The following is a 55,282-nucleotide window of genomic DNA, read 5'->3' as shown; positions in this document are numbered from 1 at the left end:
GTTTGTCGCCGAGATCCCGGCGCCACTGGGCATCGGCAACCTGACCCTGGCGGATGGCCGTAGCGTGAAGGGGTTTATCTGTGAACCCTGGGCCCTGGCAGGCGCCACCGACATCACCGAATTCGGCGGCTGGCGCGCCTACATGGTGAGCAGGGTGTAGGCATACAGCCGCTGTGTGGCGAGGGAGCAAGCTCCCTCGCCACCGGTTATTGCTGCGTGGCCAGGAGGTGCTGCAGCCGATTGATCACGGCCTCACTGGCACTCAGCATCGGCGCCCGCAGCTCACTGCCGATCAAGCCCTCCATCGCCAGCGCCGCCTTCACCGGGGCCGGGTTGGGCTCCACGAACATCGTGTGAATCAACGCCAGCAACCCAAAAAACGTTTCACCCCCCTCGGCCAACCGGTTATCGCGAACCTGTCGATGCAGCTTCACAAACGCTTCGGTCCGCACATGGGCCGACGCGGCAATCGCACCGGTTGCCCCCAGGCACAGCGCGTTGAATATCTGCACGTCCTCCCCACACAACACATCCACCTGCCCACTCGCCAACAGCGCCAAGGTGTTGGCCAGGTTCCCGCCGCAATCCTTGATCGCGACGATCCGTTCATGGGCGACGATGTTCAGTAGCGTCGCCTGGTCGAAGGCAATGCCGGTGCGATAGGGAATGTCATACAGAATGATCGGCACGCTGGACGCATCGGCCACGGTGCGAAAGAACCCTTCAAGGCCTGCCTGGGACGGGCGGATATAGCTCGGCGGCGGCACCAGTAAACCGGCCACCGGGCGCTTCAAAATTTCAATCTGGAACTGCAACAGCTCAACCTGGTTATAGCCCGCCAGGCCCATCACGACGTGTTGCGGCGGCACGCGTTCGAGCACGGCGTCCAGCACCGCCAACTGCTCCTGGCGACTCAGCGAGGCGGCTTCGCCGGTGGTGGTGCAGACCATGATCCCGGCCACGCCTTTTTCCAGCAGATGGCCGACCAGACGGCGCAGGCCGATGAAGTCGATGGCGCCGTTATGAAACGGTGTCACAACGGGAACCCAGATACCTTGAAACGATGACATGCGCTTTCTCCTGATGGTTGACCGATTGAGTCACCGTCAGAAGGGCAGAGGGAGGTAAGCAAGAGGGAGGGGGCCTTCGCGCTCAATGTCCTGTCAGCTCATCTGACGGGACAGCGCGCCCCGGTCACATGAGCGACTGTTTCTTCGATTTGAGGGCGTGCGCAACGCAACCTTGCGCCTTGGCAATCAAGCCAATGGCGGAAAAGTTGAAGGTCGTTGCAGACATTGAGGACACACCCTGAAGAAGGCGCTTATCTTTATGGATTATTACAGGGTGTGTCAACACACAGTGCTCAGCCGCGGTTCAGCCAGTGGCGCACAAAACGCACCACTTCCGCTGACAGCTCTGCATCTTCCGGCGTGCCCATGAAACCGCCGTGGGGCATGGCTTCAAAAACGTGCAGTTCCACCGGCACTTCAGCCCGTCGCAGCGCGCGGTGCAAGCGCACCGCGTTGGACAGGAACAGGTCGCGGGTGCCGCTTTGCACGAACGTCGGTGGGAAGCCCTGCTCAAAGTCCCCGAACAGCGGCGACAGGTAGGGGTGAGCCAAATCGGCGCCAGCGGCGTATAGCCGGTTGACGCTCATCAGGGGGTTGGGCAGCACCAGGTCGACGGTGCGGTTGACCTGGAAGCTGTCGCCCGATTCGGTCAGGTCCACTTCGGGGGACAACAGCACCAGCGCAGCCGGCAGCGGCAAGCCTTCGTCGCGGGCTCGCAGCACGGTGGCGGCGGCCAAGTTGCCGCCCGCTGATCGGCCGCCGATCACGATCTTGTCCGGTGCGTAATGCGACAGGACATGCCGATAGGTCGCGATGCAGTCATCGAGTGCCGCGGGGTAGGGATGGTCCGGTGGCATGCGGTAGTCCACGCCGTAACAGGTCATGCGGTGCAGGTCGGCGTGTTTGCCGGCAGCGAGGCGGGCGTTTTCGCCGCCGCCGAACACCAGTGCACCGCCGTGCAGGTCGATATAGGCAAATTCGGCACCCTCGGCCGGCGTTGCTCGGTACACCGTGGCGCTTTCCACGATGATCGTCTCGACGCGGGCACTCAGGCGTTCAGCCTGACCCACCTGTGACGCAGCGTACTGTTGGGCAACGGCGGCCTGCATGCGGCGCCAGCCGTCGTGGTCGTCGGCGGCGGGCAGGGTGTACAGGCTGTTCAGCGGCACGCCATCTTCATTCACCAGGCGCTGTAACGCGGCCTGGGCTTCGGGGCTGATGGACTGGGGAACCGGGATGATTCGCAGGTCGATTTTTACGCCGTTACTCATGATCTGCACCGTTGGGGGTAAAGCGGGAGGCGCGCCAAGACGCGTGCGCATTTTTGTCGTTACCGGTACTACACTGCAAGTCCAAACCTCCCATCAGGGGAATCGTCATGATGAGCAAAAACACAATTTGCCTTTGGTACGACGGCGACGCACTGGATGCGGCGAACTTCTATGCCAGGACCTTCCCGGACAGTGCTGTAACGGCCGTTCATCACGCGCCGGGGGATTATCCGGCGGGCAAGCAGGGTGATGTGTTGACCGTGGAATTCACGGTGATGGGCATCCCGTGTCTCGGGCTGAACGGCGGCTCCGGGGTGAAGCACAACCAGGCGTTCTCCTTTCAGGTAGCCACCGACGACCAGGCGGAAACCGACCGCTTGTGGCACGCGATTGTCAGCCATGGCGGCCAGGAAAACGTCTGCGGCTGGTGCCAGGACAAATGGGGTATTTCGTGGCAGATCACCCCGAGGGTGCTGTCGGCGGCGATCACCAATCCCGACCGCGCTGCAGCCAAGCGGGCGTTTGATGCCATGATGGGCATGACCAGGATTGATAGTGCGGGGATTGAAGCCGCGCTCAAAGGTTGATTGCCTGAACCCGTCGCTTGAGTCAATCGGCGCTCAGGGCTGTCCGGTCAACCAGACGAATCCGGTTGCGCCCACCACGCTTGGACTCATACAGCGCCGCATCGCCTTGCTCGATCAACGCGGCCAGGCTCGCGGGCGGCGTGTCGAACAGGCTGGCGCCGATGCTCAGGGTCACCGCTTCAGGCGTGACAAACGCCTGTGAGGCGGCTTGATGAAACTGTTCACGCAGGGCGCTGCCCAGCGCGACAATCTGCTGGTTCGAGCTGTTGTTAAGCAGGATCACAAACTCGTCACCGCCCAACCTCGCCGCCAGCGCATCATCGGGCAACTGCGCGCGAATCATCTCGCTCAGCGCCACCAGCAGCCGGTCGCCGGCGGTATGGCCGTACAGGTCGTTGATCAGCTTGAAATTGTCGATATCGATCAGCAGCAAGGCCCCTGGCCGGGCCTGCGACACCCCGTTCAACAGGCCCGGTGCCCGCAGCTCCAGGGCACGGCGGTTGTACAGGGCGGTCAATGGATCCCGCGCGGCCAGCCGTGCAATCTGCTCCTCACGCCGGTAGCGCTCGGTGCCGGTCATCGACAATGCAATCAGCATGATCGCCATCGTGCCTTCCACCAGCGACACCTGAATGATCTGACCGCGAAACGCCGTCAGATCGATCAGCGTGCCCGGCACAATCGCCGACAACGCCTTGGCCACATAGAACACCCCGTGAGCCAGCAGCACATAGCGCAGCTGCACCGCGCCCACGCTCAGTGACCGGCCATGGGGGCGCAGCAGGAAACTGGCCCGCAGGGTCGGCAGGGCAACCAGCAGCGAGTTGGCCAGCAGCATGGCCTTGGACCACGACGGGCCTTCCGGCAAGAGCAGCATGGCAAACCAGGCGACGAACATCAGGTACCAGGCGCGAGACAGGCGTACCTGGGTGAAACGCGCGACCCCCAGCAGGAAGAGCCCGTGGGCGGCGATCAACAGCCCGTTGGCGAACCAGATGCCAATCAACATCAAGCCGCTGGCCCGCAGCACGGCCAGGGTACTGCCCACGCTGATAAGGGAGAAACCGGCGGTCCAGTACAGCAGCGAAGGTTCGCGCACATTACGCCACTCGACCGCCAGGTACAGCGCGGCGGCGCCTGCGAGGGCGATACTGAGGACCAGAATGGTAATGGGGTCGAGCGCCATGAACGGACTGGCCTGCCTGAAGTGCGGTGAGAGCGCGATTGTATGCGTTTAGGCCGGCTTTTCGCAGTCCTCAGGCCCTGCGCGCCATCAACAAGACCGCTGCCGCCGCCGACAACAACCCCGCGCAGCAGCGATTGAACATCCGCTTGCCCCGAGGCTGTGCAAACCAGCGGCGCATATGCAAGCCCATGTACGCGTAGGCGCTGATGGCGATCCACTCCAGTGCCAGGAACATCGCGCCCAGCAGGGCGAATTGCGGGGTGATCGGCTGGCCCGGGTCGACGAATTGCGGCAGGAAGGCGGTGAAAATCAGGATCGCTTTGGGATTGCCCGCCGCCACCAGAAACTCCTGTCGGGCCAACGCCCACAATCCTGCCTTGGCCGCCGTCGATTCGGCTTCCGCCTGCGGATTGGCCCGCCACAATTGATACGCCAGATAAAACAGATACGCGGCGCCCAGGATCTTGATCCCGTAAAACAACCACTCCGAGGTTTGCAGCACCACCGCCAGCCCGGCGGAGGCGAGGGCGATCATCCCGGCGAAGGCCAACAAACGCCCGATACCCGCCAGGCACGAAGTGCGGTAACCGTAGCGGGTGGAATTGCTCACGGACAGCAGGTTGTTCGGGCCGGGCGCCATGTTGAGGGCGAAGCAGGCCGGGAGGAAGAGGCTGAGGGTGGCGAGGTCCATGGGAGTTCCGGTATCGACGGGGGCTGATGAATTCACGAGGATAGGATAGGGGCGGGCGCTATAACAACTGAGGCGTTCAAGTCTCGTTGGTCAGGTCGATACTCATCATCAGGAAAAACCGGACTGATTTATTTCAGTCCCTTGGCATGGCCTGTCGTACGCGCTGAGGCGGTGAGCACGGCACCTTGCTCCATTGCCTACAGTTGCGTCAGAATCCGCCGGCTTGTGCACCTGGGTTGGCCTCTCTAAGGTTGCTCGGTCGCTGAAACCTCAGTGATCGGGTTTAGTAGCCCGACGTATTCTAGGCAATGTGCATGAGCATCATCTGTCAGACGTCTTTGTCTGTACTTAATGGTGGCTGTGTGCAGGGCGCCCTCGGGCGCGCCGGTTTTGTCTGGAATACCCGGTCTACTAACCTGCACACAGCTGCCACCTCTCGTTTAGTAGCGAAAAGGTGGCGGCCAAAATGGAGCATCCAGACAATGTTCAAGGTTACCCCTAATCCTCCGGGAACTCCCGACCCAAAACTCCACCAGGCCGCCCAGCGCGCCTTGGACCACTACCTCAATCCACCCGCCAAAACTGCCCCGTCATCGGGGGTGTTGTTCAGCGTTGCTGCCGATGCCAGCAGTGAAAGTCTGATTGCCAACAGTTATGAAACCTTCTCCTCGGTCAGCGCATTGCTGCTTGATCTGTCGGAGGCGTTGAGCGGAAAAGACCGTGACGTGACATTGGCTATTCATCAGCTCAGCGAGTTGGGGGTACTGTTGATGGGCAAGCTGATGGATCGGGAGCTGCCTTGTAGCTGACGCCAGACGAGGCTGTATTCAACCCGCTCAATGGATTAGTCGCTGAGGCGTTGAAGGCTTCTACGGCGCCTCAGCGACGACGAGTGTAGGCTGCTGCCTTGAACTGAGTGACTCGTTAATCAATAGCGGCTTTCGGCCAGTAGCTGCCTGTCGGAATCGGCTGAAGTAGCCACAAAGCGGTCATCTCCGCGTTCCAGTATTATTATGCCGACCTTCGGACTGTTTATAGGTAGATTGATCTATGGCCAGAAGCGTTAGGCTTCAAAAAAAGCTGCATGCACGGCATCTGATGGAGACAGCTGAAGAGGTGGTACTTGATGATAGCCTTGTTGGAAAGCTATGGGCGCTCAATCAAGGTGACAGATTTGAGTTAAATTCAGCTTCTCTCAGTTCTGCAGTTGTTCAAAAGTACCGCTTGGAATACGTGATAACGAGAGGCCCTGTTCCTGGGCACTGGCTGTACACAAAATTTGACCCAGAGGAACTTGTATTATTTTTTACGGCAAAAGATTTTGACGGCATTTGCCATGGTTGGACTCTGTTTGACGAGTGACAATCTCAGTTTTAGCTCTCTGAGAGGCAGCTCCGGGTCTATCGAAGTCGTCCATGAATGAATGCTATTGGCCGAAAACGCCTCCAGTGCGCAACGGAGGGGGTTGAGGGATTCGTGGTCGGTTCGTAAGCTTGAGAACCTTCATTGATGACTACCGAAATGGAAACTAATTTGTCGCTGCAGATCGAGCGCGCAGCCTATAAAGAGTTCATCCGGCTGTGGGGCCAAGGAAGCTTCAAGCATCAGCGGTTGGGGCAAGCCTTCTATAATCACTTCAACCTACACAAACTCCACGATCAAGATTCATTGCGCAAACTCTACGAGGCTGAAGGTGAAAAAGCTTCGAGGTTAATTTTGCGCCTTTTTCATTTTCACTGACCGGCAGCTTTGGGTCGATTTCGGTCAGTCGTGACAGGCAGAAATCGGCCAATAGGAGCCACTGGGCAGCCTTGCCGCCACTCGATAGCTTCGGCGCCCTAAGCCTTGGGGAGGCTTCCCGTTTCGCCTCACGGAACAACTTATAAGGATGTGAGACATGATGCTATGTTTGGATGGCCAGTTTTCTGAACAAGAACTTTCCGAAAGTGTCGAACTGGATCTACGGAACGTCTCAGCAAATATATGGCCGACGCTGCTCTCTCGGTGCAAAGCAAATGAACTACGCCTTTACAATCTTAAGCTTGCTTCACTTGAGGGAATTGATAGATTAACTAATACACGGCGTTTGACGCTGGAATGGGCGAAAAAAATTGAGACACTGGAACCCGTTTCCGGACTGAGTGGTTTGACGTATCTGGCAATTGGAGACTTTCCAAGGCTGCGGCAACTCGACGGGCTTGAGAAGCTAAGCGAGCTGACAGAGCTGCGTCTGTCCGGTAGCCAGGGTGGAGGCTCGCCTCTCCGCCTTGAATCCATCGAGCCTGTTACTCGTATCTCCAAACTCACCAGACTTTCACTGGCCAATGTGAAGTTCGAGGTCGATGACATTACTAGCCTCGTTCGCTGTACGTATCTACGCCACTTGAGCTTGACGAACCAGTTCGATCGATCTCAGGTCGCTTTTCTCGCAAGTCGATTGAACAAGCAGCTCGTCGAGCCTCTAACTGCATACGTAAAAACACATCTGCGTTGTATGAAGTGCAGTAGTCTGACGTCTATGTTTACGGGACGAAGAATGCCTTTCCTTTGTCCAGCGTGTGATGCACCGCGATTTGAAAAGCTCACTCGCCAGTTCGAACAGATGATGCACGATGCATGACAACTTCATTTGCTAGACGGATCTATTGCTCGTTTTGGACCATTTTTCACTTGTGCAAGACTGTCCGCTTCGGGTCGATAGCGGCCTGTCAGACGTTTTTATATAAACCATCGCCAGGCTTGCCGGCGGCCACCAGGAACGCCTGTCGCGCCAACGCCCACAACCCCGACTTGGCCACCGTCGACTCCGTCTCTGCTTGCGGATTGCCCTGCCAGAGGAGGCCGCGAGGATTAGACATGGGCCGGCGCTCGTGGCTTACGACCTCCTAGCATTAGGTACTTTAAGGTCGAGCAACAGCGCATCGGTTGCGCGATCGAAATGCTCGATAAGGAAATCCAGCAATACACGCACGCGGGGAACCCGGTAACGACTGCCGTGTAATACCGCGTAGACGCCGGCCTCTCGGACACAAAAGTCGGGCAACAGGACTTTCAGTCGTCCAGCACGGATATCGGCTGCCGCATCCCAAATGGTCTTACGTGCGATGCCATGCCCGGCCAATGCCCATGTGCGCGCGAGCGCGCCATCATTTGTTTCCCATGCCTGGCTCATGGGGACGGTGTGGTTCCATTCCTGACCGTCCACCGCAAAGTGAAAGGTGTTCAATGGACCTGCGGAAGTTACCAGCACGATGAACTTATGGTTAACCAAGTCAGCAGGGGTCTGAGGTTCACCGTATCGAGCCAGGTAGTCAGGCGAAGCGCACAGTACTCGCCAGTTGGGAGCCAACTGCCTGGCGATCATCGAGCTTTCATGTGGCTGTCCAAACCGGATTGCCAGATCGACATCGTCCTGCACCAGATTCGACACCGAATCCGACAACGTCAGCGCGACGGACAGTTCTGGGTGCAATGCACTGAATGCCTCAAGCCAGTCATTCAAAAGATTGCGGCCAAAATCGGCAGACGCGGATATCCGTACCTTGCCACGCACCTCTTTTTGACTGGCTTGAAGCCCCGCTTCTGCCTCATCGATAGCCCGCAATGCGACCCAGCACTGTTGCAAATAAAACCGACCTTCTTCCGTGAGGCGCAACTGACGCGTTGTGCGATCAAACAATTTGGTGCGCAGCGCCGCCTCAAGCTTGATAAGGCGCGCGCTGGCCGCGGCGGGTGACAGCGCCAGTTTGCGTCCCGCGGCAGACAAGCTGCCCAGTGCTGCCGCCTCGACAAACAAACGCATATCACCCAATCGGTCAGTGGCCATATTCAATTCAAATTTGATAGTTCATCAAACTGTATGCCAATTATCAAATCAATGGCAATTCATCACACTCGTGTCTCCCATCCTCTCGAGCACAGGTCATGACCGGCAAATCGCACGTTGAAAATCGCTCTTTCACGACATCGGGCAATACCGAACACCTCACTACCGGGCGTCTCCCACTGGCGGCCCTGTTGGCGCTGACAATGGGTAGCTTTATCGCCACCGCCAACGAAACGGTGCCAGCAGGACTTTTGCCGCAAATCGCCGAGGCATTTGGTGTGTCGCAAGCGTGGGCCGGTCAGATGGTGACACTGTGTGCCCTGGGCTCAGGGTTGGCGGCTATTCCATTGACGCTCGCGTTGCAAGGTTGGCGTCGGCGCTGGGTGCTATTACTGGCCGTCGGGGTGTTTTGCGCTTGTAATGCGGTGACCGCCCTGTCGCCCTGGTTTTCATTGACGCTGGCTGCTCGCTTCGTGGTGGGTATTGCAACCGGTCTGGCCTGGAGCCTGCTGGCCGGCTACGCCAGACGGATGGTCGCCCCACAACTGCAAGGTCGCGCCATGGCACTGGCCATGCTCGGCATCCCTTTGGCACTTGCCCTAGGCGTACCGCTAGGTGCCTGGCTCGGCAAACTGCTGGGATGGCGTTGCGTGTTCGGGACTCTCTCAGGACTCAGCCTTTTGTTGATGACCTGGATATATCTGAACGTGCCTGATTATCCCGGACAACGCTCCGATCGACGCCTGCCGCTCCGCAGGGTTTTGCAAACCCCTGGTGTGCGGCCCGTGCTGGCGGTGGTCATGCTCTGGATCCTGGCCCACTACACCCTCTATACCTATATTGCTGCGTTCCTGGCCTCTGTTGGGTTGGCCGATCAGGTAGATCGGGGCCTTCTTTCATTCGGTATTGCGGCCGTGTTCGGTCTATGGATGATCGGCACGCTGATTGATGGCAGGCTTCGGAGTCTGGTATTGCTCAGTCTGACAGCATTCACCCTGGTTTCGTTTGCCCTTGGGCTGAGTGACCTGCCCGTCAGTGCGATCTATATCAGCATCGTCTTATGGGGGATGAGCTTCGGTGGTGCGCCAACCTTATTGCAAACCGCCTTGGCAGATGTTGCCGGTGACGGCGCTGATATTGCGCAATCAATGCTGGTTACCGTCTTTAACCTTGCGTTTGCAGGCAGTGGTGTGATCGGCGGCGTCCTCTTGGAAACCTCGGGGGCCAGCGCTATTCCCTGGGTAGCGTTGGTGTTGCTGCTGCCGGCGCTGTTGATTGTCGTGATAGCCAAGAGGCATGCCTTCAGGCGTTAACTCTTGCTGAAGCGTTGAGGATTTACTCATTCTGAGAGGGTGGGCAGAGGTGATCATTGAGGTTTCATTTGATTTGGCATCGATACCCACGTTGTTGGCGATCCCTTCAATGAACTCCCGAAGTGGTGCTTGCGCTCACCCTCGTGATGGCACATGGGCACGGAGTGTCGATTCTCGTCACCCGACCCGCGGGATTTGTGGATCAACGCTTCATGGCCTCACATTCGTTACGCAAGTTGTTGTCTCGAATGTTGTTGCAGCTTTGGCCGTTGACTTTGGCATTGCAGTAAGCGCGTTGGTCGTTGTCACTGATGTTGCCGCAACTTTGTCCGCCCATTTCCGCCGAGCAGCTTGCCCGAAGGTCGTTGTTGCTGATGTTGGCGCAGCTTTGGCCGTCGACTTTGGCTTTGCAGTAGGCGCGTTGATCGTTGTCGCTGATGTTGTTGCAGCTTTGACCGCTCATTTGCGCCGAGCAACGTGCCCGAAGGTCGTTGTTGCTGATATTGGCGCAGCTTTGGCCGTCGACTTTGGCTTTGCAGTAGGCGCGTTGATCGTTGTCACTGATCGTGTTGCAACCGGCATACGCGTAGCCACTCAACATCAATAACATCGCAATGATGACTCTCATCACTCTCTTCCTGTTTTGTCAGCCAATAGCCTGACGCTGACTGTTCCAAAATAACTTCGCTCCTGTGATGAGCTATCAAATTGACATCATTTTTTTGGAAAGTTCCATGGATGCAAGTGAGCGCCAGACAGGGCAGATGCGCCGACCCGATTAACCCCCCTTGGCCTCCCCAATCAGAATATCCTCGAAAAACGCCCCGATCGGCAGTGTGGGATGGCACAACTGTATCTCCAGCACCCAGACCATCTCGCTGGGTACGATCTCCACTTCAGCCAACTTGTCCTGCCCGAACAACGCATGAGGGAAATCGGCGATGCGGTGTCCTGCCAGGTTGCGCTCAAGGCGCCAGCCTTTGGAGAGGGCGCTTTGCTCGGCGAAGTCATACAACTGGCGCCCGGTCAGCCCGCGGTGCCAGGCGTCGCGGGTTTCGTCGAACACGTCATGCAGGGCTGTCACGCAGGCGCGATGCAGCGGGTGTTCGCCGAAGACGAAGGTGTCGCCATAATCGCCTTCATAGCCATCCCACACCGGGCCAAGGTCGACCACGGCGATATCGGTGGCCCGCAGCTTCCGTAGCAGGTCAACACCCTGGCGCGGTGTGCGGACGGTGTCGTCGCCAAAACGTATATAGGTCGGGTGCCAGGTGTGAGACGCGCCCATGTCCTGCAGTGTCTGGCTGGCCATTTGCAGGGCTTGCGCAGTGGTCATGCCGACTTTCAATTGGCCCGCAATGGCGGCCAGGGCTCGCACCGTTTGCTCGCGGGCCGCCAGCATGCCGTCCAGCGAGTAGCGCGGGCCGACTTTTTCCAGCACCGGGTCCAGCGCCTTGAGTGATTCCGTCTGGGGTAATGCACCGCTGGGCACGAAGGCTTCGGCGACAAAACGATGGGCCTGCGCGCCCGCTGCCAGGCAGGTTTCGCGCACCTGGTTGATCATCGTGCCATTGCCGCAGGCGTAGATTTGGCTCTCGGCCCAATGGTGGGGCTGTGCCAGCGCGACGTGCTGCACACGGGCGTCTGCCGACTGGACCCGGTGCCAGTGAAAACGTGGATGGGCCTGGCTGGCCCGCTCGAGAAATTCCGCGTCGTAGAAGTCCGTCGGGGCTGAGTTACCCCAGTACAAGGTGACCTCCGCATCGCGGGCCAGGGCCGTCAGCAGCAAAGGCTTGATGCCGGCATAACCGGTGCCGGTGGCGAACAGCACCACCGGGCGCTCGTCTTCGTGTTGCCAGGTGCAGGCGCCCACGGGGCCTTCGAGTTTCACCGTGTCACCCACTTGCAGGGTCGGCAGGATGCCTTCGGAAAACAGGCCGCCACGCACCTGGCGGATATGAAACACCAACCGGCCTTGATCCTGTGCGGGCAGATTGGCCACGGAGAAACAGCGGCTGTCGCCATCGTCGAGGCGAAACCTGAGGTACTGGCCGGGCCGGACGTCCAGTGGCTGGGCGGTGAGCAACACCAGTTCGATGATGTCGGCGCTCAGGGCGCGTTTGCCGATCACCTGTGCGCTGACTTCCAGCGCCGGCGTGTCCAGTGACCAGCCGGGGATTTCCAGGCGCAGGTCGCTGCAGGCATGGCTCTGGCACAGCAACATCTCGTCTGCCGCGAGCGGATAAGAGGGCGCCGGGGTGTCTGGCGTGTGCAGCTTTTGCCGATATTGACCGGACACCACTTTGACCTTGCACGACCCGCAGGCGCCGCGCCGGCAGGAAAAGGGCACGGCGAGACCGCTGGCCAGCATGGCGTCGAGCAGCAATTGATCGGCGGCTTCGAAGGATTTGCCCGAGGGCAGCAGTTCAACGACATGACGGTTTTGCATAAACACCTCGGGGCAATTGAGCTTCGATTATTGCGTTAGACTTAGGACCATAAGAACCTCCAGTTTTGGATAATTCACATGGTCCAGCTTCGCAAATGGCGGCCTCTGCTCAAGCTCGACGGGGCACAGCCGCAGGCGTCCTATAGAAAAATCATCGAGGGCCTGGTGGGCGCGATTGTCGACGGCCGCCTGCGCCCTGGCACGCTGTTGCCCGGCACGCGGGAGATGGCGCAATTACTGGACGTCAACCGCAAGACGGTGATCCTTGCCTACGAGGAGGGGGTGACCAAAGGCTGGCTGGTCAGCATTCAACGGCGCGGCACTTTCGTCAGTACGCAATTGGCGACCGGCACGGCGGCGTCCCCCCGCGCGGCCAAGTCATTTGCCCTGGCGCTGCAGGAGACGCCGGCGGCGGCCTATTTCACGCCGGGCGGGCAGGTGACCGCGCTGCAACAGCAGCCGGGCGCGCTGTTTTTCGATAATGGCGCCTGTGACCATCGGTTGCTGCCCCAAGCGGTGCTGCATCGCTACTACCGCAATGCCTTGCGCAACAGCTTCACCACTAACACCGTGCGCCATGGCAGCGAGAGCAGCAGCCACTACCTGCGCAATGCCCTGGCCGAAATGCTGCGCCATAATCGCGGCCTGACGGTCGACGCGGCGCAGATTTGCCTGACCCAGGGCGTGCAGATGTCGCTGTACCTGACCGCCAGCGTGCTGATCAAACCCGGTGATGTGGTGGTGGTCGAGCGCCTGAGTTACCCGCCGGCCTGGGAGATTTTCCGCCAGTTGGGCGCCCAACTGGTCACCGTGGACCTGGATGAGGAAGGCTGCCGGGTCGATCAACTGGCTGAGCTGTGCCGGATGCACAACGTGCGCATGATGTATGTCACCCCTCATCACCAGTTTCCTACCACCGTCAGCCTGCGCGCCGGGCGTCGGCAACAACTCCTGGAATTGGCCCGGCTGCATGACTTCTGCATCATCGAGGAGGACTACGACCACGAGTACCACTTTGCCGGAAGGCCCTATCTGCCCCTGGCCAGCGACAGTGCGCAGCGTCATGTGATCTACATCGGCTCACTGTCCAAGTCCCTGGGCAGCACCTTCCGTTGCAGCTACATCGTTGCACCGTCGAACGTCATCGAAGTGCTGGAGCGCAAGGCAGCGGTAAGCCTGGGGCAGGGCGATGCGGTGATGCAGCGGATGCTGGCGGACTTGATCAACGATGGCGAGCTGAAGAAGCACCTGCGTCGGGTTTCCAAAGAATACCGCCGGCGTCGGGAAACCCTGCTCGGTTGCCTGCTGGCGGCTTTTGGCGAGCAGATCTCGGTGCAGGAACCGGAGGGCGGGCTGGCGCTGTGGGTCAGGTTCGCCGACTCAATCGACGTCAATCGACTGGCTGAAAAAGCGCTGGCGCTGCAACTGGTGGTGCGCGGCGGTCGGCTGTTTTCACCGTTTGACCAACCTGAGAATGCGCTGCGCCTGGGGTTTGCCTCGCTCAACCTGGAGGAAATCCGCCTCGCTGTGCAGCGCTTGGCTCAGGCGGCGCAAGGCATGGGTGAGGATTATGCCGGCTGAACGTTGAGTGAATGCAGGCACCCATGCGGATCACCGCAGATGCCTGCCGACTTTGATGTTCACAACATTCTTTCTCGGCGGCTCGCCAAACAGCCCTTGCACGAGGCGGCCCGCCGCAATCTCCTTCACACCTGGTTTCTTTCGGCGGCGGTCTTGGCGTGACGATGGAGAAACTCGACCTGCGTGCGTAGTACCTCGGCGAAACCCGCTCCGCCTTCGTAGACGTCATAGTGGCCACCGGCGCTGCGGAACAATTCGGCGCGCGGTGCCCTGCGTGCAACCTTGAGCGCAGCAGGCACTGGCGCGATCGAGTCTGACTGCGGAATGACGAGCAGGAAGGGAACGCGCACGGAGGTGGCGCGGCGCACGGGCCGGCGCCACGAGAAACTCAGCAGGGACCGGGCAGCCACCCGGTTATGCCAGGGCGTCCCGTCCTTCGGTGTCATGAGCCTTTCCCCGAACAAACCGTCAGGTGTGGCACCGATGGACAGTTCCCCGGGTTTGCCGTGGCCGGGGATGTAGATCGGCTGGCGGCCCACCAGGGCGCCGAGAACATCGAGCAGCGCCAACCCGAACAGTCGAATGCCAAGCGTGGGCGGGGCCATGATTGCGGCGGCCAGGCCGTCCGTGAGTGGGGCCTGAGTGATGGCGCCTGCCAGGCGAGTGTCTGAGGCTGCGAGTTCGACGACATGCATGCCGGCGAACGATGTTCCCCAGATGATCACCTGGCGGGGGTCGATGTAGGGCTGGTCAGCGGCCCAGCCGATAACGGTGGCATAGTCCTCGCGCTGGCGCGGTACAGAGAGCACTTCGCGCGGTTGCCCGCCAGAGCCACCGAAGTTGCGGTAGTCGAAGGCGATGGCGACGAATCCCTCCTCGCGAAAACGCTCGGCAAACGGGGCCAGCCCGCATGCCTTGATGGCGCCGATGCCGTGGGCCATCACCACGACGGGGTGGGGGCCAGTCCCACCGGGCAGGTAGACCCAGGCTTCGATCTCGTCGCCTGACGCGGTCGGAATTCGTACGGTGATGCGCTCGGGGGCGTTGTTGAGGGGTGTCATGATTATTACCTTCCAGTCATTACTATTTACGCCCACTGCGCTGCAACAGCACGCGACGTTCCAACGGCGTTGATCCCGCCAGTTGCATGAGCAGCACCACGAGGCCCAGTGCCGAAATCAAGGCGCCCGCGAGGCCGGTGTACGAGAGGCCCAGCGTGGCGAGCGTCGTACCGCCCACCCACGAGCCCAGCGCGATACCGCAGTTGAATCCAGCGATGTTCAGCCCGGCGGCCACACCGAGGGCGTGTGGCGCATGCACCTCGGCAACCCCCATCAGGCGGGCTTGCAGGGCCGGCACTGCGGCGAAGGTGAACATGCCCAGCAGCCCGACAAGGATGCCCATGGCGATCGTCGACGACGCGAAACCCCACATCCCCAAGGCGATGAGTGCAATGCCGGCAATCAAGGCTGCGCTGGTGCGGTTTACCCCGAACCGATCGCTCAGTGCGCCGCCAATCAGGTTGCCGGTTGCGGCGAGCACGCCATAGAGGAGCATGAAGACGCCGACGGTGTGGCTGCTGACCTGTGTCACCTCAGTGAGTAACGGCGCGATATAGGTATAGGCAGTGAACGAGCCCGCATAGCCGAGCACCGTCACCAGGGCGGCGAGCAGCAGGACCGGGTTAAAGATCGCTTTAAAGGCTGCGCCCACAGAGCCGACACGTTCCTGGCCCTCAGTCATTGGCGGCTCCTTCATGCCGAGCAGCAGGCCAAGGAAGCCCACTGCACCGAATGCCCCAATTGCGCCGAGCACCGGGCGCCAAGAGATCACGCCACCCAGGTACGTGCTGACAGGTACGCCAATCGCCATGGCCAGGGTGAAGCCGGCAAACACGACCGCTACCGCGCTGCCCGCTTTCTTCGGGCCGGCAAGGCGCGCCGCTGTGCTGGAGGCCACCGCAAGGAACAGACCGTGCCCCATGCCCGCCACGAAGCGCGCAATCAGCAGGGTAGAAAGGTTTGTCGCAAAGGCTGCAGCCAGGCTGCCGGCGGTGAAGACCAGGACCGTCATCAGCATCACCCGCTTGCGCGACCATCCTGCCGTCAAGGCCGTCAGGAAGGGGGCCGCGAACGTTGCACCCAGGGCGTAGGTGGTCACGGCGCTACCCACCTGATTGACATCGATATTCAGGTTGTACGCCATGACGTCAGTCAGGCCGATGGGGACGAATTCGGCAAGGCCCAGCGCGAATGCACTGAGTGTGAAGATGTAAACGACAAAGGGCATGATGGATCTCTCGAACGGCACGGGGTCGGAGCCAACTCCGACGGATACGAAAGGTTAGAGAATTGCCTGAAATTGAAAAAATTATTATTCTGTGGTCTTCGGATAAATAATTTTATGGCTTGAGTCGACGCTAGCCTCTATCGCGATAGCGTTGCAGCCGGGACGCGATCACCTCATGAGCCATCTGGATCACCTTCGTACGTTCATTGAGGCCTACCGGCTGCAGTCGTTTACCCGGGCGGCAGAGGCGCTGGGTATTACCCAGCCGGCGGCGTCCCAGCACATCCAGGCATTGGAGGCATTTGTCGGCAAGCCCCTGTTCGTGCGGCGTGCCCGAGGCGTTACCGCGACGGAGGCGGCCGATGAACTGGCGCGGGCGGTCGGCCCCATGCTTGACGGCCTGCAAATGCGGTTGGCCACCTACCGCCTGGGCAGCGAGGGCGGGGGCACCGTGCATATCGCCGGGCCCTCCGACTTCATCAATGCGAAGGTTGCAGCAGGGCTGGCGCCATTGATGGCTCAAGGTTTCCGGATCCGCCTGCACACGGGCAACCGAGACCGCATCTACAGCCTTCTTAATGCCTCGACCGCCGACCTGGCGATCACCGCGTCCATGCCCGATGAACACTCGCACGGCTTTGCCAGGCTGCTCACCGAACGTTTTCTACTGGTGCTCGCGCCGCAGATGGCGGACGCGCTGGGTAAACACCCGACGGCGGAACGGCTAGCGAGCCTTCCGCTCATCGCCTATGACGAAGACCTGCCATTGATCCGGCCGGTGTGGACGGCCATGTTCCGGTTTGCACCGACGCTGCAGGCGGCGCTGACCATCCCGGATCTTCGCATCATTCAGGACTTGGTCATCAAGGGGCAGGGCTGGAGCGTGCTGCCCGACTACCAATGCACCGAGGCGCGGGAGTCGGGACGACTGGTTTCAATCACCCCTGAAAAGAACGCGCCTACCAACAATCTGTACCTGGTGTGGAATAAAGCCTCGATGCGCAACCCGCGCATCGTGCATGTGCGCGATTTCATCCTTGGGCTTTTCAACGAGAGCGCCAGTGCGCGCGCTTCTGATGAGGTGCTTCCAGGTTAGCTATTTGGCCTTGGCCATAGCCGTCGCCGGGCACCCGCCAATTCACTTGAGCCAGTCTTTTTTCATGCGCGCTTTCGGTTCGGCGCTGCTGAAAACTCGCCCAACGAAAACAGGGCGAAAACAGGAGGCCAGACTGCACTTAAAACAAGGGTGGCCTGATCGCAGCTTTACTCATTTTGGTAGCGAGAACGGCACGGTTGAGGTTGTAGAGGCGCAGGTCAGTAGCTGCGCACCGGAACAGCACCGTTGGCCGTCCCTTCGCTGAAACGTTCCGAAGGTCAAGCTCATCGTTTTCAGCGAGCTGCTGTTCGGGGAAGGGGTGATCCAGGCAAACGATCATAGTGCGCTGTCCATGCACTGAGTCGTCATGGGTAAGTTACCGAGGAACTCCTCGATCTGCCGACTACCCCGCAAGTGCACCACCGGAACCTGCGGCCCTGCCGCCAGCCGCACCGCTTCGATACGTGGTCGGGATTCTCGATCAAACATCCACACGTACTTCAGAAAGGTCAGGAACGCCCGGTCGAGTTTTTCGCTGCAGCCTGCGGGAATATCCGGGCGAGGGCGGTTCAGTGCGCTGCGCAGTAGCACCCGGGTAAAGCAGGTGAGCCGTGGCGTATCGAGCCAGATGATCAGGTCGGCACGGGGCAGGCGCAGGTCGAAGGTGCGCCGCGCGTAGTTGCCTTCGCACACCCAGGCATCAGGGGCCACTGCTTCGCGCACCTGCGTGCGGAACTGTTCGGCGTCGGGTTCGACCCAGCCAGGCGACCAGAACAGGCGGTCCAGGTGCACCACGGGCAGGTCGAGGCGTTCGCCGAGGGTGCGGGCGAGGGTGGATTTTCCGCTGCCGGCATTACCGAGAATCACGATGCGTTGCATGGGGGACGCCCTGTCGCGGAAAAGCCGGTAATTGTGCAGGTTTTGCATGGCCGGTTAAAGACTTATGGGGTAGGTTTACGGCCCCGGAACGGACCCTGTCGATCAAGGAAGTGCCTTATATGCAAACCCCCTTTTCCCACATCAGCGAACGCTTGAACAATCGCCGGTTTATCGTCGCCGGCAATACCCACGGGCTGTCCGGGACAGGCACGGTGTTTCATTATCATGTCGACGCCAACGCCATCTGGGGCACTTACCAGGGCGGCCGGATTCGCATGGGCAATCAAGTCGGGCGCGCCACAAGTCCCACTACCATCGAGTTGCTGTATCAGTGCCTGACCACCGAGGGCGAGATTCTGGCCGGCTGGTCCCGGGGCACCGTAGGCGTGGATGACGCCGGGCGCACCACGCTGGCCTTCGTGTGGGGCTGGTTGTCGGGCGCGGAGGGCGGTGGGGAGTCGAGCTACGTTGAGCTCGTCGCAGAGTAGCCACACGGTTTAACGCTCACTGGAACCGCTCAACCAGGTAATCGACAAAGCAACGGACCCGTGCCGGCGTGTGTGTGCCCCCCAGGAACACGGCATGAATCTCTTCCCCGTCGCCAGGGTTGAAGGCCTCCAGCAGCGGCACCAGCCGGCCCGCCTGGATCGTGTCTTCGACGGTCTCGGCGCAGACCCGTGCGATGCCGATGCCCTCGGCCGCCAATTGGCCCTGGGTGTCGCCGTTATTGGTTTCCACATGGCCCTTGATCGTCAGTGAATAGTCGTGGCCATCCTTGCGAAACGGCCAGGTGGGCGCGGCGCGTTTGAAGTTGAAGCCGATGCAGTCGTGATTCAGCAGGTCCTCCGGTACCTGCGGCGTGCCGCGCCGTGCAAGGTAGCCGGGGGAGGCGATGATGACCTTGTGGGTGGCGCCAAGCCGGCGGGAGGTCAGGGCGCTGTCGGGCAACGGGCCCATTCGCACCGCGACGTCCGCTTGGCCGGCGGCGATGTCGACCACGGTGTCGGTCAGGTTGATGTCCACCAGGATGTCCGGATAGCGTTGTATGAACTCGGCCAGCAGGGGGATCACGAAGGTCCTGCCATACAGCAGCGAACTGCTGACGCGCAGGCGCCCGCGGGGTGAGCTTTGATCGGTTATCTGCTGTTCGGTTTCCCGCAGGTCGACGAGGATCCGCCGGGCGCACGACAGGTAGGCCGCGCCCTCCGGGGTCACGGTCAGCGATCGCGTGGTTCGCAGCAACAAGCGCACCCCAAGCCGTGCTTCCATGCGGTCCAGCACCCGGGCGATGGATGACGGCGCAAGGTTCAAGTGGCGTGCAGCTGCCGAGAAACTCGCGGTTTCGGCCACGAGGGTGAAGATTTCCAGTTCGTCGGTGATGTCCACGTAAAACTCACTTATGCGTTTGGCGCAAAGGCCTTGAGCGGAGTAATGGGGTTCACAACTGATTTTGTCGGGGTGAGTATTGCGTAAAGCAATGCAATACGGAAACTCACCAGGAGAATCCCATGATCTTGCCTTACACCATCAACATCACCGACGAACGTCTGGCCGCCATCCGCGACAAAGTCGCCGCCTACGACTGGACCCAACTCCCCGATCTGGGTGGCTGGGAGGCGGGCGTTGGCGTCAATGACCTCAAGCGGCTGGTCACTTACTGGCTTGAATCCTACGACTGGCGCCAGGTGGAAAAGCACCTCAATCAACTGCCCAATTTCATCACCGAGATCGAGGGCGAGCACCTGCATTTCGTGCAGGTGCGCGGCGACGGTTCCAAGCCCCCGGTGCTGCTGCTTCACGGCTGGCCAGGTTCGTACCTTGAATTCGAGGCGTTGCTTGAACCGCTGGCGGCTGACGGACACGATGTGATCGTGCCGTCACTGCCGGGGTTTGCGTTCTCCCGGCCGATCACCGGGGTGATCGGTCCGCGTCGGGCCGCCGAGCTTATGCACGGGCTGATGGTTTGGTTGTTCGGGCATACCCGCTTTATCGTTCAGGGGGGCGACTGGGGTTCAGGCATCGCGGGCTGGATGGCCCACGACCGGCCGGAGGCGTTACTCGGGATTCACTTGAATATGGCCGACCTGGTGGCGCAGGGCACTGTCGCAACCACGCCGCAGGAGCAGGCTTTCGTTGCCCGGCGCGACGTGCTGATCGACTGGGAAACCGGCTATAACCACCTGCAGGAAACCCGCCCGCAAACCTTGGGTGTCGCGCTGGCCGACAGCCCGGTGGGGGTAGCCGGCTGGATCCTGGAAAAAATCGGCACCTGGGCCGATCTGCCCAAGAGTGCTGACGGCAGCCCGGACCTCTGGAGTCGGTTTACCGAAGCGCAATTGCTGACCAACATCATGCTGTATCTCGCCCCCTCGTCGGTGGTCACCGCAACGTGGATGTACCACGGCAAACGCCTGGAGGGCTCGTCGAAATTCCCGGTCGGCACTCACATTCAAGTACCGACCGGATTCGCCGCCTTTCGCGACCCGGTGTTCGTGCCGCCGCCGCGCTCATTTGCCGAGAAGACGTTCAACATCGTGCACTGGAGCGAGATGCCGGCCGGTGGTCACTTTGCGGCCTGGGAACAGCCGGCGTTGATGCTGGCGGACTTGAGAACCTTCATTGCCAAGGTCTCGGCTTGAGCATCAAATCCAGGTTTTGCACGGCGGCCCCCGCGGCGCCCTTGCCGAGGTTGTCGAATACGGCCGCCAGCAAGACCTGGCCTGTCTCGTGGTTTTCACGCACGATCAAGCGCACGTCATCCGTGCCATTCAGGGCTTGAGGGTCCAGGTAGGTCAGCTCGTTGGCGGCCTGCATCGACAGCACCTGTACGTGACGGGCATCGCGGTAGTGCTGTGTCAGGCAGGCATGCAACTGTGCGGCATCCACTCCCGGTGCCAATAACCGCAGTTGCAGCGGGATGGTCAGGACGATGCCCTGGCGGAAGGCGCCGTAGGCCGGCACAAATATCGGCCGCTCCGTCAGCCCGCTTTGCAGCTGAATCTCAGGCACGTGCTTGTGCGCCAGCCCCAGGCCGTACACCAGAAAAGCAGGTGCCTGTGAGGCGTCGCTTCCCTCATGCTCCTGCACCCCGGCGCGACCTTTGCCGGAATAGCCCGAGACCGCATGAATGGTCGTCGGGTAGTCCTTGGGCAACAGCCCGGCCTCAAGCAACGGGCGCAGCAACCCGATCGCCCCGGTGGGATAGCAGCCGGGGTTGCTGACCCGCTGCGCTGTCGCAATGCGTTGGGCCTGCTGCGGATTCATCTCGGCGAAACCATAGGTCCAGTCGGGATGGGTACGGTGCGCCGAACTGGCGTCGATCACCCGCACGGCCGGGTTTTTGATGCTCGCGACAGCCTCCCGTGCGGCGTCATCGGGCAAGCAGAGAATCGCGATGTCGCAGGCGTTGATCATCTCGGCGCGCTGTTGGGGGTCTTTGCGGTGTTCGGCGCTGAGGGTGATCAGTTGCAGGTCGGTGCGGTCGCGCAGCCGTTGATGGATCTGCAAGCCGGTGGTGCCTTGGTCGCCATCGATAAATACAAGAGGATTTGCCATGGGATGCGCTCGAAGAGGAAATCAGGTGTTCCAATCTTCGGTGAGCGGCTAGCATAGGAAAAGTTGAATTTCCAAACGATGGAATTCAGTTTTTCTGAATGAGGAGTGACCCATGCGCGAAATCAGCCTGGACCGCCTGCGCACGCTGGTGGCGATTGCCGACCTCGGTTCGTTCGCCGAAGCGGCGCGCATGCTGAACCTCGCGCCACCCACCGTCAGCTTGCACATCGCCGACCTGGAGGCGCGGGTAGGCGGGCAGTTGTTGTCACGTACCCGCGGGCGTGTGCAGCCTTCGGCGATCGGTGAAACCCTGGTTGAGCGTGCGCGCCGATTGTTGGCGGATGCGGAACAGGCGTTGGAGGAGGTGGAGCGTCAGGTGCTGGGGCTGGCCGGGCGTGTGCGTCTGGGCGCGTCCACCGGGGCCATTGCGCAGTTGCTGCCGCAAGCGTTGGAAACCTTGAGTCAACACCATCCCGCGATCGATGTGCAGGTGGCAGTGCTCACGTCGCAGGACACGCTGAAAAAGCTCGCCGAGGGTGCCCTGGAGATCGGCCTGGTGGCGCTGCCACAGGCGCCGGTGAAGGGGTTGCGGATTGAGCCATGGCGCCGCGATCCGGTCATGGCTTTTTTGCCCGCACGCCGGGAATGCCCCGCGGTGGTGACACCCGCGTGGCTGGCCGCCCAACCCTTGATCCTGAATGACACCACCACCCGGCTGTCGCGCCTGACGTCCGAGTGGTTTGCCAATGACGGGCATCAGCCCACACCGCGCATTCAACTGAACTACAACGATGCGATCAAAAGCCTGGTGGCCGCCGGTTATGGGGCGACGTTGTTGCCCCATGAAGCATCTACGCTTTTGCCCGACGCCCGGATCGTGATGCGGCCATTGCAGCCGTTGTTGTGGCGACAACTGGGTATCGCCCATCGCGCCGGGGACGTCGAGCGGCCGACGCAACACGTGCTGGATGTGTTGTGGGGGTTGAGCGCGGGTTAGGCGCCTCAGGCAATCGGGATCAATGGATCTGCAGCGGCCCAGGCGGCTTCGCGGTTGGCGGCCGGTGGGTAGATCCACACGGTGTTGATCTGCGTCTTCAGGGATTTGCCTTCCTGCCCGGTCAACTTGACCTGGCGATCCCAACCTTCGGTGTACACCGCGCCCCATGCGCCCAGGTCCAGGCAGGTCACGTATTTGGGCTGACGGTAGGGCGTGGCGGCCACTCCCAGCATCTGCGCGGCCACGTTGTTACCGGCATGGCGACCCAGCACGATCGCGTGCTGGCACGTCATCAGTGCGTGGTTGCCCAGGTCATCGGTGGCAGCGTAGGCCACATCGCCGGTGGCGAAGATGTCTGGCTGGCCGATGACTTGCAGGTGCGCGTCCACATGCAGGCGGCCGAGGGCATCGCGTTCGCCCGGAATCTGTTCGGTCAACGAGCTGGCGCGCACGCCGGTGGTCCAGATGACGGTCTTTGCGGCGATCCGCTGGCCATCGTCAAGGGTGACGCCGTTTTCATCGACGGCGACCACCGAGGATTTCAGGCGCCATTTCACCCCCAGTTGTTCGCAGGCGTGTGCAATCGACTGGCTGATCTCGGCCCCCATGGACGCGCCGACTTTTGCGCCGCGATCAACGATGATCACTTCGATGTCGGCGTCGTCACCCAGGAGGGTCCGCAGGCGTGCCGGCATTTCGGTCGCTGTTTCAATCCCGGTGAAGCCTCCGCCGGCCACCACGACGGTGTTGCGGCCGACGCTATCCGGAAGGGCGGCCAGGGACTTGAGGTGGTTCTCCAGGCGTACGGCTTGCTCTATCTGGTCCACATCGAAGGCGTATTGCGCAACGCCTGGCATGTTGGGCGCCGCGAGACGGCTGCCGGTGGCCAGCACCAGTTTGTCGTAGCGGCATACCTGGGGGGTGCCGCTGGCGTCGAGGTAACCCACCTGTTTTTGCGCAACATCAATGCGCTCGGCAGCGCCCTTGATGAAGTTGACACCTACCGAGTCGAACAGCTCACCAAGGGGCGTGGCCAGTTGGTGGGCATTCGGTTCGTAGAAGCGTGGACGTACGCGCAACTCGGCCTGCGGGGCAAGCACGGTGACTTCAACGTCGCCGTGACCGTGAATGTCGAACAGGCGCGTCGCGCTCAACGCGGCCCACATGCCCCCGAAACCTGCGCCAATAACCAGAATCTGCTGTTTCATGTTTAACCCCGGGTGAGAAGTGATGAGTTCGTGAGCGAGCGGCTCTCGATAACTACGACTATATTGATCGTAGTTACAGGAGGCAAGAAATTTATCTGCCCCGTTTTCTCGGGAAGGTCCTTGCTGATGAGACCGATGGTGGCTAAAATATGCGACTCATTTAGTCGGAGATTTAGATGCCTCTTTACAGCGCAGGCGTTGAATACGGCATTCACTGCCTGGTGTTTCTGGTAGGCGATGGTGGCGAGAGCCGCGAGGCCAGCGTGCGTGATCTTGCCGAGTTGCAAGGCGTGCCCCTGGATTACCTGGCGAAGATCTTCACCAAGCTGGCCAAGGCAAAACTGGTGGTGGCCACCGAAGGCGTGCGGGGTGGGTTCAAGCTGTCGAGGTCTTCGGACGAGATCAGCATCCTGGATATCGTCAACGCGATTGACGGCCAGAAGCTGATTTTTGATTGCCGGGAAATCCGCGGCCGCTGTGCGCTGTTCGAAGGCAAGCCGCCGGCCTGGGCGCTGGACGGGCATTGCTCGATTCACGCCGCGATGATGACCGCCCAAAAACGCATGGAAGAAGCCCTGGCCCAACAAACCATCCTTGACCTTGCCCGAAAGGTCAGCCGCAAGTCGCCCGCCGACTTCCAGACCCAGGTGGGCCAATGGATAAACGACCGTCGGGAAAAGAAGGGCAGTGCGCCGGCACCGGATGACCAGACCATCCCGGTCACCCACGTCTCGGACTGAGCAACGCCTCACGCGTTGCTGCGTGAATTCATACGATTTGCCTATGGATACCTTCCTGAATCCGGTATTTACCGCGGCCGTCATATCCTTGAAATTGGCAGCTTTTGGGCCGCCGCAGCCGTTGGTGCGATAGCCTTTTTCAAGGAGTCTTTGTATGCCATTCACTCACACCCAGCTCCCCCTGACGGTCGACGGTGTGCCGTTGAACATCGCCACGATCCACCGCACGGGCACCCTGGCGCCGATTGTGTTCCTGCATGGCTTCGGCTCCACCAAGGAAGACTACGCCGACATCGTCCTGCAGCCCGCGTTTGATGGTCATCCGTTTGTCGCCTACGACGCCCCCGGTTGCGGTGAAAGCCAGTGTAGCGACCTCTCGCGAATCTCCATCCCGTTCCTGCTGCAGACCGCCGTGCAGGTGCTGGAGCATTTCCACATCGAGCAGTTCCATCTGGTGGGCCACTCCATGGGCGGCCTGACCGCCCTGATGCTGGCGCACCGGTTCCCGGGCCGGGTGCTGAGCTTTGTCGATATCGAAGGCAATATCGCCCCCGAAGACTGCTTCCTCAGCCGGCAGATCGTCGACTATCCGGCGGATGATCCCGAGGCGTTTTTCACCGCGTTCATCGAGCGCACCCGCCAGGCGCCGGCCTATGCCAGCGCGCTCTATTCGGCGAGCCTGAGGCATAAAGTGCGCGCCGGTGCGGTGCGGGGGATTTTCCAGTCGATGGTCGAGCTGTCGGATAACGCCGACCTGATGGGCAAATTCCTCGGCCTGGCATGCCCGCGTATGTTCATGTACGGCGAGCAGAACGCCCATCTGTCGTACCTGGCGCATATCCAGGCGCACGGCGTGCGGTTGGCGCCGATTGCCCAGTGCGGGCACTTCCCGATGTACTCCAACCCGATCGCGATGTGGCAACAGATCGCGGACTTTCAGCGCGGCGGATAACAGGCTCCAGCGATCGGCCCGGCCCGAAAGCACAAGACTTACGCCTCGAAACCCGGATAATGGCGGCCATATTTTGCTCGCTATTCTGGTAATCCCGCATGGAAATCAAGGTCAACTTTCTCGACAACCTTCGACTTGAAGCCAAGTTCGACGACTTCACCGTGGTGGCCGATCAGCCTATTCGCTACAAGGGCGATGGCTCGGCCCCCGGTCCGTTCGATTACTTCCTGGCGTCGTCGGCGTTGTGTGCGGCCTACTTTGTGAAGTTGTACTGCGAAACCCGCAACATCCCCACCGACAACATTCGCCTGTCCCAGAACAACATCGTCGACCCGGAAAACCGCTACAACCAGATCTTCAAGATCCAGGTGGAACTGCCGGCGGATATCTCCGACAAGGACCGCCAGGGCATCTTGCGTTCCATCGACCGTTGCACGGTAAAAAAGGTCGTGCAGGCCGGGCCGGAGTTTGTGATCGAAGAAGTGGAAAACCTGGATGCCGATGCGCAGGCGTTGTTGATGCCGAGCGCGGCGTCCGATGCCGGTACTTACATCGCGGGCAAGGACCTGCCGCTGGAAAAAACCATCGCCAACATGTCGGCCATCCTGGCGGGCCTGGGCATGAAGATCGAGATCGCGTCGTGGCGCAATATCGTGCCCAACGTGTGGTCGCTGCATATCCGCGATGCCCACTCGCCGATGTGCTTTACCAACGGCAAAGGCGCCACCAAGGAAGGCGCACTGGCGTCGGCGTTGGGCGAGTTTATCGAGCGGCTGAACTGCAACTTCTTCTACAACGACCAGTTCTGGGGCGAAGACATCGCCAACGCGGCGTTTGTGCATTACCCGGACGAGCGCTGGTTCAAGCCCGGCCGTAAAGACGAGTTGCCGCCGGAAATCCTCGACGCCCACTGCCTGCATATCTACAACCGCGATGGCGAGCTGCGCGGCTCGCACCTGTACGACACCAACTCCGGCAACGAAGAACGCGGCATTGTTTCGCTGCCGTTTGTGCGCCAGTCCGATGGCGAGGTGGTGTATTTCCCGTCCAACCTGATCGAGAACCTGTACCTCAGCAACGGCATGAGTGCCGGCAACACCCTGGCTGAAGCCCAGGTGCAGTGCCTGTCGGAGATCTTCGAGCGTGCAGTGAAACGCGAAATCATCGAAGGCGAATTTGCGCTGCCGGATGTGCCCCAGGAAGTGCTGGCGAAATTTCCCGGCATCCTGGCCGGGATTCAGGGCCTGGAAGCCCAGGGCTTCCCGGTACTGGTGAAGGATGCGTCGTTGGGCGGTGAATTCCCGGTGATGTGCGTGACCTTGATGAACCCGCGCACCGGCGGCGTATTCGCCTCGTTCGGCGCCCACCCAAGCCTGGAAGTGGCGCTGGAACGCAGCCTCACCGAGCTGCTGCAAGGCCGCAGCTTCGAAGGCCTGAACGACTTGCCGCAGCCGACGTTTGAAGGCCACGCGGTGACCGAGCCGAACAACTTTGTCGAGCACTTCATCGACTCCAGCGGCGTGGTGTCGTGGCGCTTCTTCAGCTCGAAGTCGGATTACGAATTCGTCGAATGGGACTTCTCCGGCCAGGGTGAAAACTCCAACGCCGAGGAAGCCGCGACGTTGTTCGGCATCCTCGAAGGCATGGGCAAGGAAGTGTACATGGCGGTGTACGAGCACATCGGCGCGACCGCCTGCCGCATCCTGGTGCCGGACTATTCGGAGATCTACCCGATCGACGACCTGATCTGGGACAACACCAACAAGGCGCTGTTTTTCCGCGAAGACATCCTGAACCTGCACCGCCTTGACGAAGCCGAGCTGAAGGGCCTGGTTGAGCGCCTGGTGGAAAGTGAGCTGGACGACTACACCGACATCACCACCTTGATCGGCATCGAGTTTGACGACAATACCGCGTGGGGGCAGTTGACCATCCTGGAACTGAAGCTGCTGATATACCTGGCCTTGCAGCAGTTCGAAGAAGCCAAGGAACTGGTGGAGATGTTCCAGCAGTACAACGACAACACCGTCGAGCGCGGGCTGTTCTACCAGGCCGTGAATGCGGTGCTGGAGATGGAACTGGACGAAGACCTGGAACTGGCGGACTACGAAGTGAACTTGCGCCGGATGTTTGGCAACGAGCGGATGGACGCAGCGATTGGTTCGGTGAACGGCAGCGTGCGGTTCTACGGCTTGACGCCGACGAGCATGAAGCTGGAAGGGCTGGATCGGCATCTGCGGTTGATTGACAGCTACAAGAAGCTGCATGCGGCGCGGGCTAACACGGCACGCTGATCGATCTACGAAGAATACCTGTGGGAGCTGGCTTGCCTGCGATGGCATCAACTGGGTGCATCAGATACACCGAGGTGTCTGCATCGCAGGCAAGCCAGCTCCCACAGGGTCAAGCGTTGCCCTGAGCGGTCACAACGTCCAACCCAACCCCAGCGCCTTGTGCAACGACGCAAAGTCCTTGAGCAACGCCGCATCCCCGGAAATCCGGCTCTCCTGCGCCTGGTACCGGGTACGCTCCGCATCCAGCCAGTCCAGGGTACTCGCCGTGCCTGCCTTATAACGCTGGCGCGTCAGGTCCGCCGCCCGCACCGCCGACGACTCCACATTGCGCAACAGCACCACGTTCTGCCGCTGGTTGCCATACCGGGCCAACGCCACATCCGCGTCACGCAACGCACTCAGCACCACGCTTTTGTAATGGGCCAGGGCCTCGTCGCGCCCGGCTTCGGCGCCTTTGACACTGGCCGCCACCCGGCCAAAATCCAGGGCGTTCCAGGTCAGCCGCGGCAACAGCAGCCAGGTGCCGCTGTCCTTGCGTGCCAGATGCCCCGGATCCGCCGCCGAGAATGACAAGTCGCCCATCAGGCTGAGCTTGGGAAACCAGTCGGCGGTTTTCTCGCCGATCTGAGCGTTGCTGGACGCCAGTTGGCGCTCGGCCACGCGGATGTCAGGACGGGCTTTCAGAATCGCCGCCGGGTCGGCAAACGGCACTTGGCTTGGGATGGCGGGCAGGGCACGGGGCGTGTTGAGCTGTGCATCCAGCTCCCCCGGCTCCAGGCCACACAGCAAGTTCAGTTGGTCCACGGCTTCAACGATTGACGCTTGCAGCGGCAAGCGTTGAGCCCGGGTGTTTTCGGCCTGGGTCAGTACCTGTTCCAGTTGCAACTGCGAGGCCACACCACGACTGCGCCGCTGTTGGGTCAGGTCCAACGCCTGCTCCTCGATGTCGACACTGGCATCCACCAGCGCCAGTCGCGCCTGCTGGTCCCGCAGGTCGGCATAGGTCTGCACCACCTCGGCCGCCAGTTGCACTTGGGCATCGGCCAATTGCGCCTGTGACGCGTCGTTTTCCGCCTGGGCCGCCTCGATTGCACGGCGAGTGCCGCCAAACAGGTCGGCCTCCCAACTGGCATCAAAGCCGGCGAGGTAAAGACTCAAGGGCCCGCGACCGCCGCCGCTGCTGCCCCCCAATGCCGAGGTGTCGGGAGAGCGCAGTTTGAGCATCGCAGCATCGCCGGTGATCTTCGGCAGGGCGTTGGCATTGGCGCCACTCAGGCTGGCGCGGGATTGTTTGAGCCGGGCCTGGGCGGTTGCCATGTCCGGGCTGTTTTGCAGGGCCTGGGCCACCAACTGGTTGAGCTGCGGGTCGCCCAGGGTTTGCCACCACTGAGCGACAGCTGGTGTGCGTGGCAGACCGCTGTCGGCGTGGGGCAAGCGCCCGGCCGCCAGGGTTTTTGGCGCGGCATCCGGTGCGCCCTGGTAGTCCGGCCCCACGGTACACGCCGTCAGCAGGCCGACGGTGAAGAGCAGGGGAAGTGAGCGATAAATCATGTTCGTTGGCCTGCCTGCGCCGCGCGCTTTTTCAGGATGAAGATCAGGGGAAGGCACGCCAGCATGGCGAGTCCCAGCACGTAGAACGCGTCGTTATAGGCCATCACCGCCGCTTGCTGGGCGATGTCGCTGGCCAGGTTACCGAGGGCTTGCAAGGACGCCGTAGAAGGGTCACCGGTTTGCGCCAGGTAGCTGGCGGTGTTGTTCGCCATCTGGTCCTGGGCCAGTTGGGTATTGGCCTGGATGCCTTCGCCCAGCATGTCGTCGTGAAAGTGGCTGCGCCGGTCCATCAGCACCCCCAGCAACGCCAGCCCCAGGGTGCCGCCGAGGTTGCGGGACATGTTGTAGAGCCCGGCCGCGTCACCGGCATCCCGGGCTTCTACCGACCGCATGGACAGCTGGCTGAGGGGCATCATCACCAGGATCTGCCCGAAGCCCCGCAGAATCTGCGACCAGTAAAAATCATGGCCGACACTCTGGGCGGTGAGCTGAGTGTCGAGAAAACAGCTGGCCCAGTACATCAACAAACCCACACCGACCATCATCCGGAGGTCGAGGCGGCCCAACATTCTCGGCAGGATCGGCATCAGCAGAAACGCCGGGATGCCCGACAGCAGCATGATCGAACCGGATTGCTGCGCGTTGTAGCCCGACAAAATCCCGAGGAACTGCGGCACCAGGTACGCCGTGCCATACAAGCCGGCGCCGACGGCCGTGGCAATCAGCAGCACGCTGCCAAAGCTGCGGTTGAGCACCAGTTGCAGGCGCAGTATCGGCGTACTCGAGCGCAGCTGCCCCACGGCAATCAGGAAGAAGCCAACCACCATCGCAATGCTCAGCCAGATAATCAGCAGGGAATCGAACCAGTGTTCGCGCTGGCCTTCCTCCAGCACCACAGTGAGTGAACTCAAGCCCATGGCCAGGCCAAGGATGCCCAGCCAGTCGGCCTTGATGAACTGTTGAAGGTTCATGCGCTCGCTCGGCAAGCCGGTGATCAGCAAGGTGATCAAGGTGATGCTGACGGGCAGGTTGATGAAGAAGCACCAGCGCCAGTTGATGTTCTCCGTGAGCCATCCGCCAATCACCGGGCCCAATAGCGGACCGAGAATCACCGTCATGCCGAACATCGTGGTGCCGATGGCCAACTGATGGGCGGGCAGGCGGGTACGCACGATGGTCTGGGCGGTCGGGATCATCGCGCCGCCGGCAAAACCCTGGCCGATGCGCCCGGCGATCATCGCGCCCAGGCTCGATGACAGCCCACAGAACATCGAGAAAAACGTGAACATCAAGGCGGTGCCGATCAGAAACCGGCGCAACCCGAATACCCGGGTCAGCCAGGCGGCGAGGGGAATCATGACGATTTCCGACATCAGGTAACCGGTGGCAATCCACGTGCCTTCAGTGCCGGTTGCGCCGATCTGGCCCTGGATTTGCGGGAGGGCCGAGTTGGTGATCGAGATGTCCAGGGTCGCCAGCAACGCGCCCAGCGAGCCGGCGGCAACCGCGATCCAGTCTGTCAGCGACGCGTTGCGCGGTTTGTCCGCGGGCACGTCGGTCAAGAGGGCTTCAGCCATGGTTGGCATCTGCCGTGTGGGTGCGGGTGTCGACTTCCACGGTGGCGGACAAGCCGGGCACCAGGGCCTGGCGAACGTCGTCATCCGGTACATCCAGGGAAATGCGCACGGGCACGCGCTGCACGATCTTGGTGAAGTTACCGGTGGCGTTCGACGGCGGCAACAACGCGAACTGTGCACCGGTGCCCGGGGACAGGCTGTCGATATGGCCCTGAATATCATGGCCTGGCAGTGCGTCCACATGCACGGTGACGGTCTGCCCGGCGCGCATCTCGCCGATCTGGGTTTCCTTGTAATTGGCGGTCAGGTAGATCGCGCTCACTGGCACCACCGTCAACAGGCGCGTGCCGGGCTGTACGTATTGGCCGACACGCACGCCGCGATCGGCAATGCGGCCGTCGAGTGGGCTGCGGATGACGGCGTCGTCCACATCCAGTTGGCTCTGGGCTTCGCTGGCCTTGGCCACCCCAAGTTGTGCCTGGGCTTGCTTGAGCTGGGCTTGCAGGGTGCCGTAGCGGGTTTGGCTGGAGCGCAACGCGGCCTGCTTGGCGGCCACGGTGCTGCGGGCCTGGGCCAGTTGGTTGTTGAGTTGGGCCAGGCGTTCTTCCGGCTCGGCACCGGAACGGGCCAGGGGCGCGTAACGGGCGACTTCGGTTTGTGCGTGCTGGGCGTCGGCTTGAGCGCCTTGCAGTTGGGCGCGGGCTTCGGCGATGGTTGAATCCTGCTGCACCAGGTCGGCCTGGGCCTTGGCGAAGTCGGCCTCGCGGGCCGCAATCGTTGCCGAGGCTTCGTCACTCACTGCCTGGTATTTGCGGGCGTCCAGGCGTACCAGCACGTCGCCGCGCTTGACGGTCTGGTTATCGGCCACCAGCACTTCGGCGACGTAGCCGTTGATTTTCGGCGCCACGCTGATGCTGTCGGCTTGCAGGTAGGCGTCATCGGTGGTCTCGATAAAGCGCCCGGTGAGCCACCACCAGGCGCCCCACGCCAGCCCCAGCAGCAGCGCAACGCCGGCCAGTGTCATGAGAATACGCCGGGCTTTGCCGCGCTGGCCGTTGACGGTGGTATCAGGAATGACCTGAGATGAGGGAGGTGCAGCAGACATCAAGTCACTCCAGTTTTATATCAGTTGGAATAAATTCGTTTTTTCGCGAAAATTTGTCAACTGGTATATTTTGGTTACGTTAAAAAAACGGAGCGACACATGGCACGACATAAACCGGCCGCCGAAGGGGGTTATCAGCGAGGCGAAGAAACCCGCGCACGCATTGTCGAAGCGGCCGTGGTGGTGTTTGGCGAGCGTGGCTATGACGGTGCGTCCACCCGGGACATCGCCAACGCAGCGGGGGTGAATGCTCCGGCGATCCAGTACTACTTTGATGGCAAGGAAGGCGTGTACCTGGCATGCGTCGAACACTTGATCACGCTGCTGTGGCGAAAAATGTCCGAGCCCGTTGAGGCCGCGGAAGGTGCGCTGGCCAATCCCGACGTTGATGATCAGGCGCTGATCGAGGTCTCGTTGGGCATCCTCGGCACGGTGGTCTCGACGATTCAGGACAGTCCTGAAACCACCGCCTGGCGTGCGTTTATGGATCGCCATCAAGCCGGCCTGTGCCCCGACAGCGCGACCATGGCCTTCGACGAATGCTTCAAGTCACGCATTACCAACGTGATCCGCCTGCTGATCGCGCGCCTGGCGGGCCTTGCGGTCGACGACGAGCGCACGGTGATCCACTCGATGGCGTTATTCACCCAGGGCCTGGCGTTTCGGGTGCAGAAACCCAAGCTGCTCTCCGCCCTGAACTGGACCGAAGTGAACCAGAAAGAAATGGAGCTGGTGCGGGACGTGGTGCTGATGCAGGCGCGGTTTACCCTCGAAGGGTTGGTGCGGCACCGGGACCGGCGCTGACCTCAGCGCTTGCTGAACGCCAGCCGGGCCGCAAACAGCACAAAGATCATGCCGGTGGTGCGGTCCATCCACTGGATCACCTTTTCACGCCGCAGCACCCCGGCCAGTGGCTGGGTAGCGCCGATCAGCACCAGCGACCAGATCAGGCTGATCACCACATGGATGCTCACCAGCCCGAATGTCCAGGCCACCAGGGAATGCCCCTGCGGGATGAACTGCGGCAGGAACGACACGTAGAAAATCCCGACCTTGGGGTTGAGGACGTTGCCCAGCATGCCCTTCAAGAACCAGTTGGCGCCGGGCTTGCCGTCTGCCGCGACGGGGGCCAGCGAGCGGCGCGGGCGCAGCAGCATGTTCAAGCCGAGCCACGCCAGATAAGCCGCGCCGCAATACTTCAAGACGTTGAAGGCCACCTCGGACACGGCAATCAACGCGCCCAGCCCAAAGGCCACCGCCGCGCCCCATAGCAAACAGCCAGCGTTGATACCCAGGGTGGCGCGCAACGCCTGTTGTTTGCCCTCCACCGTGGCGGTGCGCAACACCAGGGCGGTGTCCAGGCCCGGGGTGAGCGTCAGCAGCGTGGCGGCGAAGGTAAACGCCAGCAGGTTATCGGCGATGGGCATGGCTATTCACCTCCCGCATGATCGCGGCGTGGCTGGTGTTGGTTTCTTCGGGCGGCGGCAGGGTAAAGCGCCCACCCAACAGACGATCCAAAATGCCCATGCGGCCCTCCCTGGAGACGTTGGGTTTTGAGAGCGCGAAGCATACACCGTCACGCCACGCGATTACGCCCCGACGATTTTGCCAGGTACAACTGCTGGTCCGCACGCTTGATCAGCACCGTCGTGTCACTGTCCGAGGCCTCTACGAGCCCGATGCCGACACTCACCGTGACCTGTCCCACCCACTCAAAGTGCGCCCCGGCGATCGCCGTACGAATCTTTTCGGCCACCACGTCGGGGCTGTCCGGGGCTTCGATTTCCGGCAGCAGCACGGCAAACTCTTCACCGCCGTAGCGGGCCACGAAGTCGGTGGCGCGGGTGGTTTGCTGGATCAGTTGCGCGAGCTGGCGCAGTACGTCGTCGCCGACGGCATGGCCATGGGTGTCGTTGATGCGCTTGAAATGGTCGACGTCGATCAGCAGCAGGGCAAACGCGCGCGCGCTGCGCTGGAAGAGCAGGCTGTATTCCGCGAGTTTTTCGTCGAAGCGCCGGCGGTTGTAGACGCCGGTCAGGGCATCGTGGCTGGCCAGGTTCAACAGCTCGGCATTGGCCTGGGTCAGGGCCGCGGTGCGTTGGGCGACGATGGCTTCCAGGGAGGCGTTGGTTTCTTGCAACTCGCGCTCCTTGCCGAGCAGCGACTGGGTCATGCTTTTGATGGACTGTCCGAGCTGCGCGATCTCCAGTACGAAATGGTCCTGGGGGAAAAAAGCGCCGGGCTGGTGGTCCTGGACCTGCTTGGCCGACCGTGCGAGATCCTCGATGGGCCGGCTGAGGTGCAGCGCCAGGTAATAGGCCACGAAGCCGAAAGCCACCGCGGCGATCACTCCCAACAGCAGCAGCTTGTAGAGCAGCACGCGCGCGGGATGCAGGGCGATTTCCAGCGGCTGGCGCATCACGATGTACCACGTCAGGCTGGAGTTCGACGGGCTGGGCACCGCGACTGCGCTGGTCACGTAGCCATTGTCGACCGACCAGCCGGTGGTGTTCGAGAGCCGGTCCTGGGGCAGTTGTTCACCGGCCAGTTGCTCGGGGTAGAGCACCTTGCCGTCACTGTCGATGATCAGCGCCTCGACGTCCGGTGCCGCGCCTTTTTGCATCACGGCCGAATCGACGATCTGGGTCACCCAGGTCCAATGGGCGTGGGCGCCGAGCACGCCAATCACCTGGCCTTCGGCATTGCGGATCGGCGCGGCAAAATCAATGAAGCGCCAAGGCTCACCGGTGGCGCCCGGCAACAGTTTGGCCAGCAGCACCGCCTCGTGGGGATCGCCGGTGTAGTTGCCTTGCAACCCGGCCTGGAACCAGGGGCGCGCCTTGACCGATTGGTCCACCAACAACCCGTTCACCGCCTGGCGCACATGGCCGTCACTGTCGGCCACGCCCATCCACGCGTATTCGGCGCGGGACTGGGTGCGCAGTTGCATGGAGGTCAGGATATCCGGGTCGTCCAGGTTGCCCCGGCGAAACACCGGCGCGCGGCTGAGCAGGGACACCTCAAGCTGGCGTTCCCGCAGTTGTACGGCCAGCAGCGCAGCGGTGGAGCGGGCGGTGCTGAGCAGCGCATTACCACTGGCGAGCTTCATTTGTTCCGTGGCGATATGCCCAACGTAAAAACCAACGCTCACCAGCGTGAGCAGCGACAAACCGGCAAACCATAGGGTCAGGTGACTACGCAGGCTGGCTTTGATCATTGGGGGCTATCTGAAAGGAGTGTGGTTGCATGGTAGTCATACCGTTCGGATAGTTGCCATAGTCTGATGGTTTATACGCGCGTTGATTTCAGGTCTGTGTTCCCACGTGGGCCATGGCAGAATATGGCGCTTAGCCACTTAGGGAACTCAAGGATGAAAACGCTGTGTGCTGCGCTGTTATGGATGGTTGTCACCGGCCTGGCCCAGGCCAATGAGGTGCGGACCGGATTCCAGGAAATCGTGATCCCCGACGCTGAACACGGCAGGCCGTTGCAGGTGGCGGTGTGGTACCCGACCCAGGCTGCCGGCACGCCGCAACTGATTGCGGACAATCCGGTGTTTGTGGGTGCACTGGCCTTGAGGGACGCCGCGCCGGCTGCCGGCGAGCATCCGCTGGTGGTGATTTCCCACGGCATCTTCGGTAACTGGATCAACCAGTCCTGGCTCGCCAGTGCGTTGGCCGGGCAGGGTTATATCGTCGCCTCGCCCAACCATCCGGGCACCACCAGCAAGGACCGCACCCAGCCCGCCGCCTCCGAGCTATGGAAGCGTCCCCTGGATATCCACCGGGTGATCGACGCCGTGATCGCCCAACCCAAGCGGTTTGGCGCGGTGGCCGATCACAAAGTCGCCGTGGTGGGGCACTCACTCGGTGGCTGGACCGCACTGGAAGTCGGCGGCGCCCGGTTTGACCCGCAGCGCTTTACCGACGACTGCAAAGTGCATCCCGAGATCGCGCCCTGCAAGGCCTACGAACTGATCGAGGCGGGTCGCACGACGCAGGCCAAACAGCGCTTGGCCGAAGACTTGAGCGACCAGCGCGTGGCCGCCATTGTGTCCCTGGACCTGGGCTTCGCCCGCGGCTTCAGCGATGAAAGCCTGGCGGCGTTGCACCGGCCTACGCTGGTGATTGCAGCGGGCACACCGTCCCCGGAATTGCCCGCCGCGCTGGAGTCGGCCGACCTGGCAAAACGCCTGCCGCCGACAACTTCACGCTACGTGGAAATCAGCGACGCCACCCACTTCAGCTTCCTGCCTCTATGCAAGCCGGGCGCGGTGGAGCGGATTGAACAGAGCGACCCCGGCGAAGGCTTCATCTGCCTGGATGCCAAGGGCGCCCGTCCCAAAGCGCAGATCCAGCAGCAGGTACTCGCCTTGATCAGCGAGTTCCTGCAGCAATCCCTGCGCTAGAGGTGCTTGGACAGCCCCAGGCTCGCGCCCTTGGAGCTCAGGAACCCCAGGTAGACCAGGCCGATCACCCCCAGGCAATCCCGAGCTTCTGCGCCTGCAGGCCCGTGTTGAACATGATCGCAGAGGTGATGAAAAACCCCGGCACCGGCGTGAATAGACGTGGCCATGCGTCACAGGAATAACCGTCATTCCGCCGACCCTTCTACTGAGTGCTCTGCATCGGACCTAACCTTTGAGTCAGTCGCCTGCCAACCGCAGGCGAACGGTAACGGACCCCCTTGACGGAGCACCTCATGAGTCACCCAGGCAGGCTAAATGGCAAAGTCGCGGTTATCACCGGCGGCAACAGCGGTATCGGGCTGGCGACGGCCAAGCGTTTTGTGGAAGAGGGCGCCAGCGTGTTCATCTTCGGCCGCCGGCAGGTGGAGCTGGACGAAGCCGTCGCGTTGATCGGCGGCGACGTCACGGCGGTGCAGGGCGATGTGTCCTCGCCGGATGACCTGGATCGCCTCTATACCACCGTGCAGAACACCCAGGGCAAGATCGATGTGCTGTTCGCCAATGCCGGCATGATCGAGCACCGCCTGCTCGATCAGTTCGCGGCGGAGCATTTCGACAAAACCTTCGACGTCAACGTACGCGGCCTGGTGTTCAGCGTGCAGAAGGCCTTGCCGCTGATGCGCGACGGGGCAAGCATCATCCTCACCGGCTCGATTGCCGCCGTGAAGGGCTTTCCGGCCCACGGGATGTACAGCGCCAGCAAAGCCGCCGTGCGCTCGTTCGCCCGTACCTGGACGATGGAACTCAAAGAGCGCGGTATTCGGGTCAATACCCTGAGCCCCGGGCCCATCGATACGCCGATCATGGACAGCCAGGTTTCCACCCCGGAAGAGGCCGCCAGAATTCGCGCCCGATTCGCCGAGACGGTGCCCCTCGGTCGCCTGGGCCGAGCCGATGAAATCGCTTCGGCAGCACTGTTTCTCGCCTCCGACGACAGCAGCTACGTGGCCGGTATCGACCTGTTTGTCGACGGCGGCATTGCCCAAGTCTAGGCCTCCACGTTTATAACCCTTCAAGGATTCAACATGACCGAGCTTTTCAGCCCAACCCAGGTTGGCCCGCTGCACTTGGCCCACCGTATCGTATTGGCGCCGCTCACCCGGCTGCGCACCGAAGCGGGCGACGTGCCCGGCGACCTGATGGTCGAGTACTACAGCCAGCGCGCCTCCAACGGCGCACTGTTGATCGCCGAGGCCACCAGCGTTTCACCGCTGGGCATCGCCTACGCCGGCGCGCCCGGGATCTACACCGATGCTCAAATGGCGGGATGGAAGCGCGTCACCGAGGCCGTCCACGCCAAGGGTGCCAGCCTCTACCTGCAACTGTGGCACGGTGGTCGCCAGGCTCATCCGGACAACACGGGCGGCGAACTGCCGGTGGCGCCTTCAGCGATCCGCAGTGAAGAAAAATCCGTGATCCGTGCCGGCGACAGCATCGCCGAGGCGGAGCAAGTGGTGCCGCGTGCACTGCTGATTGAGGACATTCCCGGCATCATCGATGAATTCCGGCGAGGCGCCGAGCGGGCCAAGGCTGCCGGCTTCGATGGCGTGGAATTGCACGGTGCCAACGGCTACCTGCCTGACCAGTTCCTGCAAGACGGCAGCAACCACCGTGAGGACGCCTATGGCGGCAGCATCGAGAACCGCGCGCGGTTCACCCTGGAAGTCCTGGACGCACTGGTGTCGGTGTGGGGCGGCGACCGTGTGGCGCTGCGGATTTCCCCCAGTGGCCAGTTCGGCAGCATGTCCGACAGCAACCCGAGCGCGACCTTCGGCTACCTCGCCCGCGCGATCAATCGTTACGGCCTGGCTTACCTGCACATTGTCGAACCGCGCGTCCGCGGCGCTGACGACCTCGAAGTGAACGTGCCCGCCGTAGCGTCCAAGGCGTTGCGCAACGTATTCAACGGGCCAATCCTGGCCGCCGGCGGATTCGACAGGGACAGCGCCGAACAGATCATTGCCACCGGTGACGCAGACCTGGTGGCGTTCGGGCGGTTGTTTATTGCCAACCCCGATTTGCCCGAGCGCTTGCGCAGGGGTGTGGCGCTGAACGCCTACAATCGCGATACGTTCTACGGTGGCGGAGCCGAGGGGTATGTCGACTACGGCTTCTTAAATGAGGAAGTCGTTGCGTAACTGACCGGGCTTGTCCTGTGGCGAGGGGGCTTGCCCTGTGATGAGAAGCCTCATCCTGTGGCTAGGGGGGGCTTCTCCTGTGGCGAGGGGGCTTGTCCCCCGTTGGGCTGCGCAGCAGCCCCAGCCCCCCATCAGACACCACGCTCTAACGGACGACCACTCACCCCATGGCGATGGCGCTTGCGCCCGCTGGAGTGCGAAGCGCCCCCCCAAGAAACGGGACTGCTACGCAGTCCAACGGGGGACAAGCCCCCTCGCCACAGGACAAGCTCCCTCGCCACAGGACAAGCCCCCTAGCCACAGGACAAGCCCCCTAGCCACAGGACAAGCCCCCTAGCCACAGGACAAGCTCCCTCCCCACAGGACAAGCCCGTTCGCCACAGGGGTTTTGCGTTACTCGCTTACCGAATCGGCCTGCGCCTCAACCTGCTCCCGCAAACGCCGACCCATCACATCCATCACGTCACAGCCACCGCGCAACGGAAGGGCCAGCAACTGAGCGAAGTCAGAGAGCACAACAGTGTCGCTTTGCAGCTCACTACGAAAGGCGATGTTTTCCAGGACCTGAGTCACCGTGCGAATGCGGTAATCAGCCATAGCCTGAAGGACGTCGAGCGGGGCGTGGGTGTCGATGAGCAGGGATGCAGGAACCAAATCGATTCCAGTGAGGCATGTATCTATCCCTATTTGAAGCTCCGATAGCGCAACTTCTTTCACTTCCCCACTCGCCCCGGAATCGCCATCCGACTCGTCGCCTTCACTTCCCGCAACGCCAGGCTCGACTGAATTGACGCAATCCCCAACTGCCGCCTCAAAACACTCTCCACAAAATCACTGTAAGCATCCAAATCCTCCGCCAGCACCTGCAGCAGGTAATCCGCATCGCCGGTGATCTTGTGGCACGCCTGCACCTGCGGCAGTTCCTTGATCACCGCTTCAAAATCCTCCGGCGTGTGGTCGGAATGCACCGCAAACCGCACATGCACAAACGCCATGATTTCCAGGCCCAGCATCTTGCGATCCAGGTTGGCCTGGTAGTCCTTGATCACGCCTTCTTCCTCCAGCCGCTTACGTCGACGCCAGCACGGGGTAAGGCTCAGGGACAGGCGCTCGCTGAGTTCGGCGTTGGAAATACTCGCGTCTGCCTGCAGCAACGCGAGGATGGCGAGGTCGGTGTCGTCAAGTGCGACCTGTTTGGTTTTATTTTTCTTCATGGTGGCTCTTTAGGGTAAAAACGCCCGTTTACGCTAGCATCGGCGCACGTAAAAGCAAAGAAAGCCCACCGCAGCCAGAACAAAATAATCACCTGTCTTTCACGGGTGGATGCCTTTCATGTTGACTGTTTTTAGCGATGCTCATCGTTTGCACCATGGCACCGAACTCAAGGATGGCGTGCTCAAGCCGTCCTTCGAACAACCCAGCCGCGCCGACACGGTGCGTGACCGGGTCAAGCAGGTTGGGCTGGGCGATATCATCGTGCCGCGCACCTTCGACCGGGCCTGTTACGTCAATGCCCACAGCGAACGCTATGTGTCCTTTCTAGAAACCGCCTGGGCCGAATGGACTGCGATCGGTCGTGCCCACGACGCCTTGCCGCTGGTGTGGCCGGTGCGTGATTTGGCCAATGACCAGGTGCCGCAATTCATCGACGGCAAGCTCGGGTTTTTCGCGATGGACGCCGGTTCGCCGATCACCAGCACCACCTGGGAAGCGGTGAAGACCAGCGCCGATATCGCTCTCACCGGCCTGGCGTTGATCGATGAAGGCCACAACAGTGCCTTCGCCCTGTGCCGCCCACCGGGGCACCACGCAGCGCGGGAATACATGGGCGGTTATTGCTACCTGAATAACGCAGCCATTGCGGCGCAACAGGCGATCACCCGTGGGGCCCGGCGCGTTGCGGTGCTGGATGTGGACTTCCACCACGGCAACGGCACGCAGAACATTTTCTACAACCGCAGCGACGTGATGTTCGTCTCGCTGCATGGCGATCCGTCCGTTTCATATCCTTACTATTCGGGCTTCAGTGCCGAACGCGGTGCAGAAGCGGGCGAGGGCTTCAACCTGAACTACCCGCTGGCCAAAAACACCGGGTGGAGCACCTATAAAGAAGCCTTGCTCGACGCTTGCAATCAACTGCGCAGGTTCTCACCGGAAGTACTGGTGATTTCCCTCGGTGTCGACACGTTCAAGGACGACCCCATCAGCCATTTCCTCCTCGACAGCCGCGACTTCCTCGGCATCGGCGAGATCATCGCCAGCGTCGGCGTGCCCACGCTGTTTGTAATGGAAGGCGGCTACATGGTCGATGAGATCGGGATCAACGCGGTCAACGTGCTGCAGGGTTTCGAGAACAAACGCAGCTGATCCCGACGCCGTCCCAACTATAAAAACCGCCTGACTTTTTTCTGCCAAAACTCAAAAACATAACAAGAGGTTTTGTGATGAAAACAACCGCGCCCGGGCTTATTGAAAAGCCCGCTTTGCAACGCACCCTCAACAACCGGCACATTCAACTGATGGCCATGGGCGGTGCGATTGGTACCGGCCTGTTTATGGGCTCGGGCAAGATCATTGCGCTGTCCGGCACGTCGATCATCCTGATCTACATGATCATCGGGCTGTTTGTGTATTTCGTGATGCGCGCCATGGGCGAGTTGCTCTTATCCAACCTGAACTTCAAAAGCTTCGCCGACTTTGCCGGTGCGTACCTGGGGCCGCGTGCCGCGTTCTTTCTCGGCTGGTCGTACTGGCTGAGCTGGAGCGTGGCGGTGGTGGGGGATGCGGTGGTGGTCGGGGGCTTTTTCCAGTACTGGTTCCCGCACGTGCCGGCCTGGATCCCGGCGATTGCGATGCTGCTGACCCTGTTTGCCTTGAATGTGCTGACGGTGCGGCTGTTCGGTGAGGTGGAGTTCTGGTTTGCGATCATCAAGATCATCGCCGTGGTGACGTTGATCAGCGTGAGCGTGGTGCTGATTGCCAGCTCATTTGTGTCACCCACCGGTGTCACGGCTTCCCTCAGCCATTTGCTGGATAAACAGGCGGCGTTTCCCAACGGCGTGTTTGGCTTCTTTGCCGGGTTCCAGATGGCGATCTTCTCGTTCGCCGGTACAGAGCTGATCGGCACGGCAGCCGCTGAAACCCGCGCGCCGGAGAAGACGCTGCCCAAGGCGATCAACTCGATTCCGCTGCGGATCATCCTGTTCTACGTGCTGGCCCTGGCGTGCATCATCGCCGTGACGTCGTGGCAGCAGGTGTCGCCCAGCAAGAGTCCGTTTGTTGAACTGTTCCTGGTGGCCGGGTTTCCCGCCGCCGCCGGGATTGTGAACTTCGTGGTGCTGACGTCGGCAGCTTCGTCGGCCAACAGCGGGGTGTTTTCCGCCAGTCGGATGTTGTTCGGCCTGGCGGACCTGGGCGACGCGCCGGGGATTTTCCGGCGCCTGTCTAAAAACAGTGTGCCGTTTATCAGCCTGGCGTTTACCACCTTCCTGATGCTGCTGGGCGTGTTGCTGCTGTTTATAGTCCCGGAAGTGATGACGGCATTCACCATCGTGTCGACCGTTTCGGCGATTCTGGTGATCTTTACCTGGTCGACCATCCTGGCGTCCTACATCGCCTATCGGAAAAAGTGCCCGGAGCTACATGAAAAATCGCTGTACAAAATGCCGGGTGGCGTACCAATGGCATGGATTTCACTTGGGTTCCTCGGGTTCGTACTTTGCTTGCTGGCACTTCGCCCAGACACACGCCTGGCACTTTGCGTGATGCCCGCGTGGTTTATGTGGCTGGCGGTTGCCTACCAATTCTCGCATTTTCGCCACCGAGTCCAGCCTGATCAGCGCACGGCGCTCTAGCAGTCGTCATACAACCCAATGAGATTCAACCCTTAAAAAAGGCCGCCTTGTACGGCCTTTGTATGACGGTTTTTTCATCGCTACATGACAAAAATTTCACATTCTCCGTCGTGGGCCCCATGCCACAATCCGCAGCGTTTGCAGGGCTGCAACGATATTTGCTCGAAGGACAGTAAAAAAATAATGTTCACAGGGGCGCAGTACATGAAATTCTCTACATTAGCGTTGGCCATCACCGCAGCAGTCCTGGCACAACAGGCCAGCGCAGATGGTTTTGGTCTTGGCTCACTCGGCACGGGTGACGGTCACAGCGGCTTCCTCGAAGACAGCCATGCGTCGATCAGTTCGCGCACCATGTACTACAACGCCGACGTTCGCTCCGGTACCGCGAACGACCTGCGCGAAACGGCCACAGCGCTGCGCTTCGACTACAAGTCCGGTTTCACCCAAGGCACCGTAGGCTTCGGTTTGGACGTGATGGCGTTCGGCGCCTTGCGTCTGGACGGTGGCGATGGCCACGCCGCGGGCGCTGGCCTGACGGGTAACGGCAACAGTTTCTTTCCGGTCAAGAACAATGGCACCGAGCCTGCTGACAGTTTCGGTCGCGCAGCCGGCAACGTTAAGTTCCGCATTTCCCAGACTGAATTGCACGTCGGCGGTGGTTTGGCTCCGGTCCTGCCTATCCTGGTGTCCAACGACAGCCGTGTCGCGCCGCAAACCTTTGACGGCGGTATCCTGACCTCCAAGGACATTCCTAACGTCACGTTCGTGGGCGGTGAGCTGAACAAGGCCGAAGGTCGTGCCTCGAGCAACTCCACGGGCTTGAGCGTCGCCGGTGCCAGCCGCGACAGTGACAGCTTCCGTTTCGGCGGTGTTGACTACCAGCCGTTTGGTTCTTCCGACAACGTCATCGCTAAAAACCTGACGTTGCAGTACTACTACGCCGACCTGGAAGACTTCTACAAACAGAACTACTTCGGCCTGGTCCACGTACTGCCGTTGGGCAATGACCAATCGTTCAAAACCGACCTGCGCTATTTCGACAGCACCAGCGACGGCAAAAACGGTTCGGCTGGCTACGCGTTCAACAACAACGGCGGTTATGCCAAGCACGCCGGTGAAGTCGACAACAAAACCTACAGTGCGGCCTTCACCTACCAGTTGGGCGGCAGTCAGCTGATGCTCGGCCACATCGGTGTGAGTGACGACGGCGGCTTCGTCTGGGTCAACCAGGGCAGCATTGCCGACCCAACCGCCCAAGGCGCGGGTGGTTCTGACTTCTACCTGTTCACCGACGCCGTGGTTGGCCAGTTCTCCCGTGCGGGTGAGCAAGTCAATTTCGGCCAGTACCTGTATGACTTCAGAACCCTGGTACCGGGCCTGAAAGCTTCGGTTGCCTACCTCAACGGTAGCGACATCAAGGCCAAGGTTGCCGGTGGCAGCGATCAGTCCGAGCGCGAAACCGATTTCCGTCTTGATTACGTCGTACAAGCCGGCCCGTTGAAAGGCTTCGGTACCACCTTCCGTACCGGTAGCTACCACGGCCACAACACCGGCACCGCGGACCAGGATCAAACCCGCCTGATCTTCAACTACACCTACGCACTCTTTTAATGAGTCGCCGGTAAACGCTTTAAAGGAAGGCCGCCGATTGGGCGGCCTTTTTTTTGTGCGGCATTTTTCCAGCGGCTTGCTGGCAGAGCAGGGCGCTATAGTTGTTTTTACACAACGATACGTTTAAAGATGCGCGGCAATTCCTAACTTATAAGTCAAGAAAAGGACCGTTCCCATGAAAGTCAGTGCACGCAACGTATTCAAAGGTCAGGTCAGCCAGGTTCAGGACGGCGCGGTCAACGCCGAAGTCGTGTTGACCCTGCCCGGCGGCGAGCAGTTGGTGGCGGTGGTGACCATGGAAAGCATCCGCAACCTCGGCATTGCCGTGGGCAAGGAAGCGGTCGCCTTGATCAAGGCGCCGTGGGTGATGCTGATGACCGAGTCCAGCGACATCCGCCTGTCGGCCCGCAACTGCCTGGAAGGCAAGGTACTGAGCGTGAACGACGGCGCCGTGAATGCGGAAGTGGTGATCGAGTTGGCAGGGGGTTCGAAGGTGTTTTCCATCGTGACCCGCGACGCGGTGGCCGAGTTGGGCCTGAAGCCGGGCGTGAGCGCCACGGCGGTGATCAAGGCGTCCCATATCATCCTGGGCGTGCCAGCCTGATAGACCCCCGCACGCCAGCGGCATCAACTTCAGTCAGGCCCGCCAGCGGGTTGCGGGATCAGGACCTCGGCGTCGTGTCGGTGGCCACACGGCGTAAAATCTCGTCTGCGGCGGCGGGGGCGTGGCCGCAAAGCATCTCTACGTCGGCGGTCACGGTATCAAATGCTCCCAGTGCGAAGGCTTTCTGCATGGAGAGCGCCGCACTGGCGTAGTACGGCGGCAGCCCCGCCAACTGCGAGTGAAGTTGCTGCTCGCTGATCACCTGATATTTCACCGGTTTGCCGGTGAGGTCCTGTAACAGGCGGGCCCGTTCTTCGCCCGACAGGCTGTGTGGCCCGGTCAGTTCGTAGGTTGCGTTTGCCTGCCCGTTGCCGCTGACGGCACCGGCCAGGGCTTGTGCTACATCATCACGGCTCACCAGGGCGATCTTGTCTTCGCCCAGTCCGGTCAACACGCCCTGGGCAATCGCAGGCCCGGCTAATTGCACGAAGGTTTCGGTGTAGAAGTTCATGCGCAGAATGGTCCAATGGCGCGCGTGTGACTTTAAGTGCTCTTCAGCGTTTAGATAAGAAGCGCCAAGGTCAGAGAACGCTGCAACTTTTACATGGGCCGCAGAGAGCAGATATATATGCCCGACATGGGCCTCGAGTGCTGCGTCGATGGCGTGAACAAGTTGCGCGCCAATCACGCCTTTTTCCAGATTGTCCCCGGGAATAATCAGTAGGCGGTCCAGCCCGTGGTAGGCGTGCTCCAGGCTGTCGGGCTGGTCGAAGTCAGCAAACCGGCTCTCAATGCCCGGTATCACGGCGAGGCTGCGGGAAAGCGCGACCAGTTGATCATCGGTTGCACGGGATGCAAGTTGCGATAAAACGTTGCCGCCCACATATCCGCCAGCACCACTTATACCGATTTTCATAAACGACCTTTAATAACAAGAAGAGACTTGTCACAACTATACATTTGTTATGCTGGTCAACAAGAATGCACACCAAGGTGCATAACGCACTTTTTTGTTCGTGCCCTTTAAGTCGGAGTATTAGATCAATGCCACACACTTCAGAGCGCGATGCGGCCCGCAATGCCACGCAACATTGCGACCTGGGTCAGATCATTGATCGGGTCGCGGACAAATGGGCGGTGATGGTGATTGGCCAACTGTTGTCGGGCACGGTACGTTTCAACGAACTGATGCGCAGGGTCCCCGGGGTGTCTCATCGCATGTTGACGATGACCCTGAGAGGTTTGCAGCGAGACGGCATCGTCTCGCGCACGGTGCTGCCGACGCGCCCGCCACAGGTGGAGTACGCGCTGACGTCGATGGGCCAGTCACTGACCGAGCCCTTGGGCGCCCTCGCGCTGTGGGCGACCGCCCGGCGCCACGACATCGAGGCCGCCAGGCAGGATTACGATGCGAAGCATTAAGGCGCCAGCCGGGTGAACACGTAATCGTGGTTCTTCACCAACGCCTGATGGCAAGCGAAGCACGTCTCATGTTGGGCCTGGTCCACCGGCTTGCCGTTGATAAACCGTCCGAAGCCCCAGCCTCCCGTCGCCGCGTATTTCTTCGAGTCCTTGACCATGAACTGCACGGTGGTAGCCGCGCCGGGAATCGAGGCGGTCTTGAACTCGGGCGACTGCACGTGTTTCCAGGCCAGCTTGGCCAACACGGTGCCGTCGGGAAAGGGCAAAGAGCCGTCACGGTAGGCCTTGAGCGCGACCTTGTTGCCCAGCACCACCCGCAGTTCATTCAGCGGGTCGGCTTCCTGGGCCGGCGCGATCATCTCCCATTGGCGGTAGCCGTCGGGAATGGTCACGCCGTAGATCGGTGAAGGCTCACTCGTACCATCAGGGCCGCCGAAGGCCAACCCGGTAGCCGTGGCCACGATGGCGGCGGTCACCGCGACGAGTGCCGCAAGGTGCAGGCGCTTCATCACAAGTGGTCCGCATCAATCACGGCCTTGGCAAAGGCTTGCGGGGCTTCCTGCGGCAGGTTGTGGCCGATGCCGCCGGTGATCAGCCGGTACTCGTACCTGCCGGTGAAGCGCTTGGCGTAGTCTTCCGCCGCCGGGTGTGGTGCGCCGTTGGCGTCGCCTTCCATCGTGATGGTGGGCACGCTGATGGACGGGGCGGTGGCGAGTTTCTGTTCCAGCGCGTTGTATTTTTTCTCGCCCTGGACCAGGCCCAGGCGCCAGCGGTAGTTGAAGATCGACACGGCAACGTGGTCGGGGTTGTCCAGGCCTTTGGCGCTGCGGTCGAAGGTGGCGTCGTCAAATGCCCATTTCGGCGAGGCGATCTGCCAGATCAACTTGGCGAAGTCATGGGTGTTTTTTGCATAGCCGGCGGCGCCGCGATCGGTGGCGAAGTAGAACTGGTACCACCACTGCAACTCAGCCTTGGGCGGCAATGGGTTTTTGCCGGCCGCCTGGTTGCCGATCAGGTAGCCGCTGACCGACACCAGTGCCTTGACCCGCTCCGGCCACAACGCCGAGACGATGTCGGCAGTACGTGCGCCCCAGTCGTAGCCGCCGAGCACGGCCTGTTTGATGTTCAATGCGTCCATGAAGTCGATCAGGTCCACGGCAAGTGCTGCCGGCTGGCCGTTGCGCAGTGTCTTGGCGGACAGGAAGTGCGTGTCGCCGTAGCCGCGGGCGTAGGGCACCAGTACCCGGTAGCCCTGGGCGGCCAGCAACGGGGCGACGTCGGAATAGCTGTCAATGTCGTAAGGCCAACCGTGCAGCAGGATCACCACCGGGCCGTCGGCCGGGCCGACTTCGGCGTAAGCCACCTCCAGCACGCCAGCCTTCACATGCTTTAACGGGCCGAACGCGGTGTGGGTGCTCGCGCCGGCAACGGCGGGCGCCTGGGTGGTTTGCGCGCTGGCGACGCCGAGGGCACCGAACTGCAACAGCGCAACGGCCAGCAGCGACGCGCCCATCAGGCGGCGGGGTTTGAAGCCGGGTAAGGTGTTCAACGGTGTGTGCATGGCGAGCCTCCAGCGGCGGGTTGTGTGCCTGGCTCACAGTTGAACGCGGTTGTGTATCCGGCCTGTTTCGAGAAAACCATCGGGTTAAAGCGTGTGTATCTGAGGGCGGCTTGGACACACTGCGATACACAGGTCAGGCGGGCCGGGTGGCCACGTACACCAGGCTGGGCGCTTGCCCGGGTACATCGTCCAGTTCATCGATACGCTGCATACCGATCTTCTCCAATACCTTGATTGAGGCCTGGTGCCCGGGCCGCACCACGCCGTACACCTGCGGCTGGTCCAGTGCCTTGAAACCATAGTGCAACGCGGCCGTGGCTAACTCTGTCGCGTAGCCCTTGCCCCAGGCGCTGACGGCAAAGCGGTAGCCGAGGTTGATCCGCTCAACCTCGTTGTAGGGGTACAGCGTGATGCCGCCAAAGCCGATCACCCACTCCGGCGCGTCTCGGGTGCTGATCGCCCATTGGCCAAAGCCGTGGGTTGCCCAATGGGCCAGCCAGCGATCCAGTGCCGCTTTCGCCTGGGCGATATCCGCCAACGGACCGGCAGGGTTGTAGCGGTGGGTCTCGGGATCGCCATAGATGGCCAATACACTGGCCACATCGTCGACCGTTGGGGCCCTGAGAATCAATCGTGGGGTGAATAGGGGTTGGGTATTCATGGGCGGCTCTGGTCCCTGGAGCGAGAGGGAAGGGGTTCACCTATATTTATCCTGCTTTCGGCGCTCTAGCACGCTTGATTCAGTTGTTAGGGCTACTGGCAGGATGCCACAATGGCACTTTGTCGCGGCAGTAAGATCAGGCGGACCAAATGAATGGCCTTGGGCGTGGGCTGGACCAGGATGGCTTCATCGAGGAGCAGGTGCGAACAGATCGATTGCACCAGTTGTTTCGTCAGTCTTTTTCGGCCGTGTTCGGCAGTTATATGGCGGCCGCCATGCTGTGCTGGCTGTGCTGGGACCGTTTTGATCACTCGGTGATAGTGGTATGGCTGGTGGTGCTGGCGGCGACGTCGCTGCTGCGGATCTCGATGTTCATGGCCTGGTTTCGCTGCCCCAACAGTGACCGCACCCCCGCGCGCTGGGAGCGGCGCTACTGGTTGACGCTGATGCTGTCTGCCGGCGTCTGGGGCTTGGGCGCACTGGCGCTGATACCCACCGACGACCGACTGTCCCAGGCACTGGTGATGCTGTTTACCGTGGGCATGTCCGTCAGTGCGGTCTCGTGTTATTCGGCCTACCGCTACATGACCCTGGTGTCCATGGGGCTGGTGTTGCTGCCGTGTACGGTCTGGCTGCTGTTTCAGCCCTCCTCGATGCAAGTGGGGATGGGGCTGGCGGTGCTGGTGTTTTCGTCATTTGTCGGCGGCGCCACGCGCAAGCTGTCCGACGCCCTGGAAAAGGCCTTTCGCCTGACCCGGCAAATGGAGCGGGCCCACAATATTTCCACCCGTGCCGCACAAACCGACGAACTCACCGGGCTGATGAACCGCCGGGCGTTCTTTGAACATGCGCAGTTGCTCTACGAACAGTGTCGCCATAACCAGCAGCCGTTGTGCGCACTGATGATGGACATGGACCACTTCAAAAACATCAACGACACCTACGGCCACCAGGCCGGAGACCAGGTGCTGCGGCAGATCGGCGGGGTGATCAGCGCATCGTTTCGCCAGGCCGATGTCTACGGGCGGTTGGGGGGCGAAGAGTTTGCGGTGTTGTTGCCGGACACCTCGCTTGAGACCGGACGGGACATCGCCGAGCAGTTGATCAAGGCCATCGCCGGGCTGGCCAGCGAGCCGGTCCATGGCCTGACCGCCAGCCTGGGCGTGGCCTGGGCCCGTGCGGTCGATCAAGACCTGCACGGCTTGATGAACACCGCAGACAAGGCCCTGTACCGCGCCAAAGCGCTGGGGCGCAATCAGGTGGCGGTGGCGGAGTAGGGCTCAGCCCTTGCGCAGCACCGTGGCCAGGACCTGGGAGACCTGGTCGGCGGAGTAAGGCTTGGGCAGGAACACCAGGCCTTCGTAGCCGCTTTCAGCCAGTTCCTCGCTGTAGCCCGAGGTCAATACTACTGGCAGGTCGGGTCGGCGCCGCCGCAACTCCTTGGCCAGCGCCACGCCGGTGATGCCCGGCATCACCACATCGGAAAACACCGCGTCGACCCCCATCCCGTCTGCGCCGGCCAGTTCCAGCGCCTGTTCGGCATTGGTCGCCCATGTGGTCTGGTAGCCCAGGTCCTGCAGGATCTGGTTGGCAAAACGACCGACTTCCAGGTTGTCTTCCACGATCAGGATGTGCCGTTGGGCGCCTTCGGTGATCAGCTCGGAAGGTGCCAGCGTGCAGCGTTCTACGCACTCTTCAGCCATCACTTGTGGCAAGTACAGGGTAAACACCGTGCCCTGGCCAACCTGGCTGGCGACATCGACGTTGCCCCCGGATTGCTTGGCGAAGCCGAACACCTGGGACAGCCCAAGGCCCGTGCCCTTGCCGACGGCCTTGGTGGTGAAGAACGGTTCGAAGATGCGCTCGAAGGACTCGCCGGGAATTCCGCCGCCGGTGTCGGTAAGGGCGATCGAAATAAAGCGCTGCTGCGAGCTTGCATCGCCACGGATGCGCGGCAGTGGCTGCTCGGTGTCGACGCGCAGGGTCAGGGTGCCCTGGCCGTTCATGGCGTCGCGGGCGTTGAGGCCAATGTTGATCAGCGCGGTTTCAAACTGGCTGGAGTCGGCGCGGATGTAACACGGCTGCCCAGGCAGTTCGACCCGTATGTGAATCCGCGCGCCGGTGACTGCCTCGAGCATCTCGCCGATGTTTTTCACCCGCTGGCCCGCCTCGAACACTTCCGGGTTCAGCGGCTGGCGGCGGGCGAAGGCGAGCAACTGGCTGGTCAATTTACCCGCACGCTCTACGGTGTCGGTAACGGCGTTCATGTAACGCTGGCGCCGCTCTTCCGACAGGCTGGGCATGCGCAGGAAGTCGACGGATGAGCGAATGATCGTCAGCAGGTTGTTGAAGTCATGGGCCACGCCGCCGGTCAACTGGCCGATGGCTTCGAGCTTTTGTGATTGACGCAGCGCCGCTTCCGTTTGGGCCAGCAGGGTGGTCCGTTCATTGACGCGCTGCTCAAGGCTTGCGTTCAGCTCGGCCAGGCTTCGGGACAGGACGACGGTGGCCGTGGTCTCGGTGACGGTGTCGAGCAGGCCGACCACATTACCCTGCACATCGCGTATCGGGCTGTAGCAGAAGGTGAAGTACGCTTCTTCCGGCTCGCTGCCGCGCTCGATCATCAGTGGGAAGTTTTCGATGAAGGTGGCGTGCCCTGCAAAGGCCGCGTCGGCGATGGGGCTGATTTGCGGCCAGGCTTCTTGCCAGATGTCGCTGAAAGACCGCCCGAGTGCGACGGGTTTGTTGCCCAGAATCGGGATAAACCCGTCGTTGTACAAGGTGGTCAACCCAGGGCCCCAGACGATCGCCTGGGGGAAGCTTGAGGCCAGGCACAGGGCAACGGTGGTCTTGAGCACGTCCGGCCATTGATCAATCGGCCCCAGAGGTGTGTTGGCCCAGTCGTGGTGGCGAACCCGTTCGGCCATTTCGCCGCAGCCTTGCAGCCAGTTTGTCATTGGGGAGCGCCTTCTTTGCCACGGGTTGCTGAATGCGGGATATCAAGCTACAGACATCCCGGCATCGAGCCAGTTCAGCGGGATTATCGACGATATGGCACTTTAATGTCTCGGCCGGATAATCATCCGCTGAACCGCCTTCAGGCCACGGTAATCGTGACCTCGATATTGCCGCGGGTGGCCTTGGAATACGGGCAGGTCTGGTGGGCAAGGTCTGCCAGTGCACGGGCTGCCACGTGTTCCACGCCCGGCAGGCTGACCCGCAGGCGGGCTTGCAGGTAATAGCCCTGTTCGGGGCTGTTCACCAGGTCCACTTCGGCGCTCACCGCGGTATCGGCCGGCAGGCGGATTTTCAGGGTTTGGGCCGCCTTGCCCAGCGCGCCGATAAAGCAGGCGGACCAGCCGGCACCAAACAGTTGCTCGGGGTTGGTGCCGGCGGCTTTGGAACCGGGCGGCGAGAGCTTGATGTCCAGTTGCAGGTCATCGCTGTGGGACGCGCCTTCACGGCCGCCTGTGGTGTGGGTTTTGCCGGTGTAGAGCACGGTGCTGTTCTGGGACATGACGGTTTCCTGGTGAGTGGCCCTGGGTGGGCCGGAGTGCACAGGAAACCGTGCTGGCGTATCCGGAATGTGTCATGCCCCGTGGCGGCGCGCCTCGCAGTGTGTCGCCTCGCCGGGAAGATACGTTGGGATACACACCCCTATTGCTGCTGCACGCCAAACAAACCCGTCCAGTAGATGCCCGCGTCGCTTTTCGGGTCCATGGCATAGGCGGCGCCCATTTCCCGGAACTGCGGGTTCATCAGGTTGGCGCAGTGCCCGGGGCTGGCGAGCCAGCCGTCGACCACCTTGCGTGGGGTGTCCATGCCGGCGGCAATGTTCTCGCCGATCCGCTGGCCGATGTAGCCCGCCAGCTCAGCCCGGTCGCCCGGGGTGCGGCCATCGTGGTCCAGGTGATCGAAGAAGTTGCCGTTGGCCATATTGCGGGCGTGACCGGCGGCGGCGTTGGCGAGTGCTTCGTTCCAGCTCAGCGGTGTGGTGGCAGCAAAGGTCTCGCCGCCACACTGATGGGGCTGCTGGCGGGCGGCGTTGATGAGATCAAGCACCTTCTTGCCTTCGGTCTGGCTCTCACCCAGGCCGCTGGTCAGCAACGGGCGGGCGAGCACAATGCGCCAGTCCTGGCCGCTGTTGCTCACGCCGATATCAATGAACTGCGGGTCGAGCACCACCCGGCAAAAACTTTCGCGCACGGCTTTCATGGCGGCTTCGGCGTTTTTTGGCCCGGACAGGCTGATGGCTTGGACGTTGACCATCGGGTACGCCGCCCGCGCCAACGCCTGCTGCAAGTCGCCGACGCTGTTGACCGGCAACACCAGCCGCGTGTCGCTGGCCAGCGGTGGCAATTCCTGGGAACCCTGGTTGCCGCAGCGCTGAACCTGGCTGCGGTATTGATTGATCGAGTCGACCAACAGGCTTTCTTCACCCGCCTGCGCCTGGGCGCTAAACACCAGACTGGCGGCCAGCGTCGTAAGACCCATCATCAATGACAGAGCGCGCATGGACGTTTCCCTTGAGCTTGAAAGTGCCCATGATGCGCGATGAAGGGCCATCCATGCACCCGTTGGTCCGAACTTTTTGCCTCAGTTCTTGAATGCAGAGTGTTTACGGGCCTGATCGCGCAGGGCAAGCACCACCATCAGCAGGGAGGCGATCACGAGGGCCAGCGCCACGCCGAACGTAGCGTGCATCCCGTTTCCCACTGCGCTACGGCTGGCCGTGGCGAGGTCACCGGCCGTCTGCGCGAACACCGCGCCCAATGCCGAGGCCCCCGCGATCAGCCCCAGATTGCGCGACAGGTTGAGCAGACCCGCGACTACACCCCGTTGGTCCGCCGGCACCTCGCCCATCACTGCCGTGTTGTTGGCCGCCTGAGACTGGGCGTAGCCGAGGGTGAGGATGATCAACGGGCCGATGTACCCGGCAATACCGAGGTTCAGCGGCATCAGCGACAGCAACAGGCAGCCGCCCAGCATCGCCAGCAGCCCGGCAATGGTCATCGGGCCGGCGCCGAAGCGGTCGGTCAAACGGCCTGCGGGTACGCCCATCAACGCCGAGACACACGGCCCGATGGCCATCGTCAGGCCCATCCGGGCAGGGTCGAGGCCTGCGCCGTGGGTCAGGTAGAACGGCCCGACCACCAAGGTTGCCATCATCACCGCCGACACCAGTGCACTCATGCCCAGGCCGGCGTTCAGGCTCGAGTCCCGCAGGGTGGACAGGACATTCAACGCCGATCGGGCAGGCTTCTGTTCGCGACGGTCGACGTGCAGATAACGGCGGGCGAGGGCAAACGTCAGCAACCCCAGTGGGACCGTGATGAAGAACAGCGCACGCCAGCCGAACCCGGCGATTAGCCCCCCGCCAATGCTTGGCCCCAGCGCAGTCCCCATCGCGGACACGCTGCCCAGCAAGCCCATGGCCCGCCCGGTACGTTCCTTGGCGACGGTTTCGCCCACCAGGGCCATGGTCATCGCCATCATGATCGCCGCGCCCAGGCCTTGCAGGGCTCGCGCTGCAATCAGCAGCCCGAGGGACGAAGCCACGCCACACAGGGCGGAGGCCACGGTGAAGAGTAACAATCCCGTCAATAGCAGGCGGCTGCGGCCCATCAGGTCGCCGAGCCGCCCGACGCTGACGATCACGGCGGTGATTGCCAGCAAGTACGCGAGCACCACCCACTGCGCCGCTTGAAAGGACGCGTCAAACGCCAGCACCAGGCTCGGCAGGCCGACATTGGCGATGCTGGTGCCCAAAGACGCCAGCAGCATGGACAGTGACAAGGCGGCGAGGGCGCCACGGGGTGCAGGTGATTTCATCAAGAGGTTCCTGGGTTTGACCGCTGTCAGAAATCTACCCCGTGGCCTAACATGGCGGAAGGCGCAGCATTTGCACTTAATAGTTGCGCCAAACGCCCTGTGAGGTTTGCCGTGTCCACACCCGATCTGAATTTGCTGGTCACCCTGGATGTGTTACTCGCCGAAGGCAGTGTCACCCGTGCCGCCCAGCGTTTGCGCCTGAGCCCCTCGGCGATGAGCCGGGCCCTGGCGCGGTTGCGGGAAACCACGGGGGATCCGTTACTGGTCCGTGCCGGCCGTGGCCTGGTGCCCACGCCACGCGCCCTGGAACTGCGCGAGCGGGTCAGCCAGTTGGTGCAGGACGCCGAAGCCGTGTTGCGCCCGGCTGCGGCCCTTGACCTGAGCCAACTGGTGCGCACGTTCACCTTGCGCACCAGCGACGGTTTTGTTGAGTGTTTCGGCCCGGCGCTGTTGGCGCGTATCGCCCGGGAAGCGCCGGGGGTGCGATTGCGCTTCGTGCACAAGCCGGACAAGGCCAGTACGCCACTGCGCGATGGCAGCGTCGACCTGGAAACCGGCGTGGTAGACAGCAGCGCCAGCCCCGAGGTGCTGACCCAGGCGCTGTTTCGCGACCGGTTTATCGGCGTGGTGCGCAAGGGCCATCCGCTGTGTGAGGGCGACATCACGCCGCAGCGGTTTGCCGGCGGCCAGCATATCTATGTGTCCCGCCGTGGCCACGATCAGGGCCAGATTCATCAAGCCCTTGAAACACTGGGGCTGACCCGGGACGTGGTGACCATCGTTGCCGGCTTCTCGACCGCCCTGGCATTGGCCCGCAGCAGCGACCTGATCGCCAGCGTGCCGGAGCGCCACACCGGCAATTTGCACAGCGATCTTCACCGCTTTGCGCTGCCGTTTGCGTTCCCGGACTT

The 55,282-nt window shown here is 61.5% G+C and carries 55 protein-coding genes and 1 pseudogene (2 of these 56 cut by a window edge); 26 read left to right on the top strand and 30 right to left on the bottom strand.

All coding sequences use genetic code 11. The features are described 5' to 3' along the window. Positions 1-160: the final stretch of an allophanate hydrolase gene (gene atzF, locus HX855_RS04390; RefSeq protein WP_177089010.1), read on the top strand. It extends 1,640 nt beyond the left edge of the window; only the last 160 of its 1,800 coding nucleotides appear in the window; its start codon lies beyond the left edge, outside the window; the stop codon is at positions 158-160. 46 nt (positions 161-206) lie between these two features. Here the strand turns inward: atzF and dapA are convergent, their stop codons facing one another. Continuing rightward, a complete protein-coding gene (dapA, locus tag HX855_RS04385; protein WP_177089009.1) occupies positions 207-1,070 on the bottom strand; it encodes a 4-hydroxy-tetrahydrodipicolinate synthase in 864 nt (287 codons plus the stop codon). Between the two features lie 293 nt (positions 1,071-1,363). Beyond that, the gene (locus HX855_RS04380) at positions 1,364-2,341 is read right to left on the bottom strand and encodes an alpha/beta hydrolase (protein WP_177089008.1); all 978 of its coding nucleotides are present in this window, start codon (positions 2,339-2,341) and stop codon (positions 1,364-1,366) included. Between the two features lie 107 nt (positions 2,342-2,448). Between HX855_RS04380 and HX855_RS04375 the strand changes: the two genes are divergently transcribed. Next, positions 2,449-2,928 carry a VOC family protein gene (locus tag HX855_RS04375; protein WP_177089007.1) on the top strand — a complete coding sequence of 160 codons (480 nt, stop codon included), beginning with the start codon at positions 2,449-2,451 and terminating at the stop codon, positions 2,926-2,928. A 22-nt stretch (positions 2,929-2,950) separates the two neighbouring features. Here HX855_RS04375 and HX855_RS04370 read toward each other — a convergent pair whose 3' ends face one another. Together HX855_RS04370 and HX855_RS04365 are read right to left on the bottom strand one after the other, a co-directional pair. Continuing rightward, positions 2,951-4,114: a GGDEF domain-containing protein gene (locus tag HX855_RS04370; RefSeq protein ID WP_177089006.1), complete on the bottom strand. Its 1,164-nt coding sequence runs from the start codon at positions 4,112-4,114 to the stop codon at positions 2,951-2,953. A 70-nt stretch (positions 4,115-4,184) separates the two neighbouring features. Then, positions 4,185-4,805 carry a LysE family translocator gene (locus tag HX855_RS04365; protein WP_177089005.1) on the bottom strand — a complete coding sequence of 207 codons (621 nt, stop codon included), beginning with the start codon at positions 4,803-4,805 and terminating at the stop codon, positions 4,185-4,187. Between the two features lie 482 nt (positions 4,806-5,287). Here HX855_RS04365 and HX855_RS04360 point away from each other — a divergent pair, with 482 nt between their 5' ends. From HX855_RS04360 to HX855_RS04345, 4 genes are all read left to right on the top strand, one after another. After that, positions 5,288-5,614 carry a DUF6124 family protein gene (locus tag HX855_RS04360; protein ID WP_177089020.1) on the top strand — a complete coding sequence of 109 codons (327 nt, stop codon included), beginning with the start codon at positions 5,288-5,290 and terminating at the stop codon, positions 5,612-5,614. 241 nt (positions 5,615-5,855) lie between these two features. Beyond that, the gene (locus HX855_RS04355) at positions 5,856-6,167 is read left to right on the top strand and encodes a hypothetical protein (protein ID WP_177089004.1); all 312 of its coding nucleotides are present in this window, start codon (positions 5,856-5,858) and stop codon (positions 6,165-6,167) included. A gap of 159 nt (positions 6,168-6,326) precedes the next feature. Next, the gene (locus HX855_RS04350) at positions 6,327-6,545 is read left to right on the top strand and encodes a hypothetical protein (protein WP_177089003.1); all 219 of its coding nucleotides are present in this window, start codon (positions 6,327-6,329) and stop codon (positions 6,543-6,545) included. Between the two features lie 157 nt (positions 6,546-6,702). Continuing rightward, positions 6,703-7,425: a leucine-rich repeat domain-containing protein gene (locus HX855_RS04345; protein WP_177089002.1), complete on the top strand. Its 723-nt coding sequence runs from the start codon at positions 6,703-6,705 to the stop codon at positions 7,423-7,425. A gap of 115 nt (positions 7,426-7,540) precedes the next feature. On the opposite strand, the pseudogene HX855_RS04340 reads toward HX855_RS04345, so the two are convergent. Next, a pseudogene (locus HX855_RS04340) lies at positions 7,541-7,642 on the bottom strand (LysE family translocator); the annotation flags it as partial. A gap of 38 nt (positions 7,643-7,680) precedes the next feature. Then, positions 7,681-8,631: a LysR family transcriptional regulator gene (locus tag HX855_RS04335; RefSeq protein ID WP_177089001.1), complete on the bottom strand. Its 951-nt coding sequence runs from the start codon at positions 8,629-8,631 to the stop codon at positions 7,681-7,683. A 98-nt stretch (positions 8,632-8,729) separates the two neighbouring features. Here HX855_RS04335 and HX855_RS04330 point away from each other — a divergent pair, with 98 nt between their 5' ends. Then, positions 8,730-9,944, top strand: a complete 1,215-nt coding sequence (locus tag HX855_RS04330) for an MFS transporter (RefSeq protein ID WP_177089000.1) — start codon at positions 8,730-8,732, stop codon at positions 9,942-9,944. A 202-nt stretch (positions 9,945-10,146) separates the two neighbouring features. Here the strand turns inward: HX855_RS04330 and HX855_RS04325 are convergent, their stop codons facing one another. Beyond that, on the bottom strand, positions 10,147-10,572 hold the full coding sequence (locus HX855_RS04325) for a hypothetical protein (RefSeq protein WP_177088999.1): 426 nt from the start codon (positions 10,570-10,572) through the stop codon (positions 10,147-10,149). Between the two features lie 150 nt (positions 10,573-10,722). After that, positions 10,723-12,393, bottom strand: a complete 1,671-nt coding sequence (locus HX855_RS04320) for a M24 family metallopeptidase (RefSeq protein ID WP_177088998.1) — start codon at positions 12,391-12,393, stop codon at positions 10,723-10,725. A gap of 78 nt (positions 12,394-12,471) precedes the next feature. On the opposite strand from HX855_RS04320, the gene HX855_RS04315 reads away from it, so the two are divergent. Next, positions 12,472-13,974 (top strand): PLP-dependent aminotransferase family protein, encoded by a 1,503-nt coding sequence (locus HX855_RS04315; RefSeq protein WP_177088997.1) that lies wholly within the window; start codon positions 12,472-12,474, stop codon positions 13,972-13,974. A 125-nt stretch (positions 13,975-14,099) separates the two neighbouring features. Here the strand turns inward: HX855_RS04315 and HX855_RS04310 are convergent, their stop codons facing one another. Both HX855_RS04310 and HX855_RS04305 read right to left on the bottom strand, forming a co-directional pair. Further along, entirely contained in the window at positions 14,100-15,035 is a 936-nt protein-coding gene (locus tag HX855_RS04310; RefSeq protein WP_177088996.1) for an alpha/beta hydrolase, read from the bottom strand. Positions 15,036-15,057: 22 nt separating this feature from the next. Next, positions 15,058-16,263 carry an MFS transporter gene (locus HX855_RS04305; RefSeq protein WP_177088995.1) on the bottom strand — a complete coding sequence of 402 codons (1,206 nt, stop codon included), beginning with the start codon at positions 16,261-16,263 and terminating at the stop codon, positions 15,058-15,060. A gap of 175 nt (positions 16,264-16,438) precedes the next feature. On the opposite strand from HX855_RS04305, the gene HX855_RS04300 reads away from it, so the two are divergent. Then, entirely contained in the window at positions 16,439-17,359 is a 921-nt protein-coding gene (locus tag HX855_RS04300) for a LysR family transcriptional regulator (protein WP_177088994.1), read from the top strand. A 336-nt stretch (positions 17,360-17,695) separates the two neighbouring features. Here the strand turns inward: HX855_RS04300 and HX855_RS04295 are convergent, their stop codons facing one another. After that, positions 17,696-18,238 (bottom strand): AAA family ATPase, encoded by a 543-nt coding sequence (locus tag HX855_RS04295; RefSeq protein ID WP_177088993.1) that lies wholly within the window; start codon positions 18,236-18,238, stop codon positions 17,696-17,698. A 119-nt stretch (positions 18,239-18,357) separates the two neighbouring features. Here HX855_RS04295 and HX855_RS04290 point away from each other — a divergent pair, with 119 nt between their 5' ends. After that, entirely contained in the window at positions 18,358-18,726 is a 369-nt protein-coding gene (locus tag HX855_RS04290; RefSeq protein WP_177088992.1) for a hypothetical protein, read from the top strand. Between the two features lie 16 nt (positions 18,727-18,742). Here the strand turns inward: HX855_RS04290 and HX855_RS04285 are convergent, their stop codons facing one another. Beyond that, positions 18,743-19,624, bottom strand: coding sequence for a LysR family transcriptional regulator (locus tag HX855_RS04285; RefSeq protein WP_177088991.1), 882 nt, complete (start codon positions 19,622-19,624; stop codon positions 18,743-18,745). A gap of 122 nt (positions 19,625-19,746) precedes the next feature. On the opposite strand from HX855_RS04285, the gene HX855_RS04280 reads away from it, so the two are divergent. Next, positions 19,747-20,877, top strand: coding sequence for an epoxide hydrolase family protein (locus HX855_RS04280; protein ID WP_177088990.1), 1,131 nt, complete (start codon positions 19,747-19,749; stop codon positions 20,875-20,877). On the opposite strand, the gene argC is transcribed toward HX855_RS04280, so the two are convergent. Further along, on the bottom strand, positions 20,855-21,793 hold the full coding sequence (argC, locus tag HX855_RS04275) for an N-acetyl-gamma-glutamyl-phosphate reductase (RefSeq protein WP_177088989.1): 939 nt from the start codon (positions 21,791-21,793) through the stop codon (positions 20,855-20,857). The two genes, HX855_RS04280 and argC, sit on opposite strands and share 23 nt — an antisense overlap. A 112-nt stretch (positions 21,794-21,905) precedes the next feature. Here argC and HX855_RS04270 point away from each other — a divergent pair, with 112 nt between their 5' ends. After that, on the top strand, positions 21,906-22,790 hold the full coding sequence (locus HX855_RS04270) for a LysR family transcriptional regulator (RefSeq protein WP_177088988.1): 885 nt from the start codon (positions 21,906-21,908) through the stop codon (positions 22,788-22,790). Positions 22,791-22,795: 5 nt separating this feature from the next. Here the strand turns inward: HX855_RS04270 and HX855_RS04265 are convergent, their stop codons facing one another. Continuing rightward, the gene (locus tag HX855_RS04265) at positions 22,796-23,998 is read right to left on the bottom strand and encodes an NAD(P)/FAD-dependent oxidoreductase (RefSeq protein WP_177088987.1); all 1,203 of its coding nucleotides are present in this window, start codon (positions 23,996-23,998) and stop codon (positions 22,796-22,798) included. A 176-nt stretch (positions 23,999-24,174) separates the two neighbouring features. On the opposite strand from HX855_RS04265, the gene HX855_RS04260 reads away from it, so the two are divergent. The 3 genes from HX855_RS04260 (at position 24,175) to HX855_RS04250 (ending at position 27,984) form a co-directional block, all read left to right on the top strand. After that, entirely contained in the window at positions 24,175-24,738 is a 564-nt protein-coding gene (locus tag HX855_RS04260; protein ID WP_177088986.1) for an Rrf2 family transcriptional regulator, read from the top strand. Between the two features lie 154 nt (positions 24,739-24,892). Beyond that, positions 24,893-25,690 (top strand): alpha/beta fold hydrolase, encoded by a 798-nt coding sequence (locus HX855_RS04255; protein WP_177088985.1) that lies wholly within the window; start codon positions 24,893-24,895, stop codon positions 25,688-25,690. A gap of 98 nt (positions 25,691-25,788) precedes the next feature. Continuing rightward, entirely contained in the window at positions 25,789-27,984 is a 2,196-nt protein-coding gene (locus HX855_RS04250; protein WP_177088984.1) for an OsmC domain/YcaO domain-containing protein, read from the top strand. A 129-nt stretch (positions 27,985-28,113) separates the two neighbouring features. Here HX855_RS04250 and HX855_RS04245 read toward each other — a convergent pair whose 3' ends face one another. The 3 genes from HX855_RS04245 to HX855_RS04235 are packed head-to-tail and all read right to left on the bottom strand — an operon-like array spanning position 28,114 to position 32,217. Beyond that, positions 28,114-29,535: an efflux transporter outer membrane subunit gene (locus HX855_RS04245; RefSeq protein ID WP_177088983.1), complete on the bottom strand. Its 1,422-nt coding sequence runs from the start codon at positions 29,533-29,535 to the stop codon at positions 28,114-28,116. After that, entirely contained in the window at positions 29,532-31,112 is a 1,581-nt protein-coding gene (locus tag HX855_RS04240) for a DHA2 family efflux MFS transporter permease subunit (protein WP_177088982.1), read from the bottom strand. The genes HX855_RS04245 and HX855_RS04240 overlap by 4 nt, the downstream gene beginning before the upstream one ends. Further along, positions 31,105-32,217: an HlyD family secretion protein gene (locus tag HX855_RS04235; protein WP_177088981.1), complete on the bottom strand. Its 1,113-nt coding sequence runs from the start codon at positions 32,215-32,217 to the stop codon at positions 31,105-31,107. Before HX855_RS04235 ends, HX855_RS04240 begins: the two co-directional genes overlap by 8 nt. 99 nt (positions 32,218-32,316) lie before the next feature. Between HX855_RS04235 and HX855_RS04230 the strand changes: the two genes are divergently transcribed. Continuing rightward, on the top strand, positions 32,317-33,021 hold the full coding sequence (locus HX855_RS04230; RefSeq protein ID WP_177088980.1) for a CerR family C-terminal domain-containing protein: 705 nt from the start codon (positions 32,317-32,319) through the stop codon (positions 33,019-33,021). Positions 33,022-33,023: 2 nt separating this feature from the next. Here HX855_RS04230 and HX855_RS04225 read toward each other — a convergent pair whose 3' ends face one another. After that, positions 33,024-33,644 carry a LysE family translocator gene (locus HX855_RS04225; RefSeq protein WP_177088979.1) on the bottom strand — a complete coding sequence of 207 codons (621 nt, stop codon included), beginning with the start codon at positions 33,642-33,644 and terminating at the stop codon, positions 33,024-33,026. Positions 33,645-33,793: 149 nt separating this feature from the next. Then, a complete protein-coding gene (locus tag HX855_RS04220) occupies positions 33,794-35,434 on the bottom strand; it encodes a sensor domain-containing diguanylate cyclase (protein WP_177088978.1) in 1,641 nt (546 codons plus the stop codon). A 153-nt stretch (positions 35,435-35,587) separates the two neighbouring features. Here HX855_RS04220 and HX855_RS04215 point away from each other — a divergent pair, with 153 nt between their 5' ends. Continuing rightward, on the top strand, positions 35,588-36,625 hold the full coding sequence (locus HX855_RS04215; protein WP_177088977.1) for an alpha/beta fold hydrolase: 1,038 nt from the start codon (positions 35,588-35,590) through the stop codon (positions 36,623-36,625). On the opposite strand, the gene HX855_RS04210 is transcribed toward HX855_RS04215, so the two are convergent. Beyond that, positions 36,622-36,792, bottom strand: a complete 171-nt coding sequence (locus tag HX855_RS04210) for a hypothetical protein (RefSeq protein ID WP_375140056.1) — start codon at positions 36,790-36,792, stop codon at positions 36,622-36,624. The genes HX855_RS04215 and HX855_RS04210 overlap by 4 nt on opposite strands. A gap of 126 nt (positions 36,793-36,918) precedes the next feature. Between HX855_RS04210 and HX855_RS04205 the strand changes: the two genes are divergently transcribed. Both HX855_RS04205 and HX855_RS04200 read left to right on the top strand, forming a co-directional pair. Further along, positions 36,919-37,677, top strand: a complete 759-nt coding sequence (locus HX855_RS04205) for an SDR family NAD(P)-dependent oxidoreductase (RefSeq protein WP_177088976.1) — start codon at positions 36,919-36,921, stop codon at positions 37,675-37,677. Positions 37,678-37,710: 33 nt separating this feature from the next. Then, positions 37,711-38,823 carry an alkene reductase gene (locus tag HX855_RS04200; protein ID WP_177088975.1) on the top strand — a complete coding sequence of 371 codons (1,113 nt, stop codon included), beginning with the start codon at positions 37,711-37,713 and terminating at the stop codon, positions 38,821-38,823. Between the two features lie 393 nt (positions 38,824-39,216). Here the strand turns inward: HX855_RS04200 and HX855_RS04195 are convergent, their stop codons facing one another. Together HX855_RS04195 and HX855_RS04190 are read right to left on the bottom strand one after the other, a co-directional pair. After that, entirely contained in the window at positions 39,217-39,540 is a 324-nt protein-coding gene (locus HX855_RS04195) for a hypothetical protein (protein WP_309139817.1), read from the bottom strand. Beyond that, the gene (locus tag HX855_RS04190) at positions 39,537-40,037 is read right to left on the bottom strand and encodes an Lrp/AsnC family transcriptional regulator (RefSeq protein WP_177088974.1); all 501 of its coding nucleotides are present in this window, start codon (positions 40,035-40,037) and stop codon (positions 39,537-39,539) included. The genes HX855_RS04195 and HX855_RS04190 overlap by 4 nt, the downstream gene beginning before the upstream one ends. Before the next feature lie 118 nt (positions 40,038-40,155). Between HX855_RS04190 and HX855_RS04185 the strand changes: the two genes are divergently transcribed. The 4 genes from HX855_RS04185 to HX855_RS04170 all read left to right on the top strand — a co-directional run bounded on the left by HX855_RS04185 (position 40,156) and on the right by HX855_RS04170 (position 44,895). Beyond that, positions 40,156-41,190 (top strand): histone deacetylase family protein, encoded by a 1,035-nt coding sequence (locus HX855_RS04185; RefSeq protein ID WP_177088973.1) that lies wholly within the window; start codon positions 40,156-40,158, stop codon positions 41,188-41,190. A 77-nt stretch (positions 41,191-41,267) separates the two neighbouring features. After that, the gene (locus HX855_RS04180) at positions 41,268-42,677 is read left to right on the top strand and encodes an amino acid permease (protein ID WP_177088972.1); all 1,410 of its coding nucleotides are present in this window, start codon (positions 41,268-41,270) and stop codon (positions 42,675-42,677) included. A gap of 204 nt (positions 42,678-42,881) precedes the next feature. Then, positions 42,882-44,291 (top strand): OprD family outer membrane porin, encoded by a 1,410-nt coding sequence (locus HX855_RS04175; RefSeq protein ID WP_177088971.1) that lies wholly within the window; start codon positions 42,882-42,884, stop codon positions 44,289-44,291. Between the two features lie 175 nt (positions 44,292-44,466). Next, entirely contained in the window at positions 44,467-44,895 is a 429-nt protein-coding gene (locus HX855_RS04170; protein ID WP_134326728.1) for a molybdopterin-binding protein, read from the top strand. 58 nt (positions 44,896-44,953) lie between these two features. Here HX855_RS04170 and HX855_RS04165 read toward each other — a convergent pair whose 3' ends face one another. After that, positions 44,954-45,811 carry an NAD(P)H-binding protein gene (locus HX855_RS04165; protein WP_177088970.1) on the bottom strand — a complete coding sequence of 286 codons (858 nt, stop codon included), beginning with the start codon at positions 45,809-45,811 and terminating at the stop codon, positions 44,954-44,956. Positions 45,812-45,939: 128 nt separating this feature from the next. On the opposite strand from HX855_RS04165, the gene HX855_RS04160 reads away from it, so the two are divergent. Further along, positions 45,940-46,317, top strand: coding sequence for a helix-turn-helix domain-containing protein (locus HX855_RS04160; RefSeq protein WP_177088969.1), 378 nt, complete (start codon positions 45,940-45,942; stop codon positions 46,315-46,317). On the opposite strand, the gene HX855_RS04155 is transcribed toward HX855_RS04160, so the two are convergent. From HX855_RS04155 to HX855_RS04145, 3 genes are all read right to left on the bottom strand, one after another. Continuing rightward, entirely contained in the window at positions 46,314-46,826 is a 513-nt protein-coding gene (locus HX855_RS04155; RefSeq protein ID WP_177088968.1) for a cytochrome P460 family protein, read from the bottom strand. The two genes, HX855_RS04160 and HX855_RS04155, sit on opposite strands and share 4 nt — an antisense overlap. Further along, a complete protein-coding gene (locus HX855_RS04150; RefSeq protein WP_177088967.1) occupies positions 46,826-47,878 on the bottom strand; it encodes an alpha/beta fold hydrolase in 1,053 nt (350 codons plus the stop codon). The genes HX855_RS04155 and HX855_RS04150 overlap by 1 nt, the downstream gene beginning before the upstream one ends. A 133-nt stretch (positions 47,879-48,011) precedes the next feature. Continuing rightward, positions 48,012-48,539: a GNAT family N-acetyltransferase gene (locus HX855_RS04145; protein ID WP_177088966.1), complete on the bottom strand. Its 528-nt coding sequence runs from the start codon at positions 48,537-48,539 to the stop codon at positions 48,012-48,014. Positions 48,540-48,688: 149 nt separating this feature from the next. Between HX855_RS04145 and HX855_RS04140 the strand changes: the two genes are divergently transcribed. Then, positions 48,689-49,816, top strand: a complete 1,128-nt coding sequence (locus HX855_RS04140; RefSeq protein WP_177088965.1) for a diguanylate cyclase — start codon at positions 48,689-48,691, stop codon at positions 49,814-49,816. 3 nt (positions 49,817-49,819) lie between these two features. Here HX855_RS04140 and HX855_RS04135 read toward each other — a convergent pair whose 3' ends face one another. The 4 genes from HX855_RS04135 to HX855_RS04120 form a co-directional block, all read right to left on the bottom strand. After that, positions 49,820-51,496, bottom strand: coding sequence for an ATP-binding protein (locus HX855_RS04135; protein WP_177088964.1), 1,677 nt, complete (start codon positions 51,494-51,496; stop codon positions 49,820-49,822). Positions 51,497-51,636: 140 nt separating this feature from the next. After that, positions 51,637-52,056, bottom strand: a complete 420-nt coding sequence (locus tag HX855_RS04130) for an organic hydroperoxide resistance protein (RefSeq protein ID WP_177088963.1) — start codon at positions 52,054-52,056, stop codon at positions 51,637-51,639. Between the two features lie 140 nt (positions 52,057-52,196). Further along, the gene (locus HX855_RS04125; protein ID WP_177088962.1) at positions 52,197-53,054 is read right to left on the bottom strand and encodes a CAP domain-containing protein; all 858 of its coding nucleotides are present in this window, start codon (positions 53,052-53,054) and stop codon (positions 52,197-52,199) included. A gap of 81 nt (positions 53,055-53,135) precedes the next feature. Continuing rightward, on the bottom strand, positions 53,136-54,371 hold the full coding sequence (locus HX855_RS04120; RefSeq protein WP_177088961.1) for an MFS transporter: 1,236 nt from the start codon (positions 54,369-54,371) through the stop codon (positions 53,136-53,138). Between the two features lie 111 nt (positions 54,372-54,482). Here HX855_RS04120 and HX855_RS04115 point away from each other — a divergent pair, with 111 nt between their 5' ends. Further along, positions 54,483-55,282, top strand: the 5' portion of a protein-coding gene (locus HX855_RS04115; RefSeq protein ID WP_177088960.1) for a LysR family transcriptional regulator. The gene runs 91 nt beyond the window's last position; only the first 800 of its 891 coding nucleotides appear in the window; its start codon is at positions 54,483-54,485; its stop codon lies off the right edge, out of view.

The organism is Pseudomonas sp. IPO3778, from assembly GCF_013386825.1.
Lineage (GTDB): Bacteria > Pseudomonadota > Gammaproteobacteria > Pseudomonadales > Pseudomonadaceae > Aquipseudomonas.
This window is presented reverse-complemented; position numbering and strand designations above follow the sequence as displayed.

Excerpts from the sequence above, each read along its gene's own strand:
- HX855_RS04245 (WP_177088983.1), bottom strand. The coding sequence starts at position 29,535 with ATGATTTATCGCTCACTTCCCCTGCTCTTCACCGTCGGCCTGCTGACG.
- HX855_RS04260 (WP_177088986.1), top strand. The coding sequence starts at position 24,175 with ATGCCTCTTTACAGCGCAGGCGTTGAATACGGCATTCACTGCCTGGTG.
- HX855_RS04375 (WP_177089007.1), top strand. The coding sequence starts at position 2,449 with ATGATGAGCAAAAACACAATTTGCCTTTGGTACGACGGCGACGCACTG.
- HX855_RS04175 (WP_177088971.1), top strand. The coding sequence starts at position 42,882 with ATGAAATTCTCTACATTAGCGTTGGCCATCACCGCAGCAGTCCTGGCA.
- HX855_RS04160 (WP_177088969.1), top strand. The coding sequence starts at position 45,940 with ATGCCACACACTTCAGAGCGCGATGCGGCCCGCAATGCCACGCAACAT.
- HX855_RS04220 (WP_177088978.1), bottom strand. The coding sequence starts at position 35,434 with ATGATCAAAGCCAGCCTGCGTAGTCACCTGACCCTATGGTTTGCCGGT.
- HX855_RS04230 (WP_177088980.1), top strand. The coding sequence starts at position 32,317 with ATGGCACGACATAAACCGGCCGCCGAAGGGGGTTATCAGCGAGGCGAA.
- HX855_RS04240 (WP_177088982.1), bottom strand. The coding sequence starts at position 31,112 with ATGGCTGAAGCCCTCTTGACCGACGTGCCCGCGGACAAACCGCGCAAC.
- HX855_RS04210 (WP_375140056.1), bottom strand. The coding sequence starts at position 36,792 with ATGGCCACGTCTATTCACGCCGGTGCCGGGGTTTTTCATCACCTCTGC.
- HX855_RS04125 (WP_177088962.1), bottom strand. The coding sequence starts at position 53,054 with ATGCGCGCTCTGTCATTGATGATGGGTCTTACGACGCTGGCCGCCAGT.
- HX855_RS04305 (WP_177088995.1), bottom strand. The coding sequence starts at position 16,263 with ATGCCCTTTGTCGTTTACATCTTCACACTCAGTGCATTCGCGCTGGGC.
- HX855_RS04255 (WP_177088985.1), top strand. The coding sequence starts at position 24,893 with ATGCCATTCACTCACACCCAGCTCCCCCTGACGGTCGACGGTGTGCCG.
- HX855_RS04135 (WP_177088964.1), bottom strand. The coding sequence starts at position 51,496 with ATGACAAACTGGCTGCAAGGCTGCGGCGAAATGGCCGAACGGGTTCGC.
- HX855_RS04295 (WP_177088993.1), bottom strand. The coding sequence starts at position 18,238 with ATGCAACGCATCGTGATTCTCGGTAATGCCGGCAGCGGAAAATCCACC.
- HX855_RS04150 (WP_177088967.1), bottom strand. The coding sequence starts at position 47,878 with ATGCACACACCGTTGAACACCTTACCCGGCTTCAAACCCCGCCGCCTG.
- HX855_RS04225 (WP_177088979.1), bottom strand. The coding sequence starts at position 33,644 with ATGCCCATCGCCGATAACCTGCTGGCGTTTACCTTCGCCGCCACGCTG.
- HX855_RS04290 (WP_177088992.1), top strand. The coding sequence starts at position 18,358 with ATGCAAACCCCCTTTTCCCACATCAGCGAACGCTTGAACAATCGCCGG.
- HX855_RS04180 (WP_177088972.1), top strand. The coding sequence starts at position 41,268 with ATGAAAACAACCGCGCCCGGGCTTATTGAAAAGCCCGCTTTGCAACGC.
- HX855_RS04140 (WP_177088965.1), top strand. The coding sequence starts at position 48,689 with ATGAATGGCCTTGGGCGTGGGCTGGACCAGGATGGCTTCATCGAGGAG.
- HX855_RS04145 (WP_177088966.1), bottom strand. The coding sequence starts at position 48,539 with ATGAATACCCAACCCCTATTCACCCCACGATTGATTCTCAGGGCCCCA.
- HX855_RS04205 (WP_177088976.1), top strand. The coding sequence starts at position 36,919 with ATGAGTCACCCAGGCAGGCTAAATGGCAAAGTCGCGGTTATCACCGGC.
- HX855_RS04315 (WP_177088997.1), top strand. The coding sequence starts at position 12,472 with ATGGTCCAGCTTCGCAAATGGCGGCCTCTGCTCAAGCTCGACGGGGCA.
- HX855_RS04280 (WP_177088990.1), top strand. The coding sequence starts at position 19,747 with ATGATCTTGCCTTACACCATCAACATCACCGACGAACGTCTGGCCGCC.
- HX855_RS04235 (WP_177088981.1), bottom strand. The coding sequence starts at position 32,217 with ATGTCTGCTGCACCTCCCTCATCTCAGGTCATTCCTGATACCACCGTC.
- HX855_RS04365 (WP_177089005.1), bottom strand. The coding sequence starts at position 4,805 with ATGGACCTCGCCACCCTCAGCCTCTTCCTCCCGGCCTGCTTCGCCCTC.
- HX855_RS04270 (WP_177088988.1), top strand. The coding sequence starts at position 21,906 with ATGCGCGAAATCAGCCTGGACCGCCTGCGCACGCTGGTGGCGATTGCC.
- HX855_RS04165 (WP_177088970.1), bottom strand. The coding sequence starts at position 45,811 with ATGAAAATCGGTATAAGTGGTGCTGGCGGATATGTGGGCGGCAACGTT.
- HX855_RS04265 (WP_177088987.1), bottom strand. The coding sequence starts at position 23,998 with ATGAAACAGCAGATTCTGGTTATTGGCGCAGGTTTCGGGGGCATGTGG.
- HX855_RS04155 (WP_177088968.1), bottom strand. The coding sequence starts at position 46,826 with ATGAAGCGCCTGCACCTTGCGGCACTCGTCGCGGTGACCGCCGCCATC.
- HX855_RS04185 (WP_177088973.1), top strand. The coding sequence starts at position 40,156 with ATGTTGACTGTTTTTAGCGATGCTCATCGTTTGCACCATGGCACCGAA.
- HX855_RS04170 (WP_134326728.1), top strand. The coding sequence starts at position 44,467 with ATGAAAGTCAGTGCACGCAACGTATTCAAAGGTCAGGTCAGCCAGGTT.
- HX855_RS04120 (WP_177088961.1), bottom strand. The coding sequence starts at position 54,371 with ATGAAATCACCTGCACCCCGTGGCGCCCTCGCCGCCTTGTCACTGTCC.
- HX855_RS04310 (WP_177088996.1), bottom strand. The coding sequence starts at position 15,035 with ATGACACCCCTCAACAACGCCCCCGAGCGCATCACCGTACGAATTCCG.
- HX855_RS04345 (WP_177089002.1), top strand. The coding sequence starts at position 6,703 with ATGATGCTATGTTTGGATGGCCAGTTTTCTGAACAAGAACTTTCCGAA.
- HX855_RS04250 (WP_177088984.1), top strand. The coding sequence starts at position 25,789 with ATGGAAATCAAGGTCAACTTTCTCGACAACCTTCGACTTGAAGCCAAG.
- argC (WP_177088989.1), bottom strand. The coding sequence starts at position 21,793 with ATGGCAAATCCTCTTGTATTTATCGATGGCGACCAAGGCACCACCGGC.
- HX855_RS04335 (WP_177089001.1), bottom strand. The coding sequence starts at position 8,631 with ATGGCCACTGACCGATTGGGTGATATGCGTTTGTTTGTCGAGGCGGCA.
- HX855_RS04130 (WP_177088963.1), bottom strand. The coding sequence starts at position 52,056 with ATGTCCCAGAACAGCACCGTGCTCTACACCGGCAAAACCCACACCACA.
- HX855_RS04325 (WP_177088999.1), bottom strand. The coding sequence starts at position 10,572 with ATGAGAGTCATCATTGCGATGTTATTGATGTTGAGTGGCTACGCGTAT.
- HX855_RS04215 (WP_177088977.1), top strand. The coding sequence starts at position 35,588 with ATGAAAACGCTGTGTGCTGCGCTGTTATGGATGGTTGTCACCGGCCTG.
- HX855_RS04380 (WP_177089008.1), bottom strand. The coding sequence starts at position 2,341 with ATGAGTAACGGCGTAAAAATCGACCTGCGAATCATCCCGGTTCCCCAG.
- HX855_RS04300 (WP_177088994.1), top strand. The coding sequence starts at position 16,439 with ATGAGCCATCTGGATCACCTTCGTACGTTCATTGAGGCCTACCGGCTG.
- HX855_RS04330 (WP_177089000.1), top strand. The coding sequence starts at position 8,730 with ATGACCGGCAAATCGCACGTTGAAAATCGCTCTTTCACGACATCGGGC.
- HX855_RS04355 (WP_177089004.1), top strand. The coding sequence starts at position 5,856 with ATGGCCAGAAGCGTTAGGCTTCAAAAAAAGCTGCATGCACGGCATCTG.
- HX855_RS04370 (WP_177089006.1), bottom strand. The coding sequence starts at position 4,114 with ATGGCGCTCGACCCCATTACCATTCTGGTCCTCAGTATCGCCCTCGCA.
- HX855_RS04200 (WP_177088975.1), top strand. The coding sequence starts at position 37,711 with ATGACCGAGCTTTTCAGCCCAACCCAGGTTGGCCCGCTGCACTTGGCC.
- HX855_RS04360 (WP_177089020.1), top strand. The coding sequence starts at position 5,288 with ATGTTCAAGGTTACCCCTAATCCTCCGGGAACTCCCGACCCAAAACTC.
- HX855_RS04350 (WP_177089003.1), top strand. The coding sequence starts at position 6,327 with ATGGAAACTAATTTGTCGCTGCAGATCGAGCGCGCAGCCTATAAAGAG.
- HX855_RS04190 (WP_177088974.1), bottom strand. The coding sequence starts at position 40,037 with ATGAAGAAAAATAAAACCAAACAGGTCGCACTTGACGACACCGACCTC.
- dapA (WP_177089009.1), bottom strand. The coding sequence starts at position 1,070 with ATGTCATCGTTTCAAGGTATCTGGGTTCCCGTTGTGACACCGTTTCAT.
- HX855_RS04320 (WP_177088998.1), bottom strand. The coding sequence starts at position 12,393 with ATGCAAAACCGTCATGTCGTTGAACTGCTGCCCTCGGGCAAATCCTTC.